Annotated in this window: 44 protein-coding genes (2 of these 44 only partly in view); 24 read left to right on the top strand and 20 right to left on the bottom strand. The window is 52.2% G+C overall.

Going from position 1 to position 57,671, the window contains the following annotated elements; genetic code table 11:
- Positions 1 to 1,286: the 5' portion of a TRAP transporter large permease gene (locus tag AAC086_RS03440; protein ID WP_339775318.1), read on the bottom strand. The gene continues 1 nt to the left of window position 1, outside the view; 1,286 of the gene's 1,287 nt are visible here — the first part of the coding sequence; the start codon lies at positions 1,284 to 1,286; the stop codon is cut by the window's left edge — 2 of its three bases fall inside, at positions 1 to 2.
- A gap of 133 nt (positions 1,287 to 1,419) precedes the next feature.
- On the opposite strand from AAC086_RS03440, the gene AAC086_RS03435 reads away from it, so the two are divergent.
- Positions 1,420 to 2,313, top strand: a complete 894-nt coding sequence (locus AAC086_RS03435) for a LysR family transcriptional regulator (protein WP_339775316.1) — start codon at positions 1,420 to 1,422, stop codon at positions 2,311 to 2,313.
- Positions 2,314 to 2,379: 66 nt separating this feature from the next.
- On the opposite strand, the gene AAC086_RS03430 is transcribed toward AAC086_RS03435, so the two are convergent.
- From AAC086_RS03430 to AAC086_RS03415, 4 genes are all read right to left on the bottom strand, one after another.
- Entirely contained in the window at positions 2,380 to 3,657 is a 1,278-nt protein-coding gene (locus tag AAC086_RS03430) for a TRAP transporter large permease (protein ID WP_339775313.1), read from the bottom strand.
- Positions 3,658 to 3,659: 2 nt separating this feature from the next.
- Positions 3,660 to 4,205, bottom strand: coding sequence for a TRAP transporter small permease (locus tag AAC086_RS03425; protein ID WP_339775312.1), 546 nt, complete (start codon positions 4,203 to 4,205; stop codon positions 3,660 to 3,662).
- Between the two features lie 202 nt (positions 4,206 to 4,407).
- Complete coding sequence (locus tag AAC086_RS03420) at positions 4,408 to 5,388, bottom strand: C4-dicarboxylate TRAP transporter substrate-binding protein (protein ID WP_339775310.1); 981 nt, start codon at positions 5,386 to 5,388, stop codon at positions 4,408 to 4,410.
- 252 nt (positions 5,389 to 5,640) lie between these two features.
- The gene (locus tag AAC086_RS03415) at positions 5,641 to 6,360 is read right to left on the bottom strand and encodes a GntR family transcriptional regulator (RefSeq protein ID WP_339775308.1); all 720 of its coding nucleotides are present in this window, start codon (positions 6,358 to 6,360) and stop codon (positions 5,641 to 5,643) included.
- Positions 6,361 to 6,642: 282 nt separating this feature from the next.
- On the opposite strand from AAC086_RS03415, the gene araD reads away from it, so the two are divergent.
- Complete coding sequence (gene araD / locus AAC086_RS03410; RefSeq protein ID WP_339775305.1) at positions 6,643 to 8,385, top strand: L-arabinonate dehydratase; 1,743 nt, start codon at positions 6,643 to 6,645, stop codon at positions 8,383 to 8,385.
- 19 nt (positions 8,386 to 8,404) lie between these two features.
- A complete protein-coding gene (locus AAC086_RS03405; RefSeq protein WP_339775302.1) occupies positions 8,405 to 9,127 on the top strand; it encodes a ribonuclease activity regulator RraA in 723 nt (240 codons plus the stop codon).
- A gap of 149 nt (positions 9,128 to 9,276) precedes the next feature.
- On the opposite strand, the gene AAC086_RS03400 is transcribed toward AAC086_RS03405, so the two are convergent.
- The gene (locus AAC086_RS03400; RefSeq protein ID WP_339775299.1) at positions 9,277 to 9,663 is read right to left on the bottom strand and encodes an ester cyclase; all 387 of its coding nucleotides are present in this window, start codon (positions 9,661 to 9,663) and stop codon (positions 9,277 to 9,279) included.
- An 85-nt stretch (positions 9,664 to 9,748) separates the two neighbouring features.
- On the opposite strand from AAC086_RS03400, the gene AAC086_RS03395 reads away from it, so the two are divergent.
- The gene (locus AAC086_RS03395; protein ID WP_339775296.1) at positions 9,749 to 10,681 is read left to right on the top strand and encodes an L-lactate dehydrogenase; all 933 of its coding nucleotides are present in this window, start codon (positions 9,749 to 9,751) and stop codon (positions 10,679 to 10,681) included.
- A 22-nt stretch (positions 10,682 to 10,703) separates the two neighbouring features.
- On the top strand, positions 10,704 to 11,651 hold the full coding sequence (locus AAC086_RS03390) for an alpha/beta hydrolase (protein WP_339775294.1): 948 nt from the start codon (positions 10,704 to 10,706) through the stop codon (positions 11,649 to 11,651).
- Between the two features lie 119 nt (positions 11,652 to 11,770).
- Here the strand turns inward: AAC086_RS03390 and AAC086_RS03385 are convergent, their stop codons facing one another.
- From AAC086_RS03385 to AAC086_RS03365, 5 genes are all read right to left on the bottom strand, one after another.
- Positions 11,771 to 13,786, bottom strand: a complete 2,016-nt coding sequence (locus tag AAC086_RS03385; protein WP_339775291.1) for a CocE/NonD family hydrolase — start codon at positions 13,784 to 13,786, stop codon at positions 11,771 to 11,773.
- Positions 13,787 to 13,866: 80 nt separating this feature from the next.
- The gene (locus AAC086_RS03380) at positions 13,867 to 15,498 is read right to left on the bottom strand and encodes an ABC transporter ATP-binding protein (RefSeq protein WP_339775288.1); all 1,632 of its coding nucleotides are present in this window, start codon (positions 15,496 to 15,498) and stop codon (positions 13,867 to 13,869) included.
- The gene (locus AAC086_RS03375) at positions 15,491 to 16,318 is read right to left on the bottom strand and encodes an ABC transporter permease (protein WP_339775285.1); all 828 of its coding nucleotides are present in this window, start codon (positions 16,316 to 16,318) and stop codon (positions 15,491 to 15,493) included. Before AAC086_RS03375 ends, AAC086_RS03380 begins: the two co-directional genes overlap by 8 nt.
- Complete coding sequence (locus tag AAC086_RS03370; RefSeq protein WP_339775282.1) at positions 16,315 to 17,322, bottom strand: ABC transporter permease; 1,008 nt, start codon at positions 17,320 to 17,322, stop codon at positions 16,315 to 16,317. Before AAC086_RS03370 ends, AAC086_RS03375 begins: the two co-directional genes overlap by 4 nt.
- 271 nt (positions 17,323 to 17,593) lie before the next feature.
- The gene (locus AAC086_RS03365) at positions 17,594 to 19,183 is read right to left on the bottom strand and encodes an ABC transporter substrate-binding protein (RefSeq protein ID WP_339775279.1); all 1,590 of its coding nucleotides are present in this window, start codon (positions 19,181 to 19,183) and stop codon (positions 17,594 to 17,596) included.
- Between the two features lie 116 nt (positions 19,184 to 19,299).
- On the opposite strand from AAC086_RS03365, the gene AAC086_RS03360 reads away from it, so the two are divergent.
- From AAC086_RS03360 to AAC086_RS03310, 11 genes are all read left to right on the top strand, one after another.
- Positions 19,300 to 19,608, top strand: a complete 309-nt coding sequence (locus AAC086_RS03360; protein ID WP_339775276.1) for a hypothetical protein — start codon at positions 19,300 to 19,302, stop codon at positions 19,606 to 19,608.
- A 749-nt stretch (positions 19,609 to 20,357) separates the two neighbouring features.
- Positions 20,358 to 23,432, top strand: coding sequence for a virulence factor SrfB (locus AAC086_RS03355; RefSeq protein WP_339775273.1), 3,075 nt, complete (start codon positions 20,358 to 20,360; stop codon positions 23,430 to 23,432).
- A 19-nt stretch (positions 23,433 to 23,451) separates the two neighbouring features.
- The gene (locus AAC086_RS03350; RefSeq protein ID WP_339775272.1) at positions 23,452 to 26,187 is read left to right on the top strand and encodes a virulence factor SrfC family protein; all 2,736 of its coding nucleotides are present in this window, start codon (positions 23,452 to 23,454) and stop codon (positions 26,185 to 26,187) included.
- A 3-nt stretch (positions 26,188 to 26,190) separates the two neighbouring features.
- The gene (locus AAC086_RS03345; protein ID WP_339775271.1) at positions 26,191 to 27,195 is read left to right on the top strand and encodes a hypothetical protein; all 1,005 of its coding nucleotides are present in this window, start codon (positions 26,191 to 26,193) and stop codon (positions 27,193 to 27,195) included.
- 7 nt (positions 27,196 to 27,202) lie between these two features.
- Complete coding sequence (locus AAC086_RS03340; RefSeq protein WP_339775268.1) at positions 27,203 to 29,359, top strand: vWA domain-containing protein; 2,157 nt, start codon at positions 27,203 to 27,205, stop codon at positions 29,357 to 29,359.
- 6 nt (positions 29,360 to 29,365) lie between these two features.
- Positions 29,366 to 30,112 carry an ABC transporter ATP-binding protein gene (locus AAC086_RS03335; protein ID WP_339775266.1) on the top strand — a complete coding sequence of 249 codons (747 nt, stop codon included), beginning with the start codon at positions 29,366 to 29,368 and terminating at the stop codon, positions 30,110 to 30,112.
- Entirely contained in the window at positions 30,105 to 31,337 is a 1,233-nt protein-coding gene (locus AAC086_RS03330) for an FtsX-like permease family protein (RefSeq protein ID WP_339775264.1), read from the top strand. Before AAC086_RS03335 ends, AAC086_RS03330 begins: the two co-directional genes overlap by 8 nt.
- Positions 31,330 to 33,258 carry an SUMF1/EgtB/PvdO family nonheme iron enzyme gene (locus AAC086_RS03325; protein WP_339775261.1) on the top strand — a complete coding sequence of 643 codons (1,929 nt, stop codon included), beginning with the start codon at positions 31,330 to 31,332 and terminating at the stop codon, positions 33,256 to 33,258. The genes AAC086_RS03330 and AAC086_RS03325 overlap by 8 nt, the downstream gene beginning before the upstream one ends.
- A 19-nt stretch (positions 33,259 to 33,277) precedes the next feature.
- Positions 33,278 to 34,435, top strand: coding sequence for an SH3 domain-containing protein (locus AAC086_RS03320; RefSeq protein WP_339775259.1), 1,158 nt, complete (start codon positions 33,278 to 33,280; stop codon positions 34,433 to 34,435).
- A gap of 32 nt (positions 34,436 to 34,467) precedes the next feature.
- The gene (locus tag AAC086_RS03315) at positions 34,468 to 36,339 is read left to right on the top strand and encodes a serine protease (RefSeq protein ID WP_339775257.1); all 1,872 of its coding nucleotides are present in this window, start codon (positions 34,468 to 34,470) and stop codon (positions 36,337 to 36,339) included.
- A 6-nt stretch (positions 36,340 to 36,345) separates the two neighbouring features.
- Positions 36,346 to 37,692, top strand: a complete 1,347-nt coding sequence (locus tag AAC086_RS03310) for a hypothetical protein (RefSeq protein WP_339775254.1) — start codon at positions 36,346 to 36,348, stop codon at positions 37,690 to 37,692.
- A 506-nt stretch (positions 37,693 to 38,198) separates the two neighbouring features.
- Here the strand turns inward: AAC086_RS03310 and secD are convergent.
- The gene (gene secD, locus AAC086_RS03305; protein WP_339775252.1) at positions 38,199 to 40,766 is read right to left on the bottom strand and encodes a protein translocase subunit SecD; all 2,568 of its coding nucleotides are present in this window, start codon (positions 40,764 to 40,766) and stop codon (positions 38,199 to 38,201) included.
- Between the two features lie 1,190 nt (positions 40,767 to 41,956).
- On the opposite strand from secD, the gene AAC086_RS03300 reads away from it, so the two are divergent.
- The 6 genes from AAC086_RS03300 to AAC086_RS03275 all read left to right on the top strand — a co-directional run bounded on the left by AAC086_RS03300 (position 41,957) and on the right by AAC086_RS03275 (position 47,738).
- On the top strand, positions 41,957 to 42,766 hold the full coding sequence (locus tag AAC086_RS03300) for an ABC transporter permease (RefSeq protein ID WP_339775251.1): 810 nt from the start codon (positions 41,957 to 41,959) through the stop codon (positions 42,764 to 42,766).
- A gap of 2 nt (positions 42,767 to 42,768) precedes the next feature.
- Positions 42,769 to 43,839, top strand: a complete 1,071-nt coding sequence (locus tag AAC086_RS03295; RefSeq protein WP_339775247.1) for an ABC transporter ATP-binding protein — start codon at positions 42,769 to 42,771, stop codon at positions 43,837 to 43,839.
- A 19-nt stretch (positions 43,840 to 43,858) separates the two neighbouring features.
- Positions 43,859 to 44,905 carry an extracellular solute-binding protein gene (locus AAC086_RS03290; RefSeq protein ID WP_339775245.1) on the top strand — a complete coding sequence of 349 codons (1,047 nt, stop codon included), beginning with the start codon at positions 43,859 to 43,861 and terminating at the stop codon, positions 44,903 to 44,905.
- Positions 44,906 to 44,907: 2 nt separating this feature from the next.
- Positions 44,908 to 45,768, top strand: coding sequence for an ABC transporter permease (locus tag AAC086_RS03285; RefSeq protein WP_339775242.1), 861 nt, complete (start codon positions 44,908 to 44,910; stop codon positions 45,766 to 45,768).
- Between the two features lie 88 nt (positions 45,769 to 45,856).
- Positions 45,857 to 46,981 carry a Xaa-Pro peptidase family protein gene (locus AAC086_RS03280; protein WP_339775240.1) on the top strand — a complete coding sequence of 375 codons (1,125 nt, stop codon included), beginning with the start codon at positions 45,857 to 45,859 and terminating at the stop codon, positions 46,979 to 46,981.
- Positions 46,982 to 47,093: 112 nt separating this feature from the next.
- Entirely contained in the window at positions 47,094 to 47,738 is a 645-nt protein-coding gene (locus AAC086_RS03275) for a TetR/AcrR family transcriptional regulator (protein ID WP_339775237.1), read from the top strand.
- 318 nt (positions 47,739 to 48,056) lie between these two features.
- Here the strand turns inward: AAC086_RS03275 and AAC086_RS03270 are convergent, their stop codons facing one another.
- The 7 genes from AAC086_RS03270 to AAC086_RS03240 all read right to left on the bottom strand — a co-directional run bounded on the left by AAC086_RS03270 (position 48,057) and on the right by AAC086_RS03240 (position 55,526).
- Positions 48,057 to 49,148, bottom strand: a complete 1,092-nt coding sequence (locus AAC086_RS03270; RefSeq protein WP_339775235.1) for an ABC transporter ATP-binding protein — start codon at positions 49,146 to 49,148, stop codon at positions 48,057 to 48,059.
- On the bottom strand, positions 49,141 to 50,874 hold the full coding sequence (locus tag AAC086_RS03265; protein ID WP_339775232.1) for an iron ABC transporter permease: 1,734 nt from the start codon (positions 50,872 to 50,874) through the stop codon (positions 49,141 to 49,143). The genes AAC086_RS03270 and AAC086_RS03265 overlap by 8 nt, the downstream gene beginning before the upstream one ends.
- A gap of 160 nt (positions 50,875 to 51,034) precedes the next feature.
- Positions 51,035 to 52,126, bottom strand: a complete 1,092-nt coding sequence (locus tag AAC086_RS03260; RefSeq protein WP_339775231.1) for an extracellular solute-binding protein — start codon at positions 52,124 to 52,126, stop codon at positions 51,035 to 51,037.
- A 4-nt stretch (positions 52,127 to 52,130) separates the two neighbouring features.
- Positions 52,131 to 52,955, bottom strand: a complete 825-nt coding sequence (locus AAC086_RS03255) for a hypothetical protein (protein WP_339775228.1) — start codon at positions 52,953 to 52,955, stop codon at positions 52,131 to 52,133.
- 127 nt (positions 52,956 to 53,082) lie between these two features.
- Positions 53,083 to 53,751 carry an RraA family protein gene (locus AAC086_RS03250; RefSeq protein ID WP_339775226.1) on the bottom strand — a complete coding sequence of 223 codons (669 nt, stop codon included), beginning with the start codon at positions 53,749 to 53,751 and terminating at the stop codon, positions 53,083 to 53,085.
- Position 53,752: 1 nt separating this feature from the next.
- A complete protein-coding gene (locus AAC086_RS03245; RefSeq protein ID WP_339775224.1) occupies positions 53,753 to 54,613 on the bottom strand; it encodes a carbon-nitrogen hydrolase family protein in 861 nt (286 codons plus the stop codon).
- A gap of 10 nt (positions 54,614 to 54,623) precedes the next feature.
- On the bottom strand, positions 54,624 to 55,526 hold the full coding sequence (locus tag AAC086_RS03240; RefSeq protein WP_339775221.1) for a proline iminopeptidase-family hydrolase: 903 nt from the start codon (positions 55,524 to 55,526) through the stop codon (positions 54,624 to 54,626).
- A gap of 137 nt (positions 55,527 to 55,663) precedes the next feature.
- On the opposite strand from AAC086_RS03240, the gene AAC086_RS03235 reads away from it, so the two are divergent.
- Entirely contained in the window at positions 55,664 to 56,437 is a 774-nt protein-coding gene (locus AAC086_RS03235; protein ID WP_339775218.1) for an aldolase/citrate lyase family protein, read from the top strand.
- Here AAC086_RS03235 and AAC086_RS03230 read toward each other — a convergent pair.
- Positions 56,434 to 57,195, bottom strand: a complete 762-nt coding sequence (locus tag AAC086_RS03230; protein ID WP_339775215.1) for a LuxR family transcriptional regulator — start codon at positions 57,193 to 57,195, stop codon at positions 56,434 to 56,436. The two genes, AAC086_RS03235 and AAC086_RS03230, sit on opposite strands and share 4 nt — an antisense overlap.
- Before the next feature lie 402 nt (positions 57,196 to 57,597).
- Here AAC086_RS03230 and AAC086_RS03225 point away from each other — a divergent pair, with 402 nt between their 5' ends.
- Positions 57,598 to 57,671, top strand: the 5' end (the start) of a protein-coding gene (locus AAC086_RS03225) for a bile acid:sodium symporter family protein (RefSeq protein WP_339775213.1). 877 nt of this gene lie beyond the right edge of the window; the window shows 74 of its 951 coding nt (coding positions 1-74); the start codon lies at positions 57,598 to 57,600; the stop codon falls past the right edge of the window.

The following is a 57,671-nucleotide window of genomic DNA, read 5'->3' as shown; positions in this document are numbered from 1 at the left end:
CAGCTCAGCCCCAGGGCGTGCGGCAAAGCCAGTGAGATGGCGGGAAAGAAGGTCAGCACGATCAAAAGTGCGACTTCGGCAAAGAAAAACGGCAATGTTGCGCGGATCAATCGCCAGTAATTGATGTTGCATGTTGTTGCCAAAATCAGCAGGACACCGCCAATCGGAGGCGATAGCAACCCGGTCGAGATATTGAAGCAGATGACAATGCCGAGATGCACCGGATCGATCCCCATTGCCAGCGCAACGGGGACAAAGATCGGGGCGAACAGTGCCACGGCGGCTTTGACATCCATCGCCATACCCGCGATCAGAAAGACGACATTGACCAGCATCAGGTATTGTAACGGGCCAAGGCCCAGTGCGGTGATTTGGGCGGCAATTGCCTGGGGCAGCCGATCAAGGGCGGCGATATAGGAAAATGTCGAAATCGCGCATAGAATGATGAACAGCGCCCCCAGCAGAACCGCCGTGCGAATGGCACTCTGGCGCACGGCTTCGCCATCAAGCTTGCGATAGGCAAAACCGATAATCAGGGCGGCGGCAACGGCGACAGCGGCGGCTTCGGCCGGGGTCATAACGCCAAAAAGGGTGCCGCCCAGAATGATGACAGGCAGGGTCATGGCGGGCAGGGCGCGAAGAAAGGATTTGCCAATTGGCGGCATATCCGTTTGATCGCCACCACCTGGATGATCGTCGCGCCAGGCATAAAAGGCATTCATCACCATTAGTACGGCGGCCAAAAGCAGCCCGGGGATAACGCCCGCCGCAAACAGGGCCGCGACCGAGGTATTCATCAGCGCACCGTAAAAGATCAGGATGCTGGACGGTGGAATGATCGGGCCGATGATGGATGACGCCCCGGTAATGGCAACGGCGTAATCAAGCGAATAGCCCCGTTTTTGCATTTCGGGCACAAGTGAATTGCCCAATGCAGCGGCATCGGAGACCGCCGAGCCCGACACACCGGCAAAGAAAACACTGGTTAAAATATTGACATGGCCAAGGCCGCCTTTCACCCGGCCTAACAGCGACATGGAAAAGTCGATCAGCGCCGATGCAATGCCACCCCGGTTCATCAAATCACCGGCAAAGATGAAAAGCGGCATCGCCAGAAATGCAAACACGTCAAGTTGGCTAAACAGGCGCTGTGGCAGTGCCGCCATGAAATTGGCCTGACCGCCCATAATAAACGTTATGATGGATGCCGCGCCAATGACATAGGCTATCGCCGCGCCAGATAAAAGCCCCACTCCGATCAGGATAAGCAGAAATGCCGCCTGCATCCTATTCCCCTTTCTGTTTTTTATTGGCAACAAGACTGGAGCGATTTTTCGGGTTAGGAAATAGAAAACTTTTATTTCATCCATAGCTATATACTATGGATTAAGGACGCGATAATACGATACGGAGGCCCTTATGCGCGGAATAACGCTTCAGCGATTGCAGGTATTTTGCGAGGTTTATGAACGTAATTCGATCAGTGCGGCTGCACGAGCACTGGGCCTGTCACAGCCGACGGTCAGCAAGCATTTGCGTGATTTCGAGGCGGCATCGGGGCTGACATTGTTTGTTTTGGAACGCGGTCGTATCCTTCAGACAGCCGATGCCGATGCCATTTATAGCGAAAGCCGGTTTTTACAAGACGGTATTGGCCAGCTTGAGGGCCGGATCGAAGCCCTTAAGAAAGGGGTGGGCGGCAAGCTGTCTGTGATGTCGATTGGTCTTTTGATGAACTATTTCGTACCGCAGGCCTGTGCCAGTCTGATGCAAAAAATGCCGCAATTGCGCCTGATTGTGGACATCAGCAAGTCTGCCCATCAACTTGAATTGCTGCATGCCGGGCTGATTGATCTTGGGATTATGGCCGGGCGGGTAACGATGCGCGATGAGGAATTTACCCTTTTGGGGCGGGGAAAATTAAAAGCGATTGTGCCGCGTGAAAACCCGCTTGCCCAAAAACGCCAGGTGACCCTGGAACAGGTTTTTGACTATCCGATGGTGGACACCACCGCACGCGGGCCGATTGGCAATGTCCTTGAAGAAGCCCTGAGAACGCGCGGGTTGAGCATGGCCGGGGCTGTGACCTGCAATTCGCTGGAAGCCGTGCCACCGATGGCGCAGATTTTGAAACGATCTGCCATCATTGACGAATTCACGGCCCGATCCTTGTTGCAAACCGACATTGTCTGCATCGATCTGGAGCCAGCGATAAACTTTGATATCTGGGCTGTGACCTTATCCTCGACCGGGAACCGGAACGCCATTCGCCTTTTTTCCGATGCACTGCGCGGCTTGTTGGCACAAAGATAAGGCGCAAACAAAACCCCTGCCATCGAAATGGCAAGGGTTTAGGGGGGCACGGTGCAGTGACGAGGGTTAAAATGCCAGTCTTGGTAAAAACAGAACCAGATCGGGCAACATCAGCAGGGCAAAAACCAGCAGCAGGATCGCGGCCAGAAATGGCAGGGATTCCCGCACGTAATGTTCAACCCGGACATTCATGATCGCACAGACGGTATACATGGCAACACCGACGGGCGGGGTCATTGAACCCAGTGTGACCAGCGTCATCATCAGAATGCCGAAATGAACCGGATCAACGCCAAGTTGTTTAATGATGGGCACAAAAATTGGCGTCAGCAACAATACCAGAACCGTGCTTTCAACAAACAGCCCGGCGACAAACAGAATACCCAAAATCGCGGCAACAATCGCAGTGGGGTTGCTTAACCCCGACAACAGGGCACTGGAAACAGTTTGCGGAACCTGCAAAAACGTAATCGCAAAACCGACCATGCCCGACATTAAAATGATCAGCATGATCATGCCAATATCGGAAATCGCATCGGCAAGTGCGCGTTTAATATCGGTAAAGCCAAGTTCGCGGTGGCTGAAAATACCCACAAAAACGGCGTAAACCACCGCAAAGGAGCCAACCTCGGAGGGGGTAAACAACCCGCCACGGATGGTAATGATCAGCAAAACCGGAAACAGCAATGCCCATTTTGCTTCCCAAAATGCCACGGCCAGTTCGCGCACGGTGGGTTTGCGGGCGTCTTTGGCAACGTAATTGCGCTTTTTGGCGATGATATAGGCCGTAACCATCAACACAATCATCATTAGCACACCGGGAATGATCCCGGCCAGAAACAGCCGCCCGATCGAGACATTGCCAACATAGCCATACAGGATCAGCCCGATGGAAGGCGGGATGGTGGCCGTAATCAGCGAGCTTAGCGCGATAACGGCGGCTGAAAAGCCTTTGGAATAACCGTTTTCGATCATTTTGGGGCCAATAACGCGGGCTTCCATGGCGGCATCGGCCACGGCAGAGCCTGAAATGCCGCCCATCAAGGTCGACAGGATGATGGAAACCTGGGCCAGACCACCGGCCATCCACGAAACGGCGATGTTGGAAAATTTGAACAGGCGGTCGGTGATGCCGCTTTCATTCATTAAATGACCGGCCAGCACGAAGAACGGCACGGCCAGCAACGGGAAACTTTGCGACACAGCGGCAATTTTTTGCACACCAATTGACAGCGGCATGACATCGGATGTGACAAAAAAGGTAAACCCGGACAAGCCAATGGCAAAGGCCACCGGGGCACCAATGATCAGGAAAAACAGAAAGATGGAACCGATCAACAACATGGTCAGATGTCCTGCTTGGTCGTGGGAGATGTTGTTACCGGCGGGATGCTTTCGGAGCTTTCTTCGGGCAGCGAATAAACAAGGATCTGCTCGGCCCGGCGGTGCCGCCATGCATCAATAATATTGTAAATGATGGTGCCCCCCAAAATGACCGACCCGACAGGCACGGCAATGGTGACAAAGGCATAGGAAATGCCGGAATCGCCAAATTGGCGTTGTTTGTTAAGGATCGTCAGGTCGTAACCCTCGACCGCCAGCACGGCCAGCATGGCACAAAAAATTAATCCAACGGCGGTTTCAATGATCAGGCGATAGCGGTGCGGGGCGAGACGAACAAACAGGTCAACGCCAAGATGGCCGCGCTGGCGCATGGCCCGAATGGCTCCAAAAAAACACAGCCAGATAAACAGCAATTGCGCCATATCGACCGACCACATGACAGGGTGGCCAAAGGTCCGCATGATGGAGGCGACAAAAACCAGCATGACAATGGCGATGAATATTGCGGAAACCAGTGCAAACTCGGCCTGAGCCAGACGTTTTTTCATGCCCGGTTTTCCTCCCTTGGCTTGGACGCGCATAAGCGCCATGGATCGATGGTGGGATGGGTGAAATGATGTGTAAAAACGGCGTGCCGCAATGCTGTGGGCAACACTGAAGCGTGGGTGTGCGGGTTTTTGTCTGACAAATATACCGGTGCGATACGACAAAAGACGGGCGCTTAAAACGGCCCGTCTTTTGCCAAATGGCTTAATTGTTCAGGATTTTGTCAACCTGCTTGTGCAGTTCGCCATAACCAAGTTTGTCATAAACGCCTTTGGTGGCTTCCTTGAACGGGGTGGTGTCGATTTCGGAAACGTCGACACCGTCATCTTTAAGCTGCTGTTCGATGGATGCCAACGCATCGCGGGTGCCATAAGATGCAATATCGCCTGCTTTAAGTGATTCTTCGCGCAGGATTTTCTGCAAATCTTGCGGCAGGCTGTCAAACCAGGCGGCGCTGGTAACCAGCCCGGTGATCAGGTTGATATGGCCTGTTTTGGTGATATGCGTGATCACTTCCTGAAGGTTGGCGCCGATAACAGCGGGAAGCTGGGCTTCGGTGCCGTCAATTGTGCCAAGTTGCAGGGCGCTGTATACGTCGGAGAAAGGCATCGGGGTCGGTGTTGCGCCCATCGCCTTGACAGTTTCGATCCAGACCGGTGCGCCTGGTGTGCGCAAAACCAGCCCATTAAGGTCGGCAGGTTTGGTAATCGGCTTTTTGGTCAGCAAATGGCGTTCGCCCTGCCACCAGTTAAACGACAAAACCTGATGGCCCGATGCCTTGCGCAGTTTTTGCACCCAGGTTTCAAACAGGTCGGATGTCACAACCTTGCGAATGCCATCATACCCCTGTGCCAGATACGGGGCGCCAAGAATGCCGAATTCTTTTTCAAAAACGGCAAGGCGGCCCCCATCGACAATAACGGCAACCGGGGCACCGGCGCGGGCCTGTTCAAGGACGTCTTCATCCGGGCCAAGCTGCGAATTGGGAAACAGCGTTACCTTGATCTGGCCTTTGGTGCGTTCGTCAACGTTTTTAACAAAGGCTTCAAGGCCCTTGTAAAGCGGGTCGCTGGTCGCAAGGGCAGTGTTAACACTAAGGGTATAATCGGCGGCATGTGCGGTCATTGCCATGGTCATACCGGCAACGCCCGAGACGATGAAAGTCGTCAAACGTGAAATCTTCATTTTTTCCTCCCTGAATATGCCAGCTATAAATGCCAGCCTTGTTTGTCAGATAGCATACTAATATATCAGTGTCAATTAACAGCGGGCTAAAAGATGTGCTTCCGGCATTTGGCAGGATTTTCCCCGCCCTGTTCCGGAAGCCGTCCGGGGCGGCGGGGTGGGTACGGCAAATGCGCTGCCTGTGTTTTTTGATGTTAATCGCGTTGCCGCAACACTGCGAATGCACCGGTTACAGGTAAGCATTGGCGCAGATCAGGCGCCAAACATTTCCCGGTTGTTTTGAATGATTGTGTCGAGTTCGTTGAGCGAACCGGAAAGATGGTCGCGGACATGGGATTCGACAGTTTGCAGATCAGATGCGCGAACGGCATCGAGGATTTTGCCGTGCTGGAATATTACCCGTTCGATCTTGCCCGGTGTGGGCAATTGCAAGCGACGAACCCGGTCGAGATGGCCGCTATGTTCGCGCACAACCTCCCACAAATCCTCGTATCCGGCTGCGATAAACAGGGCGCGGTGAAAGGCGCTGTCAAGGCGGGAAAAGGCGGCTGTATCCGTGCTGTTGAGGCGTTGTTCAGACAGGATTTTTTCCGCCGGGGCGATTTTAACCTTGTCTATTGCCAGGGCCAGGTTATGGGCCACTTCAAGTTCCAGGGATGTTCGCAGGAAGTGGGTTGATTTAACCTTGTGGATGCTGATCGGGGCAATCAGGGTTTTTGACTGCGGAAAGACTTCGACAAGTCCGTCCTTTTCCAGTTTTAAAAAGGCCTCGCGCACCGGGGTCTGGCTGACGCCATAAAAATCGGCCAGCACCGCACGCGACAGGCTGTAGCCCGGGCGCAAATCAAGCGAGACAATCCTGTCGCGCAAATCTTCATAGACTTGCAGCGCGACCGGTCGGTTCCGGCTGATCTGAAAGGGTGTTGTGTCGAGGCTTCCCTCGGGGATGCCGCTGGTTATTTTTTGTCTCATCGTGCTCTTTCCTATGCCACTTCCTCTTATCGTACAATATGGCTTGCATAGGCAATACTAATATTTTACTATTCAGGCACAGGCAAAAAAATCCTCAGGGCAGGCGCGGGAAATTCGCGATATTTCGTACTCTCACCCGTGTTCGGGCTATCTGGCGTATCAGTTCCTCTTCGGGTTTGATCATCCGGAGACCGCTGAAGCGGCAGGGAAAGCCGGGTTTTGCAAGTGCTACCGGGATTAAATGCTGACCACATGATTATCGACCACCGTTCCGAGGAATTCATGACAAACAAGAAGACGATCAAAGCCGAAGACCTTCGCAGCGCACGGTGGTTCGCCCCCGATGATTTGCGGTCTTTCGGGCATCGTTCACGCGCCATGCAAATGGGCCTGGGCCCGGAAGACTGGGAGGGCAAACCGCAAATTGCCATTATCAATACCTGGTCGGATGCCAATCCATGCCATGCACATTTCAAATTCCGGGTTGATGATATACGCCGTGGTATTACCGAGGCGGGTGGTTTTCCGATGGAATTACCGGCCATTTCGCTATCTGAAAGTTACGTCAAGCCGACCACGATGCTGTATCGCAACATGCTGGCGATGGAGACCGAGGAACTTTTGCGTTCCCACCCGGTTGATGGCGTTGTGCTGATGGGCGGGTGCGACAAAACCACACCGGGTTTGATCATGGGCGCGGTCAGCATGGGGTTGCCAACCATCTATGTGCCCGCCGGGCCAATGTTGCGCGGCAACTGGCATGGCAATGTGCTGGGCAGTGGGTCTGACGCATGGAAATATTGGGATGAACGCCGGGCAGGTAACATTTCGGACGAGGAATGGCAGGGTATTGAAGGCGGCATTGCGCGCTCTTACGGTCATTGCATGACCATGGGCACGGCCAGCACCATGACTGCGATTGCCGAGGCACTGGGTATGACGTTGCCCGGCGCAACCTCGATCCCGGCGGCGGATTCCAACCATATTCGCATGTGCACGGCATCGGGACGGCGTATTGTAAACATGGTGTGGGAAGATTTGCGCCCGGATCAGGTTATTACCGCAGCATCGGTGGAAAATGCGGTAACGGTAGCGATGGCGACCGGCTGTTCGACCAATGCGGTGATCCATCTGATTGCGATGGCGCGCCGGGCCGGGGTGAACCTGGATTTAAACGATTTTGACCGGTTAAGTCGGACAACACCCGTGATCGCCAATATTCGCCCGACCGGTGATAAATATCTGATGGAAGATTTTTATTATGCCGGGGGGCTGCGCGCCCTGATGAGCCAGCTTGCCCCCAAGCTGGATTTAACCTGTCAGACCGTAACGGGTGTGCCGTTGGGTGAAACGCTGGAAGGGGCGAAGGTACATAACGAAGATGTCATCCGCCCGCTATCGAACCCGATATACAAGGAAGGGTCGCTGGCCGTGCTGCGGGGCAATCTGGCACCGGATGGCTGTGTGATCAAACCATCGGCCTGTGATCCGAAATATTACGAACATGTTGGTCCTGCCCTGGTGTTTGACAGCTACCCGGAAATGAAGGCGGCGATTGATGACGAAAACCTGGATGTAACGGCAGACCATATTATGGTGTTGCGCAATGTTGGGCCGCTGGGCGGGCCGGGCATGCCGGAATGGGGCATGTTGCCGATCCCGACCAAGCTGGTGAAACAGGGGGTGCGCGATATGTTGCGTCTTTCCGATGCCCGCATGAGCGGTACGTCTTACGGGGCCTGCATGTTGCATGCGGCCCCCGAAGCCGTCATTGGCGGGCCGTTGGCTCTGGTTAGAACCGGCGATATGATCCGGGTGAGTATTCCCGATCGCACCATTGAAATGCAGGTATCGGACGAAGAACTGGCCAAACGCCGGGCCGAATGGAAAAAACCCGAACCGGCCTTTGCGCGTGGGTATGGCTGGATGTTTGGCCGCCACGTCAAACAGGCCAATGATGGCTGCGATTTTGATTTTCTTGAAACCGGTTTCGGCCCCACGGCTGGCGAACCCGATATTTACTGATCTGGCGGAGCATCCATACATGACCACCAAACTAAGTGCAGAAACCCGCGCAAAATACATGCAGGTCAGCACGGCCACCCTGTGTACTGCCCTGTTCAAACGTGGTTTGCGCAACCAGTTTATTCAGGATGTGCACCCGTTAAAGGCTGATGGCCCCAATATGGTGGGCGAGGCCTATACGCTGCGCTATATCCCCGCGCGCGAGGATTTAAACCCGATTACCGTGTTTCAAAACCCGCAACATCCGCAAAGGGTTGCGGTGGAGCAATGCCCGGCAGGGGCGGTAATGGTGATCGACAGCCGCAAGGATGCCCGCGCGGCATCGGCAGGGTCCATTTTGGTATCGCGCCTGATGGTGCGTGGTGTGGCAGGGATTGTTACCGATGGCGGGTTTCGCGATTCACCTGAAATTGCCCAGCTTGCCATTCCGGCCTATCACAACCGCCCGTCCGCACCGACCAACCTGACATTGCATCAGGCGCTTGATATCAATGTACCGATTGGCTGTGGCGATGTTGCGGTTTTTCCGGGTGACGTTGTGGTGGGCGACCGCGAAGGCGTAATTATTGTTCCGGCGGAAATTGCCGGGGAAATCGCCGATGAAGCCGTTGAAATGACCGCGTTTGAAGATTTTGTGACCGAGCAGGTTTTGGCCGGCAAAACCATTGTCGGGCTGTACCCGGCAACCAACCCGCAAACCTTGGTTGATTTCCAAATCTGGCGCGAGAAAAACGGCCGCTAATGTTTAGCCAAACCGATTGCGAACAGGCACCCCGTACATGTTATGTGCGGGGTGTTTTGATTTGAACAGGCCGAGGCGTTGCGATGCCGAGGCGGTATCGAAAATCGTGAATAAGCCGCGTTTGCAACCAAATTTCACGAAAACGGGCCTTAAAGCTGGGCTTCGATTGCGACCTTGTCGAGAACCGACCAGACATTGATGATTTTGCCATCGCGAAATTCGTAAAAGACGTTTTCGGCGAATTTTATCTTTTTACCATTGATGTTAAGGCCAAGGAAAAGACCCTTTGGTGTGCAGTCAAACATCAGTCTGCTGGCGACCAACGGGGCATCCCAGCTTAGCATTTCGATGTTAAATCTCAGATCCGGGATTTGTAGATAATCGTTTTCCAGCATCGCCCGATATCCGGCAACACCCAGTTTGCGCCCGTTATGTGAGGCATCGGGATGGACATAGTGCCCGAGATTATCCCAGTCCTGATTGTTCAGGCAGTCAATATAGCGGTGATACAGGGTGGCGAGATCGGCTTGGGTCATTTGCGTATCCTTGTTTCGGTACCGTGCAACTGCCCCTATTTTATGCCAGGATAAGTGCAGACACAAATCAACCGGAGACATAAATATGAAAGTTGGCATTGTTGGTGCCGGAATGGTTGGAAGTTCGGCGGGATATGCCATTGCCCTGACGGGCATTGCCAGTTCGGTGATTTTTGTTGATCGTAATGCAGACCTGGCCCGCGCGCAGGCCGAGGATATTTCCCATGCCGTGCCGTTTATGTCGTCCTGCATGGTTTATGCCGGAGATTATGCCGATTTAAAAGGCGCATCGGTGGTGATTTTGGCAGCCGGGGTCAGTCAGAAACCCGGCGAAAGCCGGTTGGAGCTTTTGGGCCGGAATGCCGCTGTTTTTCGCGACGTGGTGGGCGAGGTTTTACGCGTGGCACCTGAGGCCATTTTACTGGTCGCATCAAACCCGGTTGATATCATGACGCAGATTACCGTGCGTTTGTCGGGTTTGCCCGTCGGGCGGGTGATTGGGTCGGGGACTATTTTGGACACCGCCCGGTTTCGCAGTTTGCTGGAGCGGCATTTGCGAATTTCGCCGCAATCGGTACATGCCTATGTGTTGGGCGAACATGGCGATAGCGAAGTTTTGGCCTGGTCGAATGCGCGCGCGGGGTCGGAACCGTTATTATCGTTTGCTGCCCAGATGGGTTTGCCGTTAACCGATGAGGTGAAGGTCAAAATTGACGATGGCGTGCGCAATGCCGCCTATAAAATCATTAATGGTAAAGGGGCGACCTATTACGGGATTGGCGCGGGGTTGGCGCGCATTGTGAAGTCAATTGCGCAGGACCAGCGCGATGTTTTGTCGGTTTCAATTGTGACAGCACATGTCGCCGGGGTGGATGATGTTGCCCTGTCGATCCCGCGTGTGGTGGGGGCATGCGGGGTAAGTGCCGATATGATGCCCACCCTTGATGCGCCCGAAAACGAGGCCTTGCATCGCAGTGCAAGTTTGCTCAAAACAACCATCGAAGCCGTGAAACTTTAACCTTTATGCGTAACGGAAACCCATGACCGAGCCATTGCAGGATTGTGCGAAAAACGCGGTATCATCGCCGATGCCACAGGACGAAGGTATTCTGGCATTTCAGAAAAAAACCGATGCCTTTTATCCGCCCGATGCGGTAAGTGCATCGATTGCACAACAACGTGCGTGGTACGATGCCCTTTGCGCCCGTTTCAGCCCTGCCGACCCCGAAGGGCTGACATTTGAAGATGGCACCATAGAGGGCGTGCCGGTGCGCTATTTTCACCCGGCCCGGCACCATAGCAAATGCTGGTTGCTGTATTTGCATGGCGGTGGTTTTGTTGTCGGATCGCGCGATAGCCACCATGCCATTTGTGCCGAAATTGCCGATGATGCGGGCGCGGAACTGGTGGCGGTGGAGTATCGGTTGGCCCCCGAACATATTTGGCCCGCGGCGTCGGATGATGGATTTGCGGTGTTAAGCCATCTGGTTGCCAAGGGTCACCGGGTGGTGGTGATTGGCGACAGTGCCGGGGCCAATCTGGCGGCCGGGTTAATGGTGCGCGCGTGCAAGGCCGGTTTAACCGGGACCGGGGCCATTGCCGGGCAGGTTTTGATTTACCCGGCACTGGGCGGTGATGTTTTGCGTGGGTCCTATGTTGAAATGGCGAATGCGCCGGGTTTGACCACACAGGATGTGCTTTATTATCGCGATATTCTGGCAGCACCCGACGATGATGCGGTGGCAAACCCCCTGTGTGCGACGGATTTAACAAATATACCGCCTGCCTATATCAGTTCGGCCTTTTTTGACCCGCTGCGCGATGACGGGCGGAGCTATGCCGCCCGATTGGCACAAGCCGGGGTGAATGTAACCTACCGGGAAGAACCGCAAATGGTGCATGGCTGGTTGCGCGCCCGGCATATGAGCGCGGGCGCACGAATTGGCTTTGATCATATGTGCCAGGCCATTGCCGGATTTTGTGAATAACCGCTGTTCAGGCGATTTTGGATGGTGCGATCAGGGTGTTTGCGCGGTCTGCCCACCGGCAAAATCTGGCATAAAACAAACGGCCTGCAATGTGGTTTGCGGGCCGTTTGTGCGTGTCGTTACATGAAATTGCGCGGAATGGTGCGGTTCCAGGTTTTTTCGTAGATTTGTTTGTCCTGTTCTACCGCCGTGACGCTGGCGGTGACGTGCCAGTCGGTTTTGGTGCAGGTCAGTGTGGCGGTGCACACCGTGCGGGTAAACCAGCCAGGCCGTTCCATGTCGCAGGTCCAAACGGCATGGCCGCGCATGGATGAGGGATCATCAAGCGTGATGGTCCATGTTTCATCGCGGATCTGGCGGGTGGAAAGGCCTGTGTCGGGATGTTCAAACAGCCCGGTATCTTCGGTAATGCAATAATCTGTTTTATTTTGTGTCAGGTTGCGCCGAACCTCGCGCCGGGTGGAGGCCGGGCGATGTTCGATATAGGTCGGCAAGGGATCAGGATTTTCGGGTTCCGGCATATCGATCCTGTCGTGGTCACCCAACAGGGGCAGCGACAGATCGATGCTAGCGGTATCAATGGTCAGTCCGGCATTAAACGGGTCCGGCAGGATCATGGGCCAATAGGCGGTCGACAGGGCAAGGCGCAATTTGTGCCCGGCACGCAGGCGATACCCGCAGGCATCAAACACCAGTGTCATCGAAACCTTTTCGCCCTTTGGCATGGGTCCGGGGGCGTTATAGTTACCCGCAGGGTCGCGATGGGCAAGGTTTAACACGCCAAATGAAATGCGGGTTGCGGTGCCATCGGGGTGCACATCGACCAGCCGGGCGCACAGATTGGCCCAATCGGCATCGCAGCCAAGCGCAAGGGTAATTTCGGGGCGCCCCAGCAAGTCGATATCTTGTTGCAATGCTGTGCTGTCAAAGCATAAAGACCCGGCATCGTCGCTGCGCTGGTCAATCGCCATTTCGGCATCGGGTTTCAAGGTGAAATATTCGCCCGCCGCCGTGCCGGTATCAAGTGGCGATTTCACAAAGACATTGACGCTGGCACCTTTATCGCCCGGGAATGTGTCGTCTTGCGCCACCAGCCGTTCATTTCTAACCGTGAAATGGGCCATTTCCGGGGTTTGCCAGATGTTTTTGGCAACCCAGAAGCCAGCATCATGGTCGCGCCGTGGGGCGGGTTTAACCGCATCAAGGATATAGGCGCGCATTTGCGGCACCGTTTCGGCACCGTTATCGATATTGCGCAGCCATTTATCCCACCAGCGAATGGCTTCACCGTGAAAATCGGCGCGGGGTTTGGGCCAGGCAAAATGCGGATATTTATGCACCCAGGGGCCGATCAGGGCCTTGGCCCGGTCCGGCATGCCTTCAACGGCACGAAGGGGGGTGTTGCGATAGCCATCGGCCCAACCGGCCATCACCATGGACGGAATTTTAACAGCCTCAAAATCCTCGCAGATCGAGGCATGTTTCCAAAAATCGTCGCGCTGTTGGTGGCCCAGCCATTCTTCCATGAAAAACGGTTCGTTTTCCAGGCGTTCCATCCACATCGCGCGCCAGCGATCACCGACCAGATCGGGGTCGGGCGAGCGGGACTGATAGGCCAGCATGGTGGCCGCCCATGAAAGCTGTGCGGCCAGTTGGCAGCCATTCTTATAATGAATATCATCGTTATAACGATCCACCGTCGAGGCAATCGAGATGACAGCCTTCAGGGCAGGCGGTTGCAGGGCCGCGACCTGCAAACAGTTAAACCCGCCCCATGAAATGCCCATCATGCCGACGGAGCCATTGCACCAGGCCTGATCGGCGATCCAGGCAATGATTTCGCAGGCATTGGCAAGTTCAAGCGGGGTGTATTCGCCGTCAATCACGCCATCGGATTCCCCCGAGCCGCGAATATCAACCCGCAGCCCGGCAATGCCTGCGCGGGCAAATACCGGATAGGTCGATTCATCGCGCGGGCGGGTGCCGTCGCGTTTGCGGTAGGGCAAAAATTCCAGCACGGCGGGAACGGGGGATAAATCGGCACTGTCTGGCATCCAGATGCGCGCGGCAAGACGGGTGCCGTCTTTTAACGTGATCCATTTGTTTTCAATGACGGAATAAGGGGCGTTGGTCATTGTTTATCCAATCCTGGGGGACGGCGGCACATAAAAGCACCGCCCGGACACAGCCCGGGCAGTGTATGACATGTTAAAACCTAGTTGCCAGCACTTTCCATGCGGCGGTTTGACAGGACTTTTTCCAGCCAGCCCAGTTCCATTTCCGGCACCGATTTTAACAAAAGATCGGTGTAATCGTCGAACGGCGGCGACAACACGCTGGAACGCGGTCCAAAATCAACCAGTTTGCCTTGCAACATGACGGCAACTGAATCGGCAATGGCGCGCACAATGGCAATGTCGTGGGTGATGAACAGATACGAAACCTTGGTTTCCGCCTGTAATCGCATCAGCAAATCAAGAATGCCTTCTGCCACCAGCGGGTCCAGCGCCGATGTTGGTTCGTCACACAGGATCAATTCAGGTTCGGCCGCCAGCGCACGGGCAATGGCAACACGCTGTTTTTGCCCGCCGGAAAGTTCGGCGGGATAGCGATCATAAAACCCTGCACCCATTTCGATTTCGTCAAGCAGTTCCTGAACCCGTGCTGTGCGTTTTTTACCGCGCAGGCCGAAATAGAATGTCAGCGGGCGGCCAATAATTTGCCCCACCGTCTGGCGCGGGTTCATGGCGGTATCGGCCATTTGATAGATCAGTTGTATGCGGCGCAAATGGTCACGGCTGCGCTTTTTGCGGTGACGTGGCAGGATTTCATCGCCAAAGGTAATGGTGCCCCCGGTTGGCGGTAAAAGCCCGGTAATTACGCGGGCAAGGGTGGATTTACCCGAACCCGATTCACCGACAACCGCCAGCGTTTGTCCGCGCGGTACGTGTAGCGAAACATCGTGCAACACCTTGAAACCATTGCCATAGGATGCAGAGATATTATCCACCGACAGCAGGGCATTGGTTTGGTCTCTGGCCTCGCGCTGTTTGGTCTGGCGCACCGAAATCAGCGCACGGGTATAGTCTTGCTGCGGGTTTTCAATAATTTGTTGCACACTGCCATATTCCACGGTTTCCCCGTGGCGCAGCACCATGATGTCATCGGAAATCTGGGCGACGACGGCAAGATCGTGGGTGATGTAAAGGGCGGCGGTGCCGGTTTCCTCGATGGCATTTTTAATGGCAGCCAAAACATCGATCTGGGTGGTGACATCAAGGGCGGTGGTCGGTTCGTCAAACACAATCAGTTCCGGGTTGGAACAAAGTGCCATTGCCGTCATCGCGCGTTGTAATTGCCCACCGGAAACCTGATGAGGAAAACGGTCGCCAAAATTTTCCGGGTCGGGCAGACCCAGAATTTTAAACAGGTAAAGGGCGCGTTCATGGGCTTCGTCGCGGGTCATCAGGCCATGTTCAAGGGTGGCCTCAATCACCTGATCGCCCAGTTTATGCGCCGGGTTAAAGGCCGCCGCCGCCGATTGGGCGACATAACACACCCTTGCCCCGCGAATTTGGCGAATGCCTTTTTTACCGGCCTTCAATATGTCTTCGCCGTCCAGCAGGACTTCACCACCGGTGATGCGTACACCACCCCGGCCATAGGCCAGTGCAGCAAGGCCAATGGTCGATTTACCCGCCCCGGATTCCCCGATCAGGCCCAGAACTTTGCCCCGTTCCAGATCAAATGAAATGCCATGAACAATTTCGATATCCTTGGGGTTTTCGCCGGGCGGATAGGTGGTGGCACCGATTTTAAGATTGCGTACCGATAACATATTAGCCATCCCCGCGGCCCCCCTTTAAGCTGGACGTTCGTTTCAAAAGCCAGTCAACAACCATGTTGACGCAAATTGCCAGTGCCGCAATGGCGCCGCCGGGAATAAGGGCCGCCGAAATACCAAAAATGATGCCATCCTTGTTATCCTTGACCATACCGCCCCAATCGGCGGCGGGCGGCTGAATGCCCAGCCCCAGAAACGACAGGGTGGAGAGAAAGAGGATCGAGAACGCAAACCGCAAGCCAAATTCGGCCAAAAGCGGGGTTAAGGTATTGGGCAGGATTTCGCGGAAAATAATCCACATTTTGCCTTCGCCGCGCAGTTTGGCGGCTTCGACAAACTCCATCACGGCAACGTCAAGGGCCACGGCCCGACCCAGCCGATAGACACGGGTGGAGTCAAGGACGGCCATCACCACGATCAGAATCCACAGGCTTTGCGGCAAAACGGCCAGAACAACCAGTGCAAAGATCAGTGTCGGGATCGACATCATCAAATCGTTAAACCGCGACAGGGTTTGATCAATGATGCCGCGCGATACAGCGGCGGTAAAGCTGAGAAAAATGCCGATTGAAAACGACAGAACAGAGGCAGCAAGGGCGACAAACAAGGTGGTGCGCGCACCAAAGATCAGGCGCGATAAAAGATCGCGGCCCAGATTATCGGTACCAAGCAGGAACTGGTCATTGGCGGCAACCCAGATATCACCGACAATTTCGCGTTCTCCGTGCGGGGCGATCAGCGGGGCAAAGATGGCGCAGAAAAATACCAGAAAAATGCCGAAAATGCCGATCCAGGCGGTAATGGGAATTTCTCGTAATCTCATCGCGGATGCCTCAGTTTCGGGTTGGCAATAATGGCGATCAGATCGGCAACCATGTTAAGCAGGATGTAAACAGCCGCAAAGATAAGGCCGCAGGCCTGCACAACCGGCATGTCGCGTACGGTTACGGCATCGACCATATACTGGCCCATGCCGGGATAAACAAACACCACTTCAACCACGACAACGCCAACCACCAGATAGGCCAGGTTCAACGCGACAACATTGACGATAGGGGCAATGGCATTGGGGGCGGCATGTTTAATGATAATTTTAAACGCCCCCAAACCTTTAAGTTCGGCGGTTTCCATATAGGCAGATGACATGACACTGATAATGGCGGCCCGCGTCATGCGCATCATGTGGGCCAGAACCACAAATACCAGCGTTGCCGTAGGCAGGGCAATGGCAGCCAGGCGGTCGCTAAAGGCCATGCCGTCATAAACGGTGGCCGGGAAACTGGCGACGCCAAATTTAACGGCAAAAAACAGGATAAGCAGATAACCGATAAAAAACTCGGGCAGGGAAATCGCTGCCAGAGAAACAATGTTGATGATGCGGTCGGGAATACGATTGCGAAAATGGACCGCAAGCATGCCAAGGCCCACAGCCAGCGGCACGGATATGATGGCTGCACAAAACGCTAAAAACAGCGAATTGCCCAGACGTTTGCCGATTTGTTCTGAAACCGAATTGCCGCTGGCCCAGCTTTTGCCAAAGTCACCCTGAACAGCATTACCGAGCCATTCGAAATAACGGGTGGTTATCGGGCGCTCCAGCCCCAGCTGGGAACGAATGTTTTCAATGGCTTGCGGAGTGGCCGATTGTCCCAGATAGGTTTGGGCAAAATCTCCCGGCAAGGCTTCCACGCCACCAAAAATTAAAATCGAGACGGCCAGCAAAAGACCCGCACTTAGTCCCAGCCTTTGCAGGATCAGGACCGTTAGCGGATAACGCTGTTTCAAACGGCGACGGCTTGGTTTGCCGTCATCCATGGCTGTATCCATGGGGTGATCTCTCCTTGATGAGAGCCGGACCAGAAAGTCGGGGCATCAGGCATATTATCGTCGGGTCAGCCGGTTGTGGGCCCGGCCGGAATTGGGGGGCGCGTAACGATGATGTGCATGGTACAACGAATGCTGTCGCACGGCATAAAATGCTGGCAAAACGGCCCGTTGTTAATTCCTGTCCGGCAAAATCAGTTTAATCGACCTGCCAGGAATATCTGGCAGGTCGCAGGCAGGTTGCGAAACATCAATTGATGCTTCACAATATCCATCAGCTTTCGAGCCAGACGCGGGTTGCGACATAGCCGTTGGACATGTCGTTGCCGATATCGTGAACATAACCTTTGACCTTGTTGGTCGATGCATTCACAAAATCGTTGAACATCGGCAGGATCAAACCGCCTTCATCACGCACCATCATGGCCATGTCGCGATACATTTCCTTGCGTTTCGCCTGGTCCAGTTCGGCCCGGGCGGTCAGCAAAAGTTTGTCGAAATCTTCGCGTTTGAAACGGGTGTCGTTCCAGTCTGCAGTTGACAGATAGGCGGTTGAATACATCTGGTCCTGGGTCGGGCGCCCCCCCCAGTAAGATGTGCTAAACGGCTGTACGTTCCAGACATTGGACCAGTAACCATCACCCGGTTCACGTTTGATTTCGATATTGATGCCAGCTTTTTTCGCACTTTCCTGATACAGCACAGCGGCATCGACAGCGCCGGGAAAGGCAACATCGGATGTGCGCAGCAGAACCGATCCGTCATGGCCAGATTTTTTGTAATGGAATTTGGCTTTATCAGGGTCGTATTTACGCTGTTCAATGCCTTCGGGGAACAAGGCATAGGTTTCGTTGATCGGAAAGTCATTGCCGACCTTGCCGTACCCGCCAAGGATTTTTTCAACCATGGTTTCACGGTCCATGGCGTATTTAAGGGCCAGGCGCAGGTCGTTATTGTCAAACGGGGCGGTGTCGCAATGCATGATGAAGACATAGTGACCGCGACCCGATGTTTGCAAAATATCAACACTCGGCGCGCGTTTCAGCAAGCTGACGGTTTTTGGGTCAACACGGTTGATATAATGCACCTGGCCCGATGACAGGGCAGCAACACGGGCGGTTGCATCGTTCATGACGATCATTTCGATTGAATCGACATAACCGCGATCCGAACGCCAGTCGCTGTCGTTCTTTTCAAAGGTGGCGCGGACTCCGGCATCATAGGTTTTAAGTTTATAAGGCCCGGTGCCAATTGCCGCATTGGGATCATCACTGCCGCCATCTGGCTGAATGATGAGGTGATAGTCCGTTAAAAGCAGGGGCAGGTCGGCATTGCCTTCGGTCAGGGAAACAACCAGTTTGTCGCCATCGGCTTTGATGTCGGTGATGGACTTCAAAATACCAAGGGCACCGGATTCCGATTTTTCGTCGGTATGGCGATGCAGGGTTTTAACCACGTCATCAATGGTCAGTTCCTTGCCATTGTGGAACTCAACGCCCTTACGAATGGTGAAGGTCCAGGTTGAGGCGTCGGGCGATGATTCCCAGGATTCAGCCAGTGCCGGAACAGCGGTGCCGTCGTGCGGGTGACTTTCAACCAGCGTGTCGCCCCAGTTGCGGCCCAGAACAAAGGTGAATTGCGATTGTGATTTTGCCGGGTCCAGGATGTCGGTGGCAGCGCCGCCCTGAAGGCCCAGTTTGAGGTGCCCGCCCTGTTTGGGTTCGGCGGCTTTGGCTGTTTTGGAATACAGGCTGGTGGCAGCTGCAAGTGTCAGACCGGCAGCCATTGAACTGGCGATAAATTCGCGTCGGTTCAGGCCGCATGTTTTCACGCGGTCCGTCAAATGTTTAAGAAGGTCAGTCATCCCCGATTTCCTTTTTGTGTTTAAAATATAGTGGTCCGGTTGGCGCGACCCTTATTGTTTTGTTTTGGGGCCGAACCCTTCTGGGTATGGTCATTTGGCGGCCCCGACACCCGCCCATGGCAGGATTGGAAACGGGCCGTGTAACCCGAAATGGTTATGTGGTCGCATCCCCCTTAAATGGTCTGCTTGATACCGGTAAAATTGTGCCGGATGTTTCCAGGACAGATGCAAGTTTTGCGGTTCAGGCAACGCTGCAACGTCGCGCACCGCAAATTGTTCCACCCCTCCACAGCGGTATAAACGTTACACCACGTTTAGATAGCGATTGCCAAGGTTGCACGACATCGTCGCTCCTGACAACCCAAGGGGTGAAGGTTATTGGTTGTTTTTATGGTAAATCGTTGTTTTATAAAAATATTTATTGAGCGAATGATGGGTGGCATAGTGCCAAAATATACTTTGACATCAAATTAATTCGCGCTGGGCGGGAATGAAAATTTAAGCGAATCAAAAACAGCGGCGAAACGGAACGGCTGCCTTATGTCGCGTGACGGGAACGTTAACGAAATAATTGTTACAGAGAGTTGAGCCAACTGGTGGGATATGTCGCCTTGTCGTGTTTGCTTGTTGGCATCAATGTTGAAACAAGCCCGCGTTAGCAGGGAAATAGCAGTTTGATTGGCTTGTCGATCTGTCTCAGGCCAGAAGCTGGTAGTTGTTATTTGCAAATCGAGTGACCCGTTGCGAGATGGTGACCTTGTCGTTTGGCGCAATAGATCGTCTTAAAATCAGGCCGTGTGCAACTCGGAAGGTGTCTTGAGACACTGTGAACTTTTAAAGTTGGCTCTTAAAGATGGTTGGATTTTTACAACCTGTTAAGGGTAAAACTGGTTGTAAATTCAATGTTTAGAGAGCTACTATATGGCCTAATGGTTGTGTCGCGGTTAGGAGAACAAGTATAGGAACTTAGGTTCGCGCAGGCTTTCGACGATAGAAATTGGGGATTTTCGATTACGGTGGCGCGTAACTGGCAGACATGGTTTATAATTTGGGGACAGATGTCTGAAATTCGATTGGGGGACTTTCATGGATTCGTATACTCCGCGGGGCCACTGTGCTTTTCCCGATGTAAAAGTCATTCTGATTGAAGCGACATCTTGCAGCGGTTTAAGTGATGGTTTGGTACACAAAGTTTAAAAATACTGTTTCCATCGTTCCTGATGGACCTTTGCAGTTTCTCGATATTCCTTTGAATCTGAACGCGCTTCCGCGCAAGGTACAGAGTGAGTTTTGGGAATATTTCAATAATGATAGTCAGCGATATATTTTAAAGGCACTGCTTCAGGACAAAGAAACGGGCGATTACCTGGACAGGCAGATCCATGAGCAAGCGACGGATCCGCGCAATGGGAAAAAAATCGCACCATTTTATTCGTTAAATGTCGAAAAAGCGTTGGAGCCATTCCTTGATAAATGGGTGCCTGCGCCTTTCCTGCGTACTGAGCCATCCGGGGATGATGTTGTCCAGCCGATGCTTAAAGGGTTGTCAAACTGGTCGCGGATGCGAATTGTTGCGCTGCCCGAAAGTGATATTGACGGCAATACACACGTTTTGACCATTGTCTTTGATCCAAAGCTTGAAAACCCGCGAGATGACGGTGTTACACCTGCAATTACGCGCGCGGACGTGATTGATTGTGCAGAAATGGCTCTAGCCTGCGAGGTTGCGCAGTATGCCTGGTTCGTTGGAGAAGAATGGGTCGATCACTGGCTGCAGGATCTTTTTGTTTCCTTCCTTAAGAGTAAAAATCCGAACAGGAAAGTGCGCCTTGAAGAACGTGAATATAAGGTTGAATATATTGCCAGATATATAACGTTCATTGATGTTTTGGCCGCGACGGACGCTATCCCCCGGGTTCGGTTGATCAATACAGCCCAGGGAACCAGTCCTGTGGAGGTTGATCTTGTGCTTGATGTCGGAAATTCCCGCACATGCGGGATGCTGATTGAACGCAACGAGCAGGGCGGGCCGTCATTGGGCAACTCCTATGTGCTTGAGTTGCGTGACCTGACCCAGCCAGAACAACGCTATACGGAACCGTTTAGCTCTAATGTCTGTTTTGCAAAATGCAAATTTGGCGATCCTGAAGATCTTTCTTACGCGAGCCAGCGTGAAACGGACCCGTTTGAGTGGCCATCTCTTGTGCGGGTCGGGCCAGAAGCTGAGCGACTGGCGACACTGTCTCGACAGGAAGAAGGACTTACGTCAATGTCCAGTCCCAAACGGTATCTTTGGGACGAGAAATCCTGGCGTCAGCAATGGCGTTTTTGCCCGGACCCCGAGCACCCGGAGAATATTGAAGAGCCGGTAAATACCGGCGCGTTTGCGCTTTGTGTGAATGATCGTGGAACGCCGATCGATCATGTCGAGGACAGAGTTCTTCAGCGCAAGCCGATCACGCGCGGGCAGTCGGAGTTTCCGGTAACCAACCCGCATTTTTCTCGCAGCTCTCTGATGATGTTCATGCTTTCCGAGGTGTTGTTGCAAGCCTTGGTGAATATTAATTCCCCGGCGCAGCGTGCATCACGCCTTAACCCTGATATTCCGCGTCGTCTGCGCAGACTTATTATTACGGTACCAGCAGCAATGCCAATTGCTGAGCGCAATATTTTCAGGCGATGGGCATCCTACGCGGTATCGACCCTTTGGAAAGCCATGGGATGGCATGACAAACTTGAAGAACTTGCTGCAACATCAAGTGCTGTAATTGATTTTCGTGAGCCGCCTGCCGTCGTTGTCGACTGGGATGAAGCAACGAGCACTCAGATTGTGTTTCTGTATAACGAGGTGGCTGAAAAATTTGCGGGGGATGTCACACAGTATTTCGACCTTCGCGGTAAAATGCGTAAGGGGTATGAAGGTGCGAAGACTCTGCGTGTTGCGAGTATCGACATCGGCGGCGGTACAAGCGACTTAATTATTACGACATACGAATGCAAAGATCACCGGGGCCCTATTCATCGGCTTGAGCCGCATATTGATTTCCGGGAGGGATTTAATACTGCGGGCGACGATGTGCTTAAAAAGGTGATCGAACGGCACTTCATTGTGCCGCTCGGGCAGCGCCTGCGCGAGGTCGGAATTCCTTTTCCGGAAGATTTTTTGACGATTGCGGTTGGCCGGGATGTGGCCGATCAATCAGAAAGCTATCGTCGTAAAAGGCGGCAGTTTGTCAATCAGGTCACAGTTGCGTTCGGGCTGCACATTTTGAAGTTGAGCGAAGAGTGTGACTTGCGTCAGGGCGATGTGATCAAAACCGTATCTTATGCCGATGTATTTCGGCATCAACAGGTTCCCGGTGCAGATGCCATTGAATTCATCGACGAGAATGTACGTCGTGCTGGCGGCAAAGGTTTTACCATTCGTGATCTGAGCTTTGATGTTGATTTGGCGGATGTCTTCGCTACGATCAAGTCTGCGATTAGTCCTGTGATTATGGATCTGTGCGAGATCATTGGAAGTTTTGATTGTGACTTGCTGGTGCTTTCGGGGCGGCCTTCTGCACTTCCGGCAGTTCAGGCGACTGTTTTGAATTTTGCTCCTGTGGCACCGGATCGTGTGTATCCGCTAAGCGAGTATCGCGTTGGTAAATGGTACCCCTATTGGAGTAGTGGCGGGCGTATTCGCGATCCTAAAACGGCTGTTTCTGTTGGGGCGATGCTGTGTTTGCTGTCGAACGGGCATCTGAGCAATTTCAACATGCGAACCAGTAACCTTAAGCCGCGCTCAACGGCTAGATTTATTGGTTTGCTCGATCAGAATGGTAAAATTGCCAACGAAACATTACTGTTTGAAGGCATGGATCTAGAAAAAGACAAAGACGAAGAAAAGTCGGCAACGATTGATTATTTGGGGCCGACGCGTATCGGATTTCGTCAACTCCCGCTTGAGCGCTGGACGGCAACGCCGTTTTTTGCCTTGACGTATTCGGATCAGACCTCTTCGGAAGATCTCGCCGATAAATTGCCGTTCAAGGTCGAGATTTCATATACGCGACAGCCAGAGGGCGAAGATGGCGCCTTTCAGCAGGAACTTCCGGACGAGGGAGTTTTTCGGGTTGAAAGCATCGAGACCAGCACAGGGGACATGGTTCATCCATCGACTTTGAATTTGCAATTGAGAACGATGCTCGACGAGAACGGTTATTGGCTCGACACGGGCATTCTCAACATTCCGAACATCAACTGAGCAAAAGAGCGATCTGAGTATGCAGACCGAAAACAAGCACCTTAAGCATGATTGCGAGATCGTTAGAGACGCTGTTTCGCATGCGCTCTCCTGGGTTGAAAATACGACAAACGAGAGTGCTGCTAATAACGCCGGTTTGGTAAAGGAATTGCGCAAGTCGGTTGTACATGTCGGGAAACTGGCGAAGGCGGCAGATCGCAAAATGTGCGTTGGGGTATACGGTGCCAGTCAGGCAGGGAAATCCTATTTGATTTCGACCCTCGCACGGAATGCCGATAATCCGCTTTTGGCGCGGTACGGCAATAATACCGTCGATTTTATCAAACATATCAATCCCGAAGGGGGAGGGGAGTCAACCGGTCTGGTGACTCGTTTTACTATGGATCGCGCCCCTAATGCGACTAATGATTTTCCGATCAAGGCCGCATTGCTAAGTGAGCTCGATATTGTAAAGATTTTGTCGAACTCTTTCGTGTTTGATATCCGTCATGAAGACGAAATCGACACATGTGATTTCGAGGAAACCGTTTTAAAGACACTGACGGAGCTGGATACTGCGCCTGTCGGCGTTTCACCGCTTAAAATCGAAGACGTTTACGATCTTGAAGAATACTGCAATCAAAAATTGATCCGAAGCCCGTATTTTCAGGCGCTCAAGCGTATCGGGTTTTGGGATCGAAGTGCAGGCCTTGTCCCGCATTTGAGCAAGGAGAGTCGTGCGATCCTTTTCGCTCTCCTTTGGCAGAATATGCCGATCTTCAATCGTATTTATGCGGTGCTGACGGATGCTTTAGATCGGATCGGTCACGCAACAGAGGTTTTCTGTGCGCCGGAAGCTCTGTTTCGTACCGAAGGCTCGGAATGGTCCCGCGATACAGCAAAAAGCATTATAAATGTTTCCGCCTTGGAAGGGCTTGTGAACTCTGATGGCGACGATGGCATTTGTGTTCGTATGGCTTCAGGACAAACTGTTGAGGTTTCGCGCGCGCAACTCGGTGCTTTGATTGCAGAGCTGGTTATTTTCATGGAATATCAGCCACATGATTTCTTTGATTATACGGATTTGCTGGATTTTCCTGGCGCAAGAACACGTAGCCCGAATGAAAATAATCCACAGGAACTGGAAAAGCCTGAGAAAGTCGCGGGTATCTATTTACGCGGCAAGGTTGCCTATCTGTTTGATCGCTATTGCGATGAGCAAGAACTAACGAGCATGCTGTTGTGTGTCGGTGATTCAAACCAGGAAGTTGCAGAAGTTCCGATTACGGTCGAGGAGTGGATATCTAAAACCCACGGCAGAAGCCCTGAGGACCGAGCAGGAAGACAAACGTCACTTTTTTTCATTATGACGAAGTTTGATACCGGTTTTGTCAAGGCAGCAGGAAAAGGAACAGATAATTCACGTTGGAAAACACGAATGGATTATTCGCTTATTAAGGCATTTTCCCAGAAATCACCCAATACCCGTTGGGTTAATGAATGGACACCCGGTCAGCCGTTCAATAATGTTTTTTGGGTTCGTAATCCTTATTTTCTTCAACAAGGGCTGTTTGACTATATATCGACGGATCCCATTGTTGAGCGCGGTGTAAGAGAAGATGAAAAGGCGTTTGTCGAGGAGATTTTCGACGGATATCTTAAATGCGATGAGGTCAAAAAGTATTTCAGGGACCCTGCCCGGGCTTTTAATGCAGCAATGGAAGTCAATGACGGCGGTATTTCGTATTTGATCGAACATATTCGTCCAATCTGTAATCCAGATCTCAAACGCAACCAGATACGGCAAAATATTGAGCATGCTATATCGCAACTTTTAGGTCTTCTCGGTCCATATTATGTCGATAGCGATTTGGCAGTTTTAACCAAGAAGAAAACTGCCGAGGCTGTTCAGGTTCTGCGTTCGTTGGCTATCGTGCTTAAACAGCAGAAAATGGGGGAATTCCTCAATATTATTCGCATCTCCGAGGAAGAATCTTATGAGGTTTTCCTGGGAAGCGAGCATCTGGCTACAAGTGTCATTACTGGAACAGCTAAACAGCAGGACGATACAACGGGTAACGTTCATGTTTATACCGGCGGTGACGACATTGATGAAATGCTCGGACTGGGTGATTTTGCCAATGAAGGTACCGATACGGGTGCGGACGAGGTAGAACTAAAACAGGACAGCATCCCGCAACCACAGGACCTTGCAGCGAAGTTTGTCGTTGATTTGGAAGCTGCCTGGACCAGCAAAATGTTTGAGTTCGCGGATAATGTGAACGCACTGCACTATTTCGGACTGGAGGCGGAGACGGTCCGGACGATTGCACGGGAGTTCATGAAGGCTGCCCATGGCCGTGGACTGTTTGCCCAATTGGCAGAGCTGGTCCGTGACGCTCAGCAACATAAAGCAGAACAGCAGGAAAGCTATCGCTGGAAACAGGTCGCGCCTGTCTGCGGGATGTTCAACGAATATGTTGCGACGCTTGGCTATGGTGGCGTGTTCGCCGAGGAAGGTAGCATTATTCGAGATCTGGGTGATCGGCAAATCCATATTTTCAAACCGATGCAAAAGGTCGGTGCCGAGACGCTTCCCGAGAGGTTCACCGATTCATATCGGACCCGATTTGTTGATTGGAGCCAGGCCGTGCAAGCAACCATTCGCGATAATGCCAGAATTGATGCGGGGATTGCTGGTGACAGCGAAGATAATGAACGTTTGGGGCGTGTTATCGCGCAAATGAGATCCTGCAGCAAAGGTGTGGCGGCGTAAATCATGTCAGAAATTAAACTTTCAGCTGTACCGAAGCGGGGTGTGCCGGGGGTGGTAACCGTGACGGCACACAATTGTCCGCTAGATTCCCAGAATGGCTTGAGGGTTGTTCTTGAGCGGCCCGGACATAACGAACCGTTTCTTGGCCAGAAGGGTTGGCAAACTGTGGAAGCAAGCCATGGCATCGACGTTGTAGAACAGGTTCAAAAGGGCCTGGTTTTTGAGCTTGGGCCACAAATCGTACAGTTTATGTCAACGGGTGGCTATCGCCTGAGGCTGTTTTCAGCATCATCGTCTGAGGCCTCCGTCGGCGTTCTTGCATGGCAACGCATCCCAATTTATCGCCCAAAGAAAGAAGCCGCCGGGGCATTTGACAGAGACCGGACCATTGAAAAAACCGCGCCCAATACGCCGCTTACCGGCCCGAAAACGGGAACGGGTGATGAAAAAATTGTGTCGCCGGGTGTTGCCGATAGTGCAGGAGTGGTTGGTGAAGAAGCACCGGAGAATACACAGAAACGCGGTAACGTCAGGCTCATTGCGCTGAGCATCGCTGTACTGCTTGTTTTCATCGCTGCGACCGGTGCTGGATGGTACATTTTATCGGGGGGCGATCGAACATCTGAACCGAAGAATATCAATAACCAGCTTTCTGCATTCTTAGCCACAAATCCGACACCAGACAAAGTGTACGAAAAAGGGCAGGAGTATTTATCGGACGGGGAAACCGGTGCCGCTATGAGTCTTTTTCGTCGTGCCGGTGAGCAAGGTGTGGGGAGAGCATATCTCGCATTGGCTGAGATCTATGATCCAACTGTAAATGTATCTCATGATGGTCTTAATAAGGATGGTGGCAAGGCCTATTCTTATTATGTCAAGGCCAGGCATTTTGAGCCGGAACGTACCGCCGAGGCTGTAAATCGTTTGAAGGCATGGGCCAGCGATCTTGCCACAACCGGCGATGAAAAAGCACAACAGCTTACACAGATGATGGCAATCGGGAATTAGGTGGGGAATGAATATGATAATCCGGACCAGTAAGTCACTCTTCTCCAAGGCCGTTCGCAAGATTTTGGTGGTGGCCTCGTTTGTGTTCCTGATTTCCGTTGTGCCGACTGGTGCCTTAAAAGCCATGGAAGCGCTCAAAGTTCCTGATGCACCGGAACTTTATCGTCGGGTTTTGATCTTGCCAGAAGCAAAAATTCAGGAACAGCCGGGAGAAGAGCATTCTGCTGAATTCAGCACGCTACCAGTGTTCTCGGTTCGATATATCTATGGTGAAAAGCAGATCGACGGCGAAGGCTGGCTTGAAATCGGCCGGGAACCTGTCGGCGGCGGAGACGGTTGGCTGAAAACCAGTTTCACGGAAGCATGGAAAAGTATGCTGGTGATGCAGTTTTCTCCGCGGGGACAGCGGAAACGTGTTCTGTTCTTTAATGAGAAAGAAGGCTTGGAGCGGAGCATTACAGCCGAGATTCCCCAAGAGCGTTTCGAAGAGCTTTATACTGATATCGCGGAAGGCCGTCCCGACCGTGGGTTGCTTGCGGCCATGGAGCCGCAAGCTGCCATTGATGCATCTTCACAACCGTATCTGATGCCTATTCTCGATTGGGCGCCAGGCGAGTATGAAAATGGTAGCGAAATTACCATGGTTCAGGTTGCAGGTCTGAACGCGCAGACGGCGACCGGCGGTGCTGGAAATGGTGCGGGTGGCGAAATGGCCGCGCAACCGGGTGCCGGTGCGGGTGAACCTGCACTGCCTGGGGCCGGAAACGAACCTTCCGGAGATCTTAGTGATTTCAAAATGGGGATCGTTTTTGTTATCGATACCACTCAATCTATGGGCCCATATATCGAGCGTACCTACGACGCGGTAAATGCGGTTTATGACCAACTTGCTCAGGACGGGACCATTGAAAAGGCATCCTTCGGGATTGTCGGTTATCGCGACGATGTGTCCTATAACAATCAAATCGGATATGTAACCAAGGTTTTCCAGAAACTGGATCCCCAAGCCCCGCGTGAAGCTGTGCTAGAGAATATTCGAAAGGTCAAGGCCGCCAAAGTGTCCACCGAGGGCTGGAACGAGGATGCGGTTGCCGGTTTGTATGAAGCCATTAATAATATGGATTGGGGACCCTACGCCGGTCGTTTGATTGTTCTGATCAGTGATGCCGGCGCGCGCGTCGGAACCGATCCACATGCTGCGCATCGCAATATGGCGATGGACAATATTCGCGAAATGGCGGCGGCCAAAAGTATTGCAATTTTTCCGATGCATTTGCGCACGGATAAGGCGGAAAGTGCCGGAAATGTGCCGTTGGCTGAAAGCCAATATCGCAGTCTTGGGACAACTGGTGACGTCAATGTGAACAAATATGTTGGCGTTGATCGTGGCGAGTTAAATACTTTTTCCAGTTTTGTTGGTGATTTTGCAAATCAGGTGCGTGTAAGTCTTCGGCAAGCGAACCAGGGGCAAACGGTTACCCCGGATCAACTCGATGACCTTTTAGAGCAGCAAGACCCGTTCCTTGACAATTTTGACAATGCACCGGCACCGCCAGAAGCCGACAATGCGGAAAACCAACCGCCTGAGGCTCCGCAAACTGATATGGGCCGAATGGCTGTAAACGAGATTTTCCGCGCCCAGATAGAATATATCGGGGCGCGAGACGGCGAACAGCTGCCGCCATTTTATCGGGCCTGGACATCGGATCGCAATTTGCCAAACCCGCAATTGGCAGCGCTAAGCGTGAATGTTTTCCTTAGCCGTAACCAACTGAACAGCTTAGCCCAAAGTTTACGTGAAATTGTTGATCAAGCACGCGCTGCCGAGCTTGATCCCGGTAATTTTTTTGGCCTGTTGCAAAGTCTTTCGGCAACAACATCCAATGATCCAAACCGGAATGATGGCGCTTTTGATAATCTTGCTGAAAGTGGCTTGTTGCCAACCTATCTAAGCCAGCTTCCTTATCGAAGTAAAGTGCTGCAACTAACGCAGGATGATTGGTTGAATTGGGGCATGACCGGGCAATTGGAGTTTATCGACGAACTTGAACTTAAACTGACGATGTATCAGCAAATGAACGATGATACGGATCGCTGGGTTGATTTCGGAAGCGAGGATTCCGGGCAGGCTGCTTATCCTGTTCCGCTTTACGCGTTGCCGTAGGACGGGATGATGGGGTGTGTTTATCAACTTAGAAACCTGATATTTCGTCGCCAAAGCGCAGAAAGCGAATTTGTGCTCAAAATTGACAAGTTGGATATCAAGCGGGGTGAGCTTGTCGCTTTCGTGGGACCCAGTGGCTGCGGCAAAAGCACGTTGGTTGACATTCTCGCCTTTTTGCTGGGGCATCATTGCGCTGATCTGTTCCGGTTTTCTCCAGACGTTTGCTCTGATGTTGCGGATATTTCCGCCAAGCTTAGCCAGAAATCTGATTTTCTGGCGCGGTTGCGTCGTGACTTTATTGGGTATGTTCCCCAGATCGGCGGATTAATTCCGTCTTTGACGGCATTGCAAAATATTGAACTGCCGTGTCGTTTGACGGGGCGATATGATCGAAACCACATACGTGATCTGGTTTCAGTGCTGAAAATCGGCGGATGTTGCGGCAAAAAGCCAGGCCAGTTGTCTGTTGGCGAACGTCAGCGTGTTGCAATTGCGCGTGCGATTGCGCACGGGCCATCCGTAATTATCGCCGATGAACCAACTGCAGCACTTGATCCTCACAACGCTGCCAGCGTTATGCGATTGTTTGTTGACCTTGTCCGCTCGCAGGGAAAGACGCTTATTCTGGTTTCGCATGATCGCGATGCGATACGGGAACTGGCAATAACGGAAATAGAACTGGTGCCGCAAGCCAATGCAGGGCAAGTCGTAAGTTCGATCCGTTATGCGCACGAAGAGGAGAGCTATGCATAATTTTTCTCTTCGCAGTTTATGGCAAATTTCCGGTGTTGCGGTTCGAGATTACATCCACGATGTCCGGCTTTCCAGTTGTTCAATCCTGGGGCTGGCGGCTGTATTGGCACCTGTTCTTGTATTATACGGACTCAAATTCGGGGTCGTCTCAACGATGGTTGAGAACCTTAACAATGATCCGGCGATACGTGAGATCAAGATCCTTGGGCAGGGAGAGTACAGGGTAGAAGATCTGGACGCATTTTCAAATCTTCCTGGTGCTTCTTTCCTGATCCCTAACACACGTTTTCTTTCAGCAACGCTGGATCTTAGCTCGGCTAAAAACACCAATCAGTTTGCAGTACGCTCTGAAATGGTTCCTTCCACGCGGGGCGATCCACTTTTGCCAACTGAGCAAAGCGATGGGCCTTCCGGAAATAACGTCTATCTGTCTGCTGCACTTGCCGCGCAGCTTAATGTTCAGGTCGACGACCATGTGACGGGAAAAATCGTAAGGGTTGCAAATAAAAAGCGTGAAGCAGTGCGCCTTGATTTGGTCGTTCAAGGTATTTTGCCGCTCAGCACGACCCAGCGAAAGCTTTTGTTGGTATCGCTTGATTTATTGCTGGCAGCAGAAGATTACCGCGAAGGTTTTGCCGTTCCTTCCATGAACTGGGAAGGATTGGCCCGGGACGGCTTTGTGCGTTCCTATGCCAGTTTTAGGCTCTTTGCTGCAACCATGGATGATGTAGAGGCCTTGCGTGCCGAGATGGCAAGTCGAGGCATCGAGACCAAAACCCAGCTTGACCGCATTGAAATGGTTCGAACCTTCGACCGCAATTTGACGGCCCTGTTTTTGATCATCAGTTCCCTGGCATTGTTCGGTTATGCGTTAGCGATGATCGTTAGTGTAATTGCCTCCGTCGCAAGAAAGCAAAAAGATATCAGCATTTTGAAGTTATTGGGATTCTCTGATCTCGATGTGGCAATGTTGCCGATTTTACAATCTATCCTGACCACGGTCGGCGGAAGTGTTTTGGCGATCATACTTTATTTTCTGGCGTCGGAAATCATCAATCGCAACTTCGCTACAGGTTTGCAATCAGGCGAGGTGCTGTGTTTGCTGTTGCCTCACCACTACCTGATAGCTGTCGGTGCATCTGTTTGCCTTGGCGGTTTGGTTTCTGTTGTTGGCGGTTTTAGCGCCGCATCAGTGATGCCTGCTGAAGGAGTGCGCAATGATTAACTTTAAGAACATATTTCGATTTGATCATGTCATGACTTTGCTGATTGTTAGCAGTGGCATCGCCTTTATTCCGCATGTCGCAATTGCGGCTGACTCTCCTTGGTGCATGTATGATGACCCTGCTTTCTACAGGGCAGAAAAAGTTGGCAATGGGCAAGCTGGTTCAATATGCGGTGAGGTGGCCGAAAATCAGGAACTGCCAGAACAGATCATTCTTGATATGCCCTGCGAACGCAAAATGGTCTTTAGGCGTGTTACAGTGCCGGTCAATAGTGTCCTTGATCATGCCGAAATTTCACTTGGCAATCTGTTGAACAATGCCGGGTCGGACAGCACCGATGAATTGATCAGCCAGCAACGCAAGGGCTTTTTGGCGGGCGGCTTGTCCATGAACCACGGCAAGCATCCGACAGGCAAAGATAACGCTTATCGTGGTCTGGATGGACGATCGTATTACATCGGCAAATACGAAGTTCTGGACCATCAGGCAGATTTGTGGCGCAACGGGCTTATGGCTTCCGATCCGACGGTTTCAGTGAATGCCTGTCAAAGTTATAATGAAAATATATCCAAGCTTAAGGTTAACAAGATTGTTCCTGCACAGGGCATTAGCTGGTTTGACGCTGTTGCTTTCTCGCGCGATTACACAAACTGGCTGCTGCTGCGCGACAAAGAGAAAATCAAGAAGGGTATAAAACCTCAACTCCCGTGGGAACAAGGATCTACATCTTATCTTCGTTTGCCCACGGAGGCGGAATGGGAATTTGCTGCGCGGGGCGGTGTTCTGGAAGAAGGGGCAAATTCCGGTATCTATGCCATTCACGACCCACGCAAGAATACTGTTCGCGCCGGAACTGCGCGAGAAGTTGCTATATATTCCGGATCAGGAACACAAATTCTTCAAAAACCCAAGGCTGCAGGTCTACGCGCGCCAAATCTTTTGGGGATTTACGACACTGTCGGCAATGTTGATGAAATTGTTTATGACATGTTCCGGTTGATCCGGCCTGATCGGGTCCATGGGCAGGCTGGTGGCTATATTGTCAAGGGTGGGAATTACCTGAGCCGAGAAGCTCAGGTCAGGGTCGGACAAAGACGTGAAGTCCCATTTTTCCAGTCCGAGGGTGAACTAAAACCCAAGACAACCGGTTTTCGACTTGTACTTGCTGTTCCTGTTTTTACGTATGGTGCAAACAGCAATAATCGCTGGGGCAATGGTGTATTAAACCAGCCGCTTGCTGATGCGTTGATTTCAGCAAAAGCAACAATCTCAAACAGTGCTGATGACAATCGTCAAGTCGCCGATAATCGACTTTCGGAATTGCGTGAAGCCCTTGAGAAAGGGCAGGTCGAACAGCAAGACCTTGCCGGTAGCCTTGCCGAGATCAAGGTCGCGTTAGAGAAAAGCAATGTGGAACTTAATGAGAAGGCGCGGCTGGAACGTCGAGAACGGTTTAAGGCATCGGTTTTGACGGCTTACAACGTCTTTTTAATGGGCCGAAACCTTTATTCTTCAGTACGTCAACTCAACGAATTTGTTGATAAATACAAGGTTGCCGAAATGGATGCGACGCTTCGGGCAAAGGTTTCGGAAAAGCTTACCGAGCAGCTTGGCAAGTATGAAGTTATGAACGGAGCCTTGGATAACGCTTTTAATTTTTACGTGTCCAATATTCAGAAGTTCGCAAAAGAACCGGAAGACGGCGTTAAAGACGCCGTCAGCAGTGTACGTTCAGAACTGAAGCAAGCCCAAATTGTCGTGTTTAAGCAGTTTGTCGAGCTAGCTGAGAATCACATTGCGAGTTTACGAAAGTCGGCGGGAACGTTGTCTCCGGCTTCGGTCGATGGATGGCTTAATGAAATTGATTCTGTAAGGGAAAGGCGCCTTGAGAGGCTCCACCACCTGGAACAATACCTATAGTAAAATGAGGGGATAGGTCATGAATGTTGTGTCAAAACGTATTCTCGTGCTGATGGTGTCAACGTCGCTGCTTTCGGGCTGCGTCACACCTGGCACGATGGGGAAATACGATGACAAGACCGATGCATGCTATGCAGAGCGCCAGCCATTGGTATCCATTGAAAAGAAGTTCAATGAATCACTGGTGACGGGTGCCGTTGTTGGTGCGCTTGTCGGGGGGATCGCTGGTGCATTATTGGGGGGTAAAAAAAACAGGACGGGAGGCGTCCTGGTTGGGGCGGGCGTCGGCCTGCTTACCGGACTTGCCGCCGGTTATCTGCAAGGCAAGCAGCAAAAAGGTTTAAGCCAACAGCAAATTCTTCAGGAGATCAACAGTGATACATCGACCGACAAGTTGCGTTTGTCGCAAACAACCGGTGTTGTGAAGAAGCTGACGGATTGCCGTTTTGCACAGCTTCAAAGGGTGCGAAATGGTCTTGAAGCCAATTATCTGACCAAAGAGCAGGCGACATCTGAGCTTAAAAAGATTCGAGAACAAATGGCGATTGATCAGAAACTTATTCAGGGAATTCTGGATGATTCTGAAAAACGACTGGATGCCTATGCGTCGGCCGAAGCACAAACCCGTCAAGTGGAAAAATCAATGGTGGTAAACACCAGTGCTGTTCCGACCTGGATCCCGCCCGAGGATAGAAAACCTGGCGCAGTTGAGTCTGATGCTGTGACTGAAACACTTTATGCTCTTGGCAATACCAATGTCCGGTCCGGATCATCAACGAGCAGCAGCGTCTTAGGATCCTTGCGTAAAAATCAGAAAGTCGAAGTTATTGGTCGTGCTAAGGATGCGCCGGAATGGTACGAAATTTCTTTTAAAGACCAAAGGGCCTTTGTCCATGGATCTCGTCTGACCAGCAACAAGGTCGAGGGGGTGAAAGATCCGGTTACTGTCGCAGAGAGACCTTTGCAACAAACGCAAGGCCTTCAGGACCCGGTTTTGGTTGGAACAACGACGGGGATGAACCCGCACGAACAGGCCGTTGTTGCCCAGGCCGAGGTCGCAGCCGTCAGCGAGACCCGATATAAGCAGTTGGCGGCAGAAATTGACGACATTGGATTGGTCGGCGGGCTTGATTTGCTTTTGCTTGGGCCAAACGGTCAACAGCGCGCCCAAGCCTGATTGTTGGCGCCCCTTAACAGCGGATAGTTTTAATGGCCCGCCTGAATTTCCTTACTGTAACAGATACCTCCAACTGGTTCCCCGTTTTGGGAATCGACGGAGCATTGCTAGCGCAACATGCCTTTGTTCGCAGTGTATTGCTTGATATTGCACCTGAGCTGGCGGATCTTTTTGCAGAACCTGTCTATAGACGTCAGCCGTCGGGAAAGATTGATAGCGTAACCTGGTACACGCAGGCGCAGGGGGCCATTAAAAAGCTTAACCATCTGGAACCGGATTTTCGCGAAAATATCATTGCTGATCTGATGGTCCAAATTGGCAAATGTGCTGAATTGTGCCGTCATGCCGAGATTGGAAATATTTTGGCGGGAATGCTCCAGCTTGGTGCACATGATTCGATCATGGTCGTTGGGCGTAAGCCTGTCTTGATCAATTGGGCATTGAATAATCCAGAAATTATCGATGCGGATCATCCGTTCCAAAGTATTAATGAATTTTGGCGGGATTTATTAAGCCAGCCGGATTTGGCTCTGTTGACTGAGACGATCCAAATCGACGCGCCATCCGAGACAGCAGAACAGGTGCTTGATAGCCAAGGCACGGAGTTGATACCTGCGGTTGCCGATAATTCTACTCAAGACGATGCGCCTGAGGACCTATCTGAGGAAGATAGGCTCGAATTTCGGGAAGGAGACGGCCGAAATACAGTTCAAACCAGAGAGAATGTAACTGCCGAGCCGTATTCTCCACCGGAAGGAGAAGCGATACAACGGAAACCTCAAGTAACTGTCGAGCCTCAACAGTTTTGGAGAGATCGCTTGTGGTTTTGGGGCGGCTGGATTGTCGCCGCTCTTTTGCTGTTTTTTCTGTTTTTTGTGTTGTGGTGGCATTTTTGGGGGCATTCCTGGTGGGCTCAGGGGCGAAATTCGTCCATGCTTGACGCGTTAAAAGCCGAAAGAGATCGTCTTTTGGAAATGGTCCAGGACCCTTGTGCGCCGGAAGCGCAGGGTTATCTGGAACAGAACGCTTTGAGTAATCCTGAGATCATAACGCCATCGCTTGATGGTGCGGGGGGGCCTACCCTGGCTGATGCCGCGACTGGATTGCAGAGTGAGGCAGCTGATGAAGCCCATGCCGAAGAACCGGCCGAGGCACCTCAAAAAATTCAAAGCGGTGATGACAATCATGACATTTCTTCTGCACAACCTAAAAGTATGACTGAACTCGCAAAGGCTGCCGAAAAGTCGATTGTCCTCATTCTTAGTGCCTCGAGGGACGGTAGTGCGAGTATGGGGACAGGATTTTTTATCAGTCCGGAGCTAATAGTTACTAACCGGCATGTCGTTGAACGAAGCCGTGACTCTTTTGCGTTCGTGACGAGTGAATGGCTGGGGAATGTTCAAAAGGCAAAAATTGTTGCCATGTCACCCGACGCCGAAATCGGTAATTCGGATTTTGCCCTGTTGAAATTAAGCAGTCAGTCAACCGGCGTTCCATTACCGGTTAGCAATAAGGTTGATAAACTTATGCGTGTCGTTGCTGCAGGTTATCCGGCCTTTTTGACCCAAGGTGACCCGGCGCTAAAGCGTTTGATTGGCGGGGATCGTAACAGCGCCCCTGAGATGGTTTTTACGACCGGAGAGGTAAGCGTTGTGCAAAAACACGTGAATAAGCCAGACATTGTTATTCATTCGGCTGATATCTCGCAGGGCAACAGCGGTGGGCCTTTGATGAATGCGTGTGGTGAAGTCGTTGGCGTTAATACGTTTGTCGGGCAGGATGCCCAATCTGGCAGACGGGGATTATTTTCAATTTCTGGCGCAGATCTGCAGGATTTTCTTCGACAACACGGTGCCAGCTTTGAGGCTGTAGATGGGCCATGTCGTTTGGTGGCCGGGGAGTAAAAGAATATGGATTTAATCCTGAAAACTAAGCTCTCTGAATTTACACCCTTGCGGGTGCACGGGCAAAATTTGCATCGACTCTCTCCCCATCTTCTCGCGTTGCTTAAACGTAATAATGTGAATATGGCGGGGATCGAACTTGCGGAGCCAAAAACAAGCCGGGCACGGGGAGAAATTCAATGGTTCAGTCGTTCTAAACTAAATTATGAACCCTTTGCTTCTTTGGATGCCTCCGAAAGGCAGGCTGTCAATGAACAGGTCGGACAGTTCATTGAGGCAGTGTCGGTGCTTGCCGATCGTCTTGAGGCGGAAACGGGGAATAAAGAACATAATGAGGTTCAGCTTCTGCGCGGCTGTATAGAAGGCATCGGTATCGATCATACCTATGTCGCCGACGATAAGGTTTTGCTATGTTGCTGGGGGTGCTCAGAAGCCGTCGCACAAGAAAAATTTCATGTTCTTAGTGCTGTGGGGAAATCTTCGCCGATACAGACAGATGATACTGAGCTTAAGAAAGATGCCCGAAAGGAGCCCCCGATTGAAGACGACGCGGAGGAATGTCGGTCACCAGCACCAGCCGTTGCGGAACCGGCGATATCGAGACCAGAGAACCAGACCGATCCCGCGCATCGGAAGTGGAATTGGGGTCGTCTTTGGCCTCTTTTGATGATGCTTTTGTTATTGTTGCTTTTACTGTTGTTCTTCCGCGGTTGTGGCGCGGTTGGCATTCCGCCCATGATGGGAGGTGGGTTTGGTCTGCCATCTATCGGGATGCCCTCAATTGGGCGAGGGGCTCCGGAGACGGAACAGTCTTTACGTGAGGAAATTTCTGAATTGAAATTGCGCCTCGCAAACGAGATACAAGCCTGCACTATCGATGATCCGACTGCCGACAATAGTCCGCCCATTGAAAATAATCCGACCGCAGAGCCAAGTGCCGAAGATCGCCTTGCCCAGGAAGGATCATTTGTCGGTGCCGTGAATATTTCTTTGGTTTGGAATAATCGACACGATCTCGACCTTTTGGTTGAAGATCCAACCGGAGAATTGATCTATTTCCAGCACAAACAGTCGGGAAGCGGCGGCTATCTTGATATTGATAAAAATGCCGGTAGAAGTCAAACCGACACGCCCATCGAAAATATCAAATGGGACCAACTCGATGCGGCACCGCGCGGTGTATACAAGGTCTATGTTATTTACTTCAATAGTCGTGCCGTCGACGCCGATATTGATCCGACCGATTTTACGATCACGACGACCATCGATGGTGAAAGTACTGTAACAGAAGGACGCGTGTCAAAGGACAGGTTGAAAGAAAAGATATTTGTTACTTCTTTTGAGCTTGAATAGGCTAGCAACCTGTCGGATTTGACGTTTTTAATGCTGCGCAGGTGGAAGGGCTGCGATAAGTGTCCGGATAAAGACCCGGTGCCGGGCCGAGGTTCAAGCACTTTCGCGGTATGTTCGCCGATTTCTATTGTTCTCAGATCGGCAAGCGCCGAACTTGACAGACTGATAGCCGTGATCCTTCCGGGGTCGCGGAACCATTTGCGAAGGACCGGATCAAATCTGACATGTTTTGGTTTCTCGCAAGAGACATGAACTGAATTTTGCCGTTTATGCCTCAACGTTTACCGTGATTGTCGATTGAAGCCGGGTTTCAGAGCCAGTTTTGCACAAAACGTATTTGTCAGGTTCATGCTGCAAAGGCGACCGATCATTGGCGTCGCGAGAGATATTTGCGACATGATCCCGGTACACAGAAAAACCGCTGCATCGGGGTTAGGATGTTGTTTTGTTCATCGGGATAAGGGCAGACAGCCCGAACCAGGCTGTCTGCCTTTTTAGAACATCCTTTATGTTCTGTCTGAAATAGCTTTTTCCGGCGAGATTTCCGACAATGACAGATGTTTTTCCCGCAATTTCTGTCGCCAGCTATCAAGAAACAACAATATTGGCGCAGCGATAAAGATTGAGGAAGTTGTGGCAATAACCACGCCAAAGACCATTGGGACGGCGAAACTTTTGACTGCAATGCCGCCAGAAATAGCCATTGGCAAGATTGATAGCAACGTCGTCAGGGATGTGAAAATGCACCGTGCCAATGATTGGTTGATTGACATGTCGATAATTTCGCGCATCGGCTTTTTACGAAACAGACGCAAATTTTCGCGCATTCGGTCATAGACCACCACCTTGTCATTGACAGAGTAACCGATCAGCGTCAGTAGCGCGGCAATAGCGGTGAGGTTGAAATCCAGTCCCGTGATGGCGAAAAAGCCGATCGTTTTTGTGAGGTCAAGAACGAGAGTGACGATCGCACCGACAGCAAAGGGCCATTCAAAACGCCACCAGATGTAAACCAGCATGGCCAGGCCAGCGAGAATGACGGCAGTGGCACCTGACGTTGCCAGTTCACCGCTAACTTTCGGCCCGACCACCTGGGTGCTTGAAAACGTAACGTCGGAGCCAAGGGCCTGCACGGTTGTTTTAACCGCGTCTACGGCTGTCGTCTGTGCTTTTTCTCCGCCTGACTGGCGGGGGATCCGGATCAGAATATGGCCGTCCTTATCTATGTTTTGCAGGCTTATATCGCCCAATCCCAGTTGAGACAGTCCGTTGCGCAAGGTCGGAAGACCCAGCTCTATCGCGCCGGTTTTGTCGGTTCCGGGCGCGATTTCCATCTGGATGCCCCCTTTGAAATCGACGCCATAATTCAAACCCGGCTTGATGAAAAGGCCGACCGAAATTGCTGAGAGTAACAAGGATGCACCAATGCCAAAAAAGCGGGCCTTCATGAATGAAATGTTGGTTTTGCCGGGCATAAAGGGGAACACAGGTTCGATCACCAATGTCTTTATGCGGTTGCGCAAGACGATTTCAGTCATGATGACCCGGACGACGGCCACGGCGGTAAACATTGAAATCAGGATGCCAAGGCTCATCGTGATCGCGAACCCGCGGACCGGTCCAGATCCGAATTCAAACAGCAATGTCGTTGCAATCAGTGTTGTGATGTTTGAATCAATAATTGTGGCGTATGCACGCTTGAACCCGGCATCAAGCGCCATAAAGCCTGAAAGGCCCTTTTTCGTTTCCTCGCGAATGCGTTCATTGATCAGGACATTGGCATCAACGGCAACGCCAATACCAAGGATAATCCCGGCGATCCCTGGCAGTGTCAGAGTGACCCCCAATACACTAAGAACACCAACGGTCAGCATGATGTTCAAGCCCAGCGCCAGATTTGCGATCAGACCCCAGCGCCCATACAGCAACACCATGAGGATCACCACCAGAGCAAAGCCAACAATACCGGTATAAAGCCCCATATGGATCGCATCCGCGCCAAGATCGGACCCTACGGTTCTTTCTTCAATAACAGTCATTGGTGCAGGAAGGGAGCCCGCGCGTAACAAGGCGGAAAGCGTTACCGTATCGGCCACAGAAAAATTGCCGCTGATCTGCCCCGAACCACCCGTGATGGCGCTTTGAATGACAGGGGCGCTTAAAACTTCATTGTCGAGAACGATGGCAAGTTCGTGACCTATATTTTTGCGGGTTATCTCGGCCAGTCGCTTCGCCCCGGATGTGTCGAAACGGAAATTGACGACTGGTCTCTGGGTTTGCGGATCGAAACCGGCATGCGCGTCGGTGAGATGCTCACCCGTCAGTACGGGGCTTCGTTCAACATCATATTGGTGGCCGTCTTTCCCTGCCAGCGTCATCATACCGGACGGGACAGTGCGACTGGCCAGGGCTGCTTCATCAACCAGATAAAAGCGGAGCTTGGCGGTACTGCCGAGCACTTGCCGCACCTGCGCAGGGTTTTGCACGCCAGGCAGTTGTACGAGCACCCGATCAGCACCAACCCTTTGAATGGTTGGCTCTGCAATACCGATCTGGTCGATGCGGCTGCGAATGATCTCCAGGCTCTGCTGGGCGCTGGCATCAATGCGATTGCGAATACCGTTGTCAGACAAGGTTATGTGAAGTGCCTGATCATCAGAGGTCGAGGTTACAAACTCTGCTGCCGGTTTGTTCCCGGGTGCTTTGACCATGTTGCCGGTCAACCCGGCAAGAGCCTGCTTTGCGGATGCGAGTTGGTTAATGTCCTGTAGCGAAATGATGATTGTCTGATCCTTGCGCCGAATATTCTGGATCGCAATATTGGCCGCATGTAAGGTTTCTGCAGCTTCTTTGAGTGTGGTGTCGAGACGCTCGCGGATCATCGATGCGGTATCGATTTCCAGCACCAGCTGAGAGCCTCCACGCAGATCGAGGCCCAGAGAAAGCTGTTTGCCGGGCAGGAAAGATGGCCATTTAGCCAGTTGATCAGAAGAAAAAAGGTTTGGCAAAGCAGTGACGAAGCCCATGATAAGAATCAGGGCATAAATCGCCACGCGCCATGAAGAAACACGCATGTCACATGAACTCCGGATAGCCGCACCGCCGCTTATGGCCGGTGTGTCCTTATCCATTATTATTAAAGTTTATCGTCCGCCTGTCGGGACGGAACAATTTTTGATTGGAGATCAGGTGCGGGTTGGTGGAGATCTTGGTGCGTAAGGAACGATTGTGCGGGTGGCGACGAAGGAATTCCCCTCGCGCAATTGATGCCGTGTAAATCCGGAGAAGGGATTTGGAATATTGGCACCCTGAGCGCCCAATCCGAAAAGACCATCAGATGAACCGGGTAGTTTTTTGAAGGATTCATTTCGAGAGGCGATTAAAGATAAATCGCTACTTGAAGGAATGACACCCTGTTTGTTCGGAAAATCATTGGTTGTAGAGAAGGGAGTAGAGGGTCGCGAAACGTGGGACGAGATCATGGAGGTGGGATATAAGATGCTCCCACTGATAACGGCAAACCCAATGAAGGCCAGGCACAGGACAATCCATCGCAACGGTGATGGGACCGTTGAACGTTGTGTGGATATGTCGTGTTTTATGGCTTTATCAGAAATCATATGAGCCGTTTCCAGAAAAACGATCAGAAGATAGTCTTTTCACAATCGCAAGGCAATATGCAGGATGCAGAGATACAGCTGCTATTGTCTTCGCGTTTCGGTTGATATTTACAACCCCAACATTCCGAACGACCAGCGGATGGTTTGCCTGTTTTCGCCCAGCAGATTAATCACAAGTCGTCGGGACCAACCCTGTAACCGAGCAACCGGCAAAATCATGATTTCGTTTTACGAACGGCCTGCCGGTCCGGCGAATGACGGCTGCGGAGGGTAGCTTTCAGGTAATTTGGGCGGGCTGGATTTTATCATCGCACGCACATCAATAATCTTGCATTTTACGTGAATGCAACTGGTGACGGCCCGTGCATACCATGACTGTTTTAGAAGGGGCAGGGCAGTCGACATGTCGTTGTTTTGAAATATGTCAGATACATGAAAAACCTGTGATGCACATGGCGATGTGCCAACTGAAGTCATAAGATCAAACAGGCGTCGGCACGTCATATTTTTAATTTAAAAAAAGTCAATCAAATCAAGATTATCCGATAGTTTTGGCATAAAAAGAACCAATCAGTCGGTTTTTATATTTGACAGAAGCGTATGTTCACGGTTTCCTTGCGATGGGGAAAAGGAGCCGGAAAGTCATGGAATCTCAGCTACATCAAAAGCTATCGTTTAAAATTATGGTCGCAATAATCTATCTGTTCGGGTTGCTCCCGGTGATATCGGTCACCTATGTCAGCTTTTTCGATAGTCAATTCCTGAGTTTTCCGCCGCCGGGATATACGCTGAAATGGTTTGCCAATGTTTTTCAGCAGGCCGACTTTGTCGACGGGTTTATCACCAGTACAGAGGTTGCTTTTCTTGCCAGTCTTATTGGTGTCGTTTCCGGCATTCTTGCCAGTGTCGCCATTGTGTATTTCGAGTTCCCTGGCCGCGACGCTATGAAAAGCCTTTTGTTGGCCCCGTTGCTGGTTCCGGGGATCGTCATCGGCACAGCGTTATATATTTACTTCATTCAGATCGCCCAAATCACAGGGTTTAATGCAACCATGTCGATGACGGCGCTGCTTGTTGCCCACGTCACGCTGACAATTCCCTGGAGTGTGCGTCTGATTGTCGCTTCACTGGGAATGCTGGACCGATCCGTTGAAGAAGCCGCGCGAAACCTGGGTGCCAGTGCCTGGACAACATTTTATCGGATAACCCTTCCGCGCATGCGCTCCGGGATCGTTGCCGCCGGTTTGTTCAGCTTTGTTATCAGTTTTGAAAACCTTGAAGTTTCCGTTCTCCTGGTCAGTCCGGGCCACACAACACTTCCGATTGCGATGCTGCAATATCTTGAATGGGACATGGACCCCACGCTGGCTGCGGCAAGCACCGTGCAAATCATCATCATTGGTGCGTTGCTTTTAATTTCTGATCGCTTTGTAAAACTCTCCCAGGTGGTATGACGATGGCCGAACTCAATATCGAAAATCTCAAAAAAGATTACGGCAAATTCAGAGCCCTGGACGGGATTGATCTAAGGGCCAGTTCTTCTGAACTGATTGCGCTTCTTGGCCCATCGGGCTGTGGCAAAACGACATTGCTGCGTTCCATCGCGGGTTTCATCCCGGTGACATCTGGCAAAATCGAAATTCATGGCCAGGACGTGACATCGCTGGCACCCAATCGCCGCAACACTGGCATGGTTTTTCAGAACTACGCCCTTTTCCCGCATATGACAGTCGAAAAGAATGTTGCTTTCGGGTTGGAAATGCGCGGCGTTGCCGAGGGGGATGTTAAAAAACGTGTCTATGAAGCACTTTCGCTTGTTTCGCTTGAAGGACATGGCGGTCGCTACCCAAAAGAGCTTTCGGGTGGTCAACAACAGCGCGTTGCGGTTGCCCGTGCGCTTGTTGTTAATCCGGATGTCTTTTTGCTAGATGAACCACTGTCAAACCTTGATGCCAAGCTGCGCCAAAGTGTTGGTATGCAATTGCGTGACCTGCAAAAAAATCTTGGCCTGACAACCGTTTTTGTCACCCATGATCAGAAAGAAGCGCTGATGATGGCGGACCGGTTGATCCTGATGCGTCAGGGTCGCATCGTTCAGGAAGGATCAGCCAAAGACCTTTATGCCTCTCCGGCGACACGGTTTGTTGCCGACTTTTTAGGGCTGTCGAACGTGTTTGTTGGCAAGGTCGATCCAGAAGGTTTTGCCACCCTTGGCGGAAGTTATTTCCGATGCAACACGACCAAGGCACCTGCCGATTGCGTGCTGTGCCTGCGCCCGGAAAATATTGTTCTCGGGGCGCAGGCAGATGCGCGCGTCAACAATTTCGACGCCCGCATTGAGGGGCTGACATATTTGGGGGCGTCGTCAGAAGTGACACTGCGCCTGCCCAATGGCGACCTGTTGACGGCATTTCATCAAAATACAACTGCCCAAAAGGTCGAACTTATCCGTGGCGATACAATACGCATCGGCTTTGACACGGAGGCCTGTCATTTGTTGATCAATGACATGAAAGATGCGGCATAACCCAGGCAGAGGCAAAATTATGACTAACTTCAATCTGACACGGCGTTCTTTTCTGATCGGTGCATCAATCGCCGGATCAACACTGGCACTTCCCGGATTGGCCAAAGCCCAAAGTGGTGGTCGCGTTATCGTGGGAACGTGGGGCGGTGACTATAACCGTTTGCTCAAGGAAAAAGTTGCCCCAATCGTTGCAAAGAACGGCTACCGACTTGTGACCGACACTGGCAGTGCAACCGCGCGTAAAACGAAAATGATCACAGCGGCCCAGATTGGCGGCGGGGTTATGGATGTTGCATGTCTTTCTGATAGCGACATGTATCACATGAATACCCAAAAGGTTCTGCGCAAGATCAGCGATCTGAATATCCCGAATTACGAGAACGTTTTCGCGCAATTCAAAACCGATTATTCCATTCCGCATATCTATAGTGGCCTCGTCATCGTTTATGACAAATCCCAGGTAAGCAAGGCACCGACCAGCATCGCTGATCTTTGGCGGGACGAATATAAAGGTGCCGTTGGTTTCTCCGACATTTTGTTCAACTACATGCTGATGGCCGGTGCCATGGCGCAGGGTGGTGATGCCAATGACTTTGATCTTGGCAAAAAGGCACTGCTTGACCTTAAAAAGGCAGGAAACGGCCGTGTGTTTCCGTCCAACGAGGCTATTGCCAACGCCTTTGAAGCCAAGGAAATCAAAGCGACCTTGATGTGGAAAGCACGGGCATTTCAGTGGCAAAAAGCAGGACTTGACGTTGCCGCCGTTGCCCCGACCGAAGGTGCAATTCCGGTGGCGTTCACCGCCGCCGCGACCAGTTTTGCGACCAATCCTGACGGGGCGGCGGATGTTCTGAATGTCATGCTTGACCCGGACATGCAACTGGAATTTGCCAATGCCATGGGCTATTTGCCGACGGTTTCAAATGCTCATATTTCTGACGAAATGCGTCAAACTCTTGGTTTCACCGATGCCGAACGTGACGCATTCGTCGCGCCTGATTTTGAATATATCGCCCATCAACTCCAGGACACGATCACGTGGTGGAATCAAACGTTTAAGGCATAGGCATGCGCACCAATAACGTCAATATGCGCCGGGCAGGTACCATTGCCGGGTTACTATCGCCCGCAACCTTGCTGGTCGTGGGGAGCCTCGTGCTCCCCATGCTTACCCTGTTTCGATACAGTTTCAACGCGTATGACCCGCTAACGCTTATGCGGGTGACATTCACGCTTGAAAACTATGTTCAGTTCTTTACCACGCCCTATTTTCATGAAGTCATGATCACGACCTTAAGTGTCGCAATCATTTCCTCATTGGGAAGTGCTGTTCTTGGATTTCCCGTGGCATATTTTTTGGCGCGCACCCCAAGCCGTTTCAAAAGCCTGCTGGTTATTCTGGTTATATTTCCGCTGTTGGTGGGGAATGTTGTTCGCGCAGCAGGTTGGATCACGCTTTTCGGTACGAAGGGCGTGATCAATGTGACCTTGCTTAAGATCGGCCTGATCGATCAACCCCTTGAGATCATGTACACAGATTTTGCCGTAATCATTAGCACGCTGTCGGTGATTCTGCCTTTCATGATCCTTAGCCTGCAAAGTGTCATCGAGAACGTCGATTTCTCTGTTGTCGATGCGGCGCTTAATCTTGGTGCCAGCCGTTTTCAGGCATTTCGCAGGGTCTTTCTGCCAATCGTCATGCCGGGTGTTATGGGCGGTTTTATCCTTGTTTTTATCTTGTGCATGAACGCTTACGCCACGCCATACCTCATTGGGGGGCCGGGCTATAAAATGATGGCACCCGCCCTTTATAACCAGATCGCCTCGGCGGCCAACTGGCCGTTTGGATCGGCATTGGCTTTCATTCTTATGGCGGTCACCGTCATCGCAACTTTGCTGGTTTCGCGCGTCGTTTCGCGTCGTCACTGATCCCTTACCGCCTGGACTATAAAAAGGAACTGAAATGGGTTTTTTATCTACTGATGTATTCGAATACCGCCTGAAGGGTATTTGCAACATGATGAACCGCAAAAACCTTGATGCCGTGATCCTGTTTGGCGCAGATTCTGAATTCTATACAAACTGGATTGTCGATGTCGCGGTGTGGGAGCGTCCTGTTGCTGTGGTTGTTCCCAAGGAAGGCGAGATTTTTGCCGTTCTGCATTCTTTGTCCACGAACCATTTCCGCTTTGCGACAGAACGCAAAAGTTCATGGCTAAAGGATGTTGAATTCTATTACGAACACCAGCGCGAAGGCGTTCGACTTTATAATGGTTTCCACGACCATGTTGCAGACCGTCTTCGTGCCAAAGGGCTTGATGGGGCGCGTTTCGGGTATGACAGTGCTGCACCGCATATGCAAAAAATCATTGCATCCCTGGGGAGTGGACAGATGGCACCGGTCGAGAACGATTTACGCATGTTACGCTGGGTCAAACATCCCGAAGAAATTATGTTGATGCGCGAAGCGGCTGATATCTCGGACTGGCTTCAGGGTCGCTATCGGGAAAACATCCGTGCAGGCCGGTTAATGCAGGAACTCGACCTTGAAATGACGCGCCAGGCTGTTGAAGAATCTGCGCGGCGCTTCCCCGAGCAGAATTGCGAGTGGCGCATTTATACCTTGCGGGGGCCACACTCGGCATCTCCGCATGGAAATGGCGCGCAAACCGGCGCCCGGATCGAGGAAGGTGACGGCCTTGTCAACATCATTATCCCGCGCCTGAATGGTGTTACGGTTGAAAATGAACGTATCTGGTTCTGCGGTCGTCCAACGGCAGAACAGAAAAAGGCATTTGGTGTCGCCCTTGCCGCCAACGAAGCGGCCATTGATGCGATGCGCCCTGGCAACCCGGTGTGCGAAATTGACCTGGCCGCAAGACGGGTCATTGAGGCCGCCGGATACGGCGAAAACATATTGCATCGTACCGGGCATGGTGTGGGCATGCGCGGGCACGAGTACCCGGCTGACACGGCATTTAACACACGTCCCTTGCAGGCCAACGAAGTATATTCGGCAGAACCAGGCATCTATATTTGGGGTGTTGGTGGTTTCCGTGTAGACGATACTGTTGTTGTCGGTGAAACACCCGAAGTCCTGACCAAGGCGCCAAAAGATTTGGAAAGCCAGACTGTTTGCTAATTAGCAATGCGCCCTGTTAAAATTAAGCAGGGCGCATCCTAACACTGAAAAGAAAAAAATGACTGCTACGGGATCCAGGAAACGTTTAACCCAGGCTGAGAAATCAGCGGCAATGCGGCTGCGCTTAAGCGAAGCCACATTGGACGCTTTGACCGAAGTTGGTTACGATAAAGTATCGACAGCGATGGTTGCCAAAAAAGCCGGTGTTTCGCAAGGCGCCTTAACCCATCAGTTTTCATCGAAAAATGATTTGATGGCCGCCGCATTCGAGCGCCTGTTGACGGAATGGCGACAGGATCGGCAGGCCTTTCTTTCAAGTTTGCCAGATGGCACTAAAATATCCGCCGACGAGTTTACCGAATATCTTTGGCGGACCGTGTTTGTAAAGCCAAGGTATGTTGCGGCCCTTGAATTGATGCTGGCCGCAAGAATGAACGAGCCCCTCGGGATTAAACTGCGCGATATTTTGCAACGCTGGCGCGAAGCACGCGATATGCTATCGGCGTGGATTATTGGTTCAGACCCGGAAAATCCAGAGGCGATTGAGTTCCTGCATCTCAATATTTGCATGTTGCGCGGTATTGCCGTTCATGTCGGTTTTGATTCCGATGATCGCGACCGCGAAAAGCTTCTTCAGTCATGGAAGAAATTTTTAAAGAAAAACCTCGATCGTATTCCCGGATTGCCTCTTGATCCTGATACATTGGTATCGTTGCCGGTCACACCCGATACAAAGACAATAAGCACACAGTCCTGAACGCGCCGTAACTGCGCCGTTAAAGCCACCATATGACAAGGTTTTTAACATAACTTGAACAGGCTCCCGAAAGTTGGTTGTCAACCTTCGGGGGCTTTGTGTGGCCATGCTAATTACCTTTCAGGGCAGGATCATTCAGTGCACGCCGTATTTGAAAACGGGGGCGTGACAGGTTTCCTGAAGATTCATCTGGCGAAGCCATTCGCCAGAACGCATACGCGCCAACAAGAATGTCGGCGCGTATGCGTTCTGCCAGCTTTGAGGGGATGTTGGTTTGTTTTTCGTGCAGATCAAGGTTTGTCATGTCGGCATTATGCGTCACGTTTTGTGACCGGCTTGCACATCATTGGCAAAAACAAGCACATCATCGGGCGAGATCCAGAGCGCGCCCGGGCCTGCCTCTGCACGTTGAGGGACCTGAAGGCGCAACCGTTCGGTGCCGATAAAGGCTTCTTGTTCGTAACGGTCGCCAAGATAACTGGCCGCGCCAAAGCGGACCGACAGGCGACAAGCACCGGGGCGCGCGTCGAGATGCAGATTTTGCGGCCGAATTGCCAGTAGAATGTCGCTGCCCTGTGGCAGTGGGCGGGGGGCAACCCCTGTAAGGGTATCGCCATCGGCTGTGGTGACGATGGGCCTGTCCGTTGTGCCACCGGTAAGACGGGCACCGGCAAGCAAATTGGCACTGCCGATAAAGCTGGCGGCAAAGGGATGCACCGGCCGTTCGTAAATATCCTGGGGTGTGCCCATTTGAATGACGTGCCCACCGCGCATGACGACGATACGGTCACTCATTGCCAGGGCTTCTTCCTGATCGTGGGTGACATAAATGGCCGTAAGACCAAGTTCGCGCTGGATTTCCTTAAGCCAGACACGGGCTTCCTGACGCAGTTGCGCATCAAGGTTGGAAAGCGGTTCATCTAGTAATAAAAGCGGCGGGCGAAACACCACGGCGCGGGCCAGCGCCACACGCTGTTGCTGACCGCCAGACAATTCACCCGGATAACGTTTCGCATAGGGTGCCAACCCAACCAGATCAAGCGCTTCGGCCACCCGGCGCTTGCGTTCGGTTTTTTCGACTTTGCGCAAGGTAAGCGACAGAGCAACATTGCGCTCCACTGTCATATGCGGCCACAGGGCGTAAGACTGAAACACAACGCCAAAGCCGCGTTCCTCTGGTGATAGCCAGGTGCCCGACTTTTTATCGAACAGTAATGTGTCACCAAAACGGATGCTGCCTTCGGTGGGGTGATCAAGCCCGGCGATGGTGGCCAGGGTGGTTGATTTTCCACAGCCAGAGGGGCCAAGCAGTGTCAGGAATTCTCCGGCGGCAACTGTAAGGTTAATTCGGTCAATGGCATTGAATTCACCATAGCGGCGGGTGACGTCGGTCAGAACAAGATCAGTCATAGAGTTTTACCCGAAAAAACAGTCGTGTGGCGATGAGGAAAAGAGCGATGAGAACCATTTGTAACGTCGCAAAGGCGGCCGTCATCCCGACATCACCATTGGTCCACAGGCTGAGCATGGAAACACCCATGACCTCTAACCCCGGGGCAATCAGAAAAATTGCAATGATGTAGGATTTCAGATGGAAAATGAATAGCAGCGTAAACGCACCAATCATGGACGAGCGCAGTAATGGCAAGACAATGATCCGCATCGAGGTGAACCAGTTTGCCCCTACCGTTCGTGCCGCTTTATCAAGATCAGCACTGATCTGAACTACGGCTGGCTGAATGGCACCAAGTGCCAGAGGCAGCGTTGCCATGACATAAGCAATGACAATGATCCAGATATTGCCACGCAGCAACGCCATTGGCGGAAAGACAATCGCGGCATAAAATATGCCAAGGCCGGTAATCATGCCGGGAATGACACGCGGCAGATAGGCAAATACTTCCAGTGTTTTTGCGAACCGGAAGTTGGACCGCTGGATCGTGAGCGCGACCAAAGCCGCCAGGATGGTGCCGATGCTGGCCGAAAAGAACGAGATCACAAAGGTGTTCTCAATCGCCCGAACATAGACTTCGGATGAAAACAGGGAGGTGAAGTTCTTAAGTGTCAGCATCGTCCAGGGGGCGACAAGGGGCGAAAGAAAGGTCGTGAATGCGCGCAAGACAACGCCGAGAATGGGAACCACAATCAGGAAAAACAGCCCAAGACCGATGATGATGGCGAGGGGCCAGCGCAACGCGCCAAGACGCAACTGCGATGTACGGCTGCCCTTGCCTTTTACCGTTTCGTAGCGATGCCCCTGTTTTAACAGCAATCGCTGGATCATAAGTGTTGAGCCAACCAGCACCACCAGAAGTAAAGATGATGCCGCAATCAGCCCGTGGTCAGGGTTACTGGCGGCAATGCCCTGATGATATAGATAGGTGGACAGCGTTTCGATCCGTGATGGTCCGCCCAGAAACAGCGGTATGGACAGCGTTTCGACTGCGATAACAAGGTTAAGCGCGGTAGAGGCGATAATCGACGGTATCATAAGGGGCAGGGTGATACGGGCCAGCACACTAAGCGGTTTTGCCCCAACGGTGCGTGCGGCATTTTCAAGGGCGGGATCAACCGAACGGACGGCACCGTAAAGGCAATAAAGATAGGCCAGCGGGATTTGCGAAATGCCGGCAACGATGCTCATGCCGCCAACGGAATACAGGTTCCAGGGCATGCCGCCAAGATGCTGGGCCAGCCACTGGGTAAAAAAACCGGACGGGCCATAGATGATGACAAAACCCATGGCGAAGATCAGATGCGACAAATAAAGCGGCCACATCAATACGCCACCAATGGCTTGTCGTCCCGGCAAGTCGGTTCGCCCGATCAGCAAGGCGGCAGCAACACCGCCGACCTGGGCGATGACAACCGTAAGCAATGCGAAAATGGCGGTTGTTTTTAGCACCGAATAGGTTTCCCGCGCCCCGAACAGCTTGACCAGGTTCGCCAGCGTGAAGTGCCAACCGTCTGAATAGAGCGGGCGGTCGACAAAAACCTGCAAGGCGATTGGCAGGGTTGGTGCCAGCATCAGCACCGCTGTCATGATAAAGATCAGATATTGAATAAGACGCGAATGGTCTTTGGAAATGGCCGTGCTCTCTGGCGGTGAGGCCTGAAGTCTCTGGCTGTTGTTCATGGCTGTTCACCGTATGATGATTGGGTGCCCTGTTTTTATAGAAGGCTGCTTGCGGACCGGGTGCAGCTTCCCTGGTGCCCGGCTCGTTTGTCTTTTTGTTCAACAAAAGAGCCGGGATATATCCGGGCGGCATCATAATTGCCGCCCGGACAGCATCATTTTACATGTTGAAGGCTTTGCCCCAGCGCGCGGTAAAGGCTGCGTTGTCATCGATCATTTTAGGATCGTAATTGATGATGATCAGGTTTTTTTCGCCGCCCACGGCTTTTGCAACTTCGTCAAGCGAATAGGAAAGCGCGCCCTTTGCTTCCAGACCCGGGCGATAGGGCGTCAGTTTGCCATCGCCTACAGCTTCCTGGCCCTTTTGCGACAGCACGAAGTCGAGGAAGACTTTGGCGGCTGCGGGGTGGTTGGCCTTGGCGGTGATGCCGATGCCGCGCGGGAAAACAACGGTTCCGTCTTTGGGGAAGTTCCAGTCAATGATTGCGTCTAGCCCGTCGGCCATTTTGCTCCAGACGACCGGTGCGGAAACGAAATAGGCGGCGGAAAGTTCGCCGCTAAGGGTGCGTTCGATCATCGCACCGGCACCGCCACCTGGCTTGATCGACGGGCCTGCTTCTTCAAACCATTTCCAGGCCTGATCGCCATGCCGCTCGATAAACGCATAGTTAAGCGCGCCGCCAAAGGCATAACGCCCGTCATAGGTGCCAACTTTTCCGCCAAAGATATCCGGGTGTGCGGTGACGTTGGTTAACAGGCCTTCCATGGTGTCCGCGCGCAGATTTTCCGGGACGGTCATTTTGTTATAAATGGTCACCATCGGGTCGGTTGAAAATGTGTACAGACCGGGGGTCGGGTGGCTCCAATCTGGCAAACTTGCTATTTCGGGTGACTGATAATCTTGCACCAGCCCTTCCTTGACCGCGCTTGTCCAGTCAACAATGGTGTTGGCAATCAAGATATCGGCGGATGAAACTCCGGTTCCCTCTTCGGCGCGATATCGTGTGAAGGCCTCAGACGGGCCCATTTCCAGACTTTCAACCTTGACGTCGGGATAGGCTTTATTAAAGGCCGTGATGACCGGTCCGATGTTATCCTGACTGAGATTGGTATAAATCAGCAGGCTTCCTTCGGCTTTTGCCTTGGCGACCAGCGATGAATAGTCTGCCGGGTAACCCGCGGGCAGGTCTTGTGCGTTTGCGACGCCCGCAACCATGATCAGGCCGACAGTCAAAAGAGCTTGAAATTTCATGGTGTCATTCCCCGTTTATTGGTGATGTTGGTGCTGTGTTTTTTACATCGATCCATCGCGCGATCTGGTCTGCGGCGTTACGTGTCATGGGATGAAGATCATGTGCGACATCGGCAATTTCTCGCAGTGAGCTTGAAATTCCGGCGTTTTGAAAACTTGCGTGAAGAGTTCTCGCGCGTGCGAGACGACTGTCACCGGCCACGGCCTCAAAGGCCGAGCCATGCGGCGTTCCCAAGGGGCGGGCGACCAGCCCCCGAGTGCAGTCTTGTGCGCCAACCATGACGGCGACGGGAATTTGCCTGAGTGATTTCAGGTCTGGTGCCCGGTCTGTTTGGGCTTTGGCACCGGCAAGGCCGGGCCACCATTCCAGGGTTTCATCAATTAATGTGACATTGCCCGGTGCTGCAATGACAAGGCCGCAAAGATGTGCCGCACAAAAAAGACCATAACGTTCGGCAAACTGCGCCCCGCCGGAAAATCCATAAAGATAGGCCGTATCAAAATCGCCATCCAAGGCTTTGCTTTGCGCGATCATGGCATCAAGGACATCGGCATAGTCGATCCCGCCTGAAACCAGAAACTTATACCCGTCGGCATGATCGGTATTGTCGATCTGGTTGGGAAAGAACGGTGCCAGAATGGCAATTTCCCGATCGCCAAACCCGTCGCGCAAAGCCGCGATCATGCCATCCACATCGCGATCAGACCCATGGATCGCAATGACCAGTGCATTGCGGCCTTTTTTGTCAGGGGCAGGCGAGAAAACAAAGCCAAAGCGTGGGTCCGCCTGAAGCGGACAGTAGTTTGACGGGGGAAACAATGCTGACACGGTCGTTCTGCTCCTGTAATTTCCGGGCAACTGAATTTGGTTAACATAATGCTGATGACAAAATTAAACGGCAGATGGCAGTTCTGTTTGTGGTGATGCAAAGACCCCATCTGGCGTGAGGGGGATTTTACCGCCCTTCGACCATTGCACGGGCGCCAGAAATATCGGCCAGTTGTTCCCCGGACTGAAGCCGTGCCAGTACGGCGGCTTCATTTTCCTGTATCGCGATGGCCTGTTGGCACAGCGTTTCAATTGTATCGGGTTTAAGAACGACAACACCATTTTCATCGGCAATGATACCGTCGCCGGGATGAACCGCGACCCCGCCGATGCTAACAGCTACATTGATCGCACCGCCCAGACCAACAAACTTGGTTGTCTTTGAGGATGTTCCCCGGCACCAGACTGGCATTTCGTGTGTGCGAATTTCGGCAAAGTCGGTAGCGCGACCGTCGATAATGGCACCACAGACACCCGCCAGTTTTGCCGCAACGGTGACAACCCCACCCCAGCAAGTGTGGCTGTCATCACCGGCGCGATCGATCACCAAAACATCACCGGGCCGAACCATGCTCAGCGCATAGTGAAGGGTGGCGGAATCCGCTCCGGGAATGCGGATGGTAAAGGCCGTGCCCGCAATGTGGCGACCCGGTATTACAGCGGCAATGGCCGGAGTGCAAAATCCGTCATGCAGGATATGGCCAATGGTGGCGGTTTCCGTTTTACCCATCATATTGATTAATGCCGGTGCTAACTGCGGGCGTGGCGGATGAATATCGTAAAGGGAGGATGTCATATCAGATGTCTCCCGTGCCGCATTTGATGGTGGTGGCTGGGCCAATTTCCCGGTCCTGCATCAGGCAGGGCAGGCGGCCGCGCGTTGTTTCGACGTGGGTTGGGTCAATATCGGCCAATATAAAGCCGGGTTCGTCACCAAGGGCGGTGATCACTTCGCCAAAGGGGGATATGATCATGGTGTGACCATAAGTGGTAACGCCATCGCGCGTGCCACATTGGGCCGCCGCAATAACATAGCTTCCGGTTTCAATCGCGCGTGCCTTAAGCAGCGTTTCCCAGTGCAGGGGGCCGGTTACGGGTGAAAAGGATGCCGGGATCATTAAAACATTCGCATTCGCCTGTGCCAGCGCGCGAAACAGATAGGCAAAGCGCAGGTCATAACAAATGCTGAAACCAAGAGTTAGGTAATTCTCGCCCAGTTCGGCGACAACGGGCCCTGCTTCGCCTGGCCGCACGGCAAGTGATTCCTGAAAGTCGCCCGCACCGCCAAGTTTGACATCAAAGGTGTGCAGCTTGTCATAGCGCGCAACAATGTCGCCCAAGGGTGAAATCAGATGGGTTCTGTTCCAGACCCGTTCGCCATCGTCGGACAGAACCAGCAAGGACCCGTCATGCAGCCAGATGCCCAGGTCGCGTGCGAGATTTTGGCACAATGCCAGTGTTGTGTCATTTGCTTCGGCAACACATGTCGTTGGATATAACATGTTGTCACGCAGCAGAATATTTGCGGCTTCTGGCAGGCTAACGACGGATGCCCCCTGATCGGCAGCCTTTCGAACAAGATCTTCGATCCGGGCGTTATTGTCGGCAATGCTGGCTGTACTACAAAGTTGAATCGCTGCAAAGCGGGTCGTCGTCATTGGTTTGTCCTTAATCCTGTTCGCCAAGGAACGCTTCAACAAAAGCCATTGTCTGTTGCCGTTCCTCGACATGGCACATATGTGCCGAATTCTCCATCATGACTTGCCTTGAATTTGGAATCAGCCTGACAAACGGTTCGACACAGGCTTCTGTCGCCTCGTCATACCGCCCCGAAATAACAAGGGTTGGCACGTCGATCAGGGGCAGGCGGTCAACCACGCTCCAGTCTTTCAAGGACCCGATGACGTGAAATTCGGTGGGGCCGTTCATGGCATGATAAACGGTCGGGTCTGCCGCAAGGGCCGCAAAGGTACGGTTGACCTCGTCGGGCCAAACCGGTAACCGGCAGACATGGTGACGATAAAACACGTCGCTGGCAGCTTGATAATCAGGATGATCATAGTCGCCATTGGCTTCATGCAGGGCCAGGGTATCTTGCACATCTTGTGGCAGGGCCGATCGCAGCCGAAGGGCTTCAGCAACCCAAACCGGCATTGAGGACGGCGAAGAAGCCAGAACAAGGGCATTCAGGCCGGAAGGCCGCCTGATCGCGTGTTCCGACCCCAGCATCCCGCCCCATGATTGGCCCAGCAGGTTATAGCGGCTTCTAATCCCCAGGTGCCGCGTCAGATTGTCCAGCTCGCCAAGAAACAGCTCGATGGTCCAAAAATCCTGTGATGCATTGGGCAAGTGCGTTGATTTGCCGTTGCCGATCTGGTCGTAATGAATGACGGCACGACCGTTTAAAGCCAAGTCTTTGAAGGAATCTACATAGTCATGGGTGCATCCGGGGCCGCCATGGGCAATGACGACGGGGACTTTGGCGGAAGACAGCTCACCTGTGACGCGAAACCACGTTTGGTTGTTGCCAAACGGCGCGTAGCCTTCCCTGATGACAGGCTGATCGGACATGAAATTCTTTCAACATTTTTGTTAATTGTTGGCAGAGTATGGGCAATAGGGTTGGCACCGCATACCTGTAAGAAATTACAGCTTGTTTTGCAGCGTTGCCGGTGATGCTTCTTGGCGGGGTAACCTCAGGAGGCATCATGAATACTGCGAGCACCCCCGCCAAAAGCCTGCGTGAAAGATTGCTTTTGCAACACCAGGTGCAAGGCGCATTCCTGTTTCTGGCCTCGCCGGATGTCGACGAGATCATGGCGCTTGCGGGATTTGGGGCCCTTATTGTGGACCGGGAACATGCATCGTCGGATCTTTCCGGCGCGCTGGCGGAGCTTCGGGCCATTCGCTCGGTAAGTGATGTTCCTGTTCTTGTCCGGGTTTGTGATGCATCGCAAGCGGTTATCAAACCGTTGCTTGATGCCGGTTTTGACGGGATCGTGGTTGCCGATGTGCGCAGCGCAACCGAAGCCCGATCAATTGTCGAAGCCGCCCATTACCCGCCCCTTGGCAGGCGCGGAGCGCAGTTTACGGTGTCGCGCGCAGCCAGTTATGGCGGCCAGCGCGATGATTACGTGGAAAAAGCACGCCGGGAGACCTTGGTGGTTGCCATGATTGAGTCACACGAAGGCGTTGACGCGATCGGGGATATTGCAGGCGTTGACGGCATCGATATGCTATTTATCGGCCCGCTGGATTTGACATCGGGTTATGGGCGCTATGGTGATCTTGGCTCATCCGAATTGCGCGAGGCAATTGTTTTGGCGGAAAGCCGTATTTTAGCGTCGGGCTGTCTTTTGGGCGGAGCTGCTATTTCGGCCAATGACCTGTCATCGATGTTTGAACGTGGGTATGCTTTCGTCACCGCGGCCAGTGACACCGGGCTTCTGGTTCAGGCATCAAAAGCGGCGGTGCGCCCCTAAAGATAACCATAATGCGCTGCGCGGGCTATGGCCTGGGCGCGGTTGCGTGCGCCAAGCTTGCGCGTGGCGGATGCCAAATGCATGACAATGGTTGATTCCGAACGTTGTAGCCGCCACGCGATTTGCTTGCTTGCAAGCCCTTCGGCGGCCAGTAATATGCATTCCTCTTCACGCGGCGTTAGTTTTGCGCCATAGGGCAGCAAGTCTTTTCGTTCAAATCGCGGAAAAAGGTGATGGTGAAGCACCTGTGCCAACAATGCTATGCCGCTAATGTTCGCACTGCGATCCGGGCCACATGCTTTGAAACCTGAATCGTTCCAAAAACCGGTTAACGTAGCAAAACGGTTGCCCGGCAAATGCAGGGGCACGGTAATCCCCCGGGTCAAATGCCAGTCATTAAGTGCACCGGTAACACGTTTGGCCTCACCGTCCAGCATATCAATGATGAAGGAAGGTTCTTCACGGCGGTATGACCAAAAGAACGGTCTTGAGACCTTCAGGGCCAGGTTTTGTACCGGATCATCGCGATAATATCCCTGATTGCACCAGAGGTCTGGCATCTCTTTTGGAATATTTCGCATCTGAACAATGTTGGGGATCAACATTTCGCCTTCCGGCGTTGCCGGTACGGGCGAAAAGTCATAGGCAATTGCGTCAAAACCCAGATCTTGCGCAAAGTCAAAGCAGCGATCAATGCTGGCGGAAATACCGCTGGCATCGTTAAAGGCGTGCTCCCATGCGTCGATCTGAAACTGCATTTCCGCTCTGTTCTCTCTCGCGCATCACTATAAATCCAAAGTAAATGATAAGACGGCTTTTGGGGCAATGGCAATAGGTGAGCTGAACAGGGATGCTTTCCAATCGCCAGCTTTCGCCCTTATTCGGGATGCGACGGCCAAAATCTGGTTGCCGCAAAAAACAAAAGCATCAGAGCATGAGACGCCCCGTGATGCCTGCACAGGCAGGCCAAAACGATTTATTCTTTAGCAAAGCACTTTACGTTTGATTGGCATTTTGCCCAGGTTTGGGGCATTACTCGATAACTGCAACTGCCTCCCATCCGCCCCGAAACTGACAGGAACTGCCACGGGAACGTGCAATTCTGACAAGATCATATATGGGGACCACTTTAAAAAAATACTCTCACAGGAGGAACGTTCGTGATTCTTCAACTTTTTCCACTTTGGGCATTATTGCTCTCGTTGCTTGCTTTTTTCGTCCCCGGCCCGTTTAG

Source organism: uncultured Thalassospira sp. (assembly GCF_963976115.1).
GTDB lineage: Bacteria > Pseudomonadota > Alphaproteobacteria > Rhodospirillales > Thalassospiraceae > Thalassospira.
This window is presented reverse-complemented; position numbering and strand designations above follow the sequence as displayed.

Bases quoted from the DNA above. Each gene is read 5' to 3' on its own strand.
- AAC086_RS03375 (WP_339775285.1), bottom strand. From the start codon at position 16,318: ATGAGATTACGAGAAATTCCCATTACCGCCTGGATCGGCATTTTCGGC.
- AAC086_RS03315 (WP_339775257.1), top strand. From the start codon at position 34,468: ATGGCCCGCCTGAATTTCCTTACTGTAACAGATACCTCCAACTGGTTC.
- AAC086_RS03430 (WP_339775313.1), bottom strand. From the start codon at position 3,657: ATGTTGTTGATCGGTTCCATCTTTCTGTTTTTCCTGATCATTGGTGCC.
- AAC086_RS03365 (WP_339775279.1), bottom strand. From the start codon at position 19,183: ATGACTGACCTTCTTAAACATTTGACGGACCGCGTGAAAACATGCGGC.
- AAC086_RS03270 (WP_339775235.1), bottom strand. From the start codon at position 49,148: ATGACTGATCTTGTTCTGACCGACGTCACCCGCCGCTATGGTGAATTC.
- araD (WP_339775305.1), top strand. From the start codon at position 6,643: ATGACAAACAAGAAGACGATCAAAGCCGAAGACCTTCGCAGCGCACGG.
- AAC086_RS03405 (WP_339775302.1), top strand. From the start codon at position 8,405: ATGACCACCAAACTAAGTGCAGAAACCCGCGCAAAATACATGCAGGTC.
- AAC086_RS03250 (WP_339775226.1), bottom strand. From the start codon at position 53,751: ATGACATCCTCCCTTTACGATATTCATCCGCCACGCCCGCAGTTAGCA.
- AAC086_RS03245 (WP_339775224.1), bottom strand. From the start codon at position 54,613: ATGACGACGACCCGCTTTGCAGCGATTCAACTTTGTAGTACAGCCAGC.
- AAC086_RS03280 (WP_339775240.1), top strand. From the start codon at position 45,857: ATGATGAACCGCAAAAACCTTGATGCCGTGATCCTGTTTGGCGCAGAT.
- AAC086_RS03425 (WP_339775312.1), bottom strand. From the start codon at position 4,205: ATGAAAAAACGTCTGGCTCAGGCCGAGTTTGCACTGGTTTCCGCAATA.
- AAC086_RS03275 (WP_339775237.1), top strand. From the start codon at position 47,094: ATGCGGCTGCGCTTAAGCGAAGCCACATTGGACGCTTTGACCGAAGTT.
- AAC086_RS03235 (WP_339775218.1), top strand. From the start codon at position 55,664: ATGAATACTGCGAGCACCCCCGCCAAAAGCCTGCGTGAAAGATTGCTT.
- AAC086_RS03370 (WP_339775282.1), bottom strand. From the start codon at position 17,322: ATGGATACAGCCATGGATGACGGCAAACCAAGCCGTCGCCGTTTGAAA.
- AAC086_RS03325 (WP_339775261.1), top strand. From the start codon at position 31,330: ATGATTAACTTTAAGAACATATTTCGATTTGATCATGTCATGACTTTG.
- AAC086_RS03310 (WP_339775254.1), top strand. From the start codon at position 36,346: ATGGATTTAATCCTGAAAACTAAGCTCTCTGAATTTACACCCTTGCGG.
- AAC086_RS03360 (WP_339775276.1), top strand. From the start codon at position 19,300: ATGGCAGGATTGGAAACGGGCCGTGTAACCCGAAATGGTTATGTGGTC.
- AAC086_RS03380 (WP_339775288.1), bottom strand. From the start codon at position 15,498: ATGGCTAATATGTTATCGGTACGCAATCTTAAAATCGGTGCCACCACC.
- AAC086_RS03320 (WP_339775259.1), top strand. From the start codon at position 33,278: ATGAATGTTGTGTCAAAACGTATTCTCGTGCTGATGGTGTCAACGTCG.
- AAC086_RS03385 (WP_339775291.1), bottom strand. From the start codon at position 13,786: ATGACCAACGCCCCTTATTCCGTCATTGAAAACAAATGGATCACGTTA.
- AAC086_RS03420 (WP_339775310.1), bottom strand. From the start codon at position 5,388: ATGAAGATTTCACGTTTGACGACTTTCATCGTCTCGGGCGTTGCCGGT.
- AAC086_RS03300 (WP_339775251.1), top strand. From the start codon at position 41,957: ATGGAATCTCAGCTACATCAAAAGCTATCGTTTAAAATTATGGTCGCA.
- AAC086_RS03295 (WP_339775247.1), top strand. From the start codon at position 42,769: ATGGCCGAACTCAATATCGAAAATCTCAAAAAAGATTACGGCAAATTC.
- AAC086_RS03335 (WP_339775266.1), top strand. From the start codon at position 29,366: ATGATGGGGTGTGTTTATCAACTTAGAAACCTGATATTTCGTCGCCAA.
- AAC086_RS03330 (WP_339775264.1), top strand. From the start codon at position 30,105: ATGCATAATTTTTCTCTTCGCAGTTTATGGCAAATTTCCGGTGTTGCG.
- AAC086_RS03395 (WP_339775296.1), top strand. From the start codon at position 9,749: ATGAAAGTTGGCATTGTTGGTGCCGGAATGGTTGGAAGTTCGGCGGGA.
- AAC086_RS03260 (WP_339775231.1), bottom strand. From the start codon at position 52,126: ATGAAATTTCAAGCTCTTTTGACTGTCGGCCTGATCATGGTTGCGGGC.
- AAC086_RS03340 (WP_339775268.1), top strand. From the start codon at position 27,203: ATGAATATGATAATCCGGACCAGTAAGTCACTCTTCTCCAAGGCCGTT.
- AAC086_RS03345 (WP_339775271.1), top strand. From the start codon at position 26,191: ATGTCAGAAATTAAACTTTCAGCTGTACCGAAGCGGGGTGTGCCGGGG.
- AAC086_RS03390 (WP_339775294.1), top strand. From the start codon at position 10,704: ATGACCGAGCCATTGCAGGATTGTGCGAAAAACGCGGTATCATCGCCG.
- AAC086_RS03350 (WP_339775272.1), top strand. From the start codon at position 23,452: ATGCAGACCGAAAACAAGCACCTTAAGCATGATTGCGAGATCGTTAGA.
- AAC086_RS03415 (WP_339775308.1), bottom strand. From the start codon at position 6,360: ATGAGACAAAAAATAACCAGCGGCATCCCCGAGGGAAGCCTCGACACA.
- AAC086_RS03265 (WP_339775232.1), bottom strand. From the start codon at position 50,874: ATGAACAACAGCCAGAGACTTCAGGCCTCACCGCCAGAGAGCACGGCC.
- AAC086_RS03355 (WP_339775273.1), top strand. From the start codon at position 20,358: ATGGTTTGGTACACAAAGTTTAAAAATACTGTTTCCATCGTTCCTGAT.
- AAC086_RS03230 (WP_339775215.1), bottom strand. From the start codon at position 57,195: ATGCAGTTTCAGATCGACGCATGGGAGCACGCCTTTAACGATGCCAGC.
- AAC086_RS03435 (WP_339775316.1), top strand. From the start codon at position 1,420: ATGCGCGGAATAACGCTTCAGCGATTGCAGGTATTTTGCGAGGTTTAT.
- AAC086_RS03240 (WP_339775221.1), bottom strand. From the start codon at position 55,526: ATGTCCGATCAGCCTGTCATCAGGGAAGGCTACGCGCCGTTTGGCAAC.
- AAC086_RS03285 (WP_339775242.1), top strand. From the start codon at position 44,908: ATGCGCACCAATAACGTCAATATGCGCCGGGCAGGTACCATTGCCGGG.
- secD (WP_339775252.1), bottom strand. From the start codon at position 40,766: ATGCGTGTTTCTTCATGGCGCGTGGCGATTTATGCCCTGATTCTTATC.
- AAC086_RS03290 (WP_339775245.1), top strand. From the start codon at position 43,859: ATGACTAACTTCAATCTGACACGGCGTTCTTTTCTGATCGGTGCATCA.
- AAC086_RS03400 (WP_339775299.1), bottom strand. From the start codon at position 9,663: ATGACCCAAGCCGATCTCGCCACCCTGTATCACCGCTATATTGACTGC.